We start from the raw sequence: 55,145 nt of genomic DNA on the forward strand, positions 1-55,145 counted from the left end.
TGTTCCTGACCCACCGCGAGACGCGCGATCACCTGCCCCTTGGCGACGAAACCGCCATCGGCGAAGTTCAGCGCCTCGATCCGTTCCGTCACCGGCGCGGACAGCACGACCTGTTCATTGGCGAGTGCGGTGCCGACCGCCTCCAGATCGTCGGTAAAGCTGGTGGCCGCGATTGGCTGGATTTCCACCAGCGGAACGGCGCGCGGCTTCTGCTGCTTCTCGCCGCTGCAACCGGCAAGACAAAGGGCGGTGAGAATGACAGGCAAATAAGGGCGCATGGCGGAGGGCTATCGGGCCTTTCGGGGCGACACAATGGGAAGCTTTGTCGCAATATGTATCAGTATATGTCGGGGCAGAGAACGAAGCTGAACCCGTTATCCACCAAGCCGGGCGTAGAGAAGAAATTCCACATTGCCCTGCGGTCCGGTAATCGGACTTTGCGTCAGTCCCGCGACGGTCCAGCCCTGCGCCACGACCCAGTCCTGCACCTCCGCGCAGACGCGGTCATGCACGGCGGAATCGCGGATCACGCCATTCTTGCCGACCTCTTCCCGCCGCGCCTCGAACTGCGGCTTGATCAGCGCGACCATCTGCGCGCCGGGCTTGGCGAAACCGATCGGCTTTTCCAGCACCTTGGCCAGGCTGATGAAGCTGGCGTCGCACACGATGATGTCCACCGGCTCGGGGATATGGGCGTCGGTCAGGATGCGGGCGCTGGTCTGTTCATGCACGATGACGCGGTCGTCGGAGCGCAGCTTCCACGCCAGCTGGTTGGTGCCGCTGTCGACGGCATAGACTTTCGCCGCACCGCCCGTCAGCAGCACGTCGGTAAAGCCGCCGGTGGAGGAGCCGACGTCGATGGCGACGAAGCCGGTGACGTCGATACCGAATTCCTCGATCGCATGGGCCAGCTTGATGCCGCCGCGCGATACCCAGGGATGATCGCGGCCGCGCACGTCCAGCTCTGCATCGGCCGCGACCTGCTGCCCGGCCTTCTCCACCTTCTTGTCGCCCAGGAAGACGAGGCCGGCGAGGATGAGCGCCTGCGCACGGGCGCGGCTTTCAGCCAGGCCATTGTCGACGAGCAACTGATCGGCGCGCACCTTCGCCATCAGCGCACCAGCGCAGTCAGAGTGGCGGGGGTCAGCAATTGCGGCAGGGTCTGCGCCTCCTTGCCCGGCGCATAATAAAGATAGAGGGGGACGCCCGAGCGCCCCTGGCTTTCCAGAAAGCGGGTGATGGCGGGATCGGCATTGGTCCAGTCGCCGACCATCACGGTGACGCCGGCCTTGTCGAAGGCGGCGCGGGTTTCAGCCCGGTCGATGGCCGCGGCCTCGTTCGCCTTGCAGGTCAGGCACCAGTCGGCGGTGAAATAGAGGAAGACCGGTTTGTTGACGGCGCGCAGTTCGGCGAGTTTCGAGACAGCGAAAGAGACAGTGGAATCGCCTGCTTTCGCGACGGCCGGCGCGCTGGTCGGCAGGGCGTAGGCGGCGCCCGCCAGGATCGCCAGACCGGCGATGGCAGCGATCAGGCCCCCGCCCTTGCCCAGCCGCTGGCGACCGCCCAGTCCCCAGAGCAGCAGCGCCAGCAGCAAGGCCGCCGCCAAGCCGATGGTCATGCCCGGCACGCCGCGCTGCTGCCCCAGCAGCCAGGCGAGGCCCAGCGCGGTCAGGAACATGGGAATGGCCAGGCATTTCTGGAACGTGCCCATCCATCCGCCGGGCTTGGGCAATCGTTTGCGAAGTGCCGGCACATAAGCGAGCAGCAGGAAGGGCAGCGCAAGGCCAAGGCCCAGCCCCGCGAACACCGCCAGCGCGGCGGGCAAGGGCAGCAGCAGCGCCGCGCCCATCGCCGCCGCCATGAACGGCCCGGTGCAGGGCGTCGCGACGAAAGCGACCAGCGCGCCGGTCCAGAAGGAACCGGCGACGCCGCCCTTCCCCACCAGGCCCTCGCCACCGCCATAGGCGCGCAGCTCGAATAGGCCGGCAAGGTTGAACGCGATCCCCGTCACCAGCAGCAGCAGCGCGAGGATGATGCGCGGATCCTGCAACTGGAACGCCCAACCGACCGCGCCTCCCGCCGCGCGCAACGCCAGCAACAGGCCGCCCAGCGCAAGGCAGGTGAGGATGATGCCGGCGGTGTAGGCCAGCGCCTCCCGCCGGACGGTGCGTTCGTCGCCGCCGGCCTTGGCCAGCTTCATGGCTTTGAGGCCCAGGATCGGGAAGACGCAGGGCATGATGTTGAGCAGCAGACCGCCCAGCAATGCGCCGCCCAGCGCAGCGAAGATCGCGCCCCATTTGCCACCGTCCGATGCGCCACCTGCAACATCGCCCGGCTTGGCCGTCAGCAGGAAGCCGACATGGTCGCCCGTCCGCAACACAGCCTGAACGGTGTCGCCTTTGGCGCCATCGGCCGCGTCGGTTTCCAGCAGCAGTTGATCGCCCTGCCGCGTCACCGTCTGCGCGGCGGCGTTGCGGATCAATCCTTCGGCCAGCGCAAAAAGATGCACGTCGCGCGCCTGCGCGCTCGCCGGGAAGGGAACGGACAGGCGCAGCTTGCCGTGCTTGATCGCATAGGTGGCCTCCGACCCCAGCGGGCGCGGCAAATGGGTGCGCCAACCGTCGAAGCGCGCGCGCGTCGCCGTCACGACCTGACCGTCACCGACCACCAGTTCCAGCGTCAGGTCGCCGCCTTCGGGCACGCACACCTTGTCGGTGCAGGCCAGCCATTGCGCCGATGCCTTCACCGACAGGCGCGTGCCGGATGCCATGCCAGCCGCGACCTTCAGGTCCGCCAATATCGCATAGGGGCCTTCGTAAACATGGTTCATCAGGCCCGAGATCAGCAGCGTTTCGGGCACTGGATAGCGCAAGGCGCCGACGGTCACGCCCTTGGGCAGAGTCCAGTCCACGGTCATGCCCAGGCCCGCGTCGCCTGGATTTTCCCAATAGCCGTGCCAGCCCCGTTCGGGCACCATGGCAAAGGCGATGGTCGTGCCCTCGCCCGCCTTTGGCACCGCGCTCTCCGCCACCAGCGTGGCGGCGATATGCGCCGCACCGCCGCCGAAGGCGCTTTGCGCCGTTGCAGTGGGAGCATGGGCGGTGGACAGGCCTGCCAACAGGGCAAGCGTCATGAATATGACTTGAAAAATCCGCATCGGGCCTCTGGTCGGTCAGGTGCAAGGGGGCTAGGTCGCTCCCCATCCGCCGTCAAGGCATGAGAAGGTCATAGAATATGTTGAAACGAGTCGCCGCCGCCCTGTTGCTTGCTACCGCCATGGCGCCCGTCACGCCCGTCGTGGCACAAAGCCCGGCGCCCGCGCCCACCGCAACCCCCGCGCCTGCGACCGCTCCGAAGCTGATCGTCGCGATCAGCGTCGACCAGTTTTCCGCCGATCTGTTCAGCGAATATCGCCAATATTATACGGGCGGCCTCAAGCGTCTGACCAGCGAAGGCGCCGTCTTCCCGCGCGGCTATCAGAGCCATGCCGCGACCGAAACCTGCCCCGGCCACTCCACCATCTTGACCGGCAGCCGCCCGTCGCGCACGGGCATCATCGCCAATAACTGGTTCGACCTTGGCACCAAGCGCGAAGACAAGAATGTCTATTGCGCCGAGGATGAGAGCCAGCCGGGCACCGACAGCGACCATTATGAAGCATCGCCGCTTCATCTGAAGGTGCCGACTCTGGGCGGTCGGATGAAGATCGCCAATCCCGCCACGCGTGTCGTGTCGGTATCCGGCAAGGACCGCGCCGCCATCATGATGGGCGGGCCGACCGCCGACCAAGCCTGGTGGCTCAGCCCCAAGGGCTATGTCAGCTACAAGGGCGTGTCGGTTCCGCCGCTGGTGGCCAAGGTGAATGACGTGTTCGCCCAGCGGCTGGCGCAGCCCAATGCCGGGTTCGAGTTGCCCGCCCAGTGCGTGTCGAAGGATTTCGCGGTGCAGGCCGGCAATCGCTCCGTCGGCACCGGCCGCTTCGCGCGGCAGGCGGGCGACTATAATGGTTTCCGTATCTCGCCGGAGCAGGATGCGCTGACCCTGGCCTTCGCCGCCGCCGCGATCGACAGCATGAGCCTGGGCAAGCAGGCGCAGACCGATATCATTTCGATCGGCCTGTCGGCGACCGACTATGTCGGCCACACCTACGGCACCGAAGGCACCGAAAGCTGCATTCAGGTCGACCGGCTGGACCGCGAACTGGGCGCCTTCTTCGACAAGCTGGACAAGGACGGCATCGACTATGTCGTCGTGCTGACCGCCGACCATGGCGGCCATGACCTGCCCGAACGCCACCAGCTGAATGCGATGCCGATGGAACAGCGCGTGGACAAGGCGCTGACGCCTAAGGCGCTGAACGCGACCATCGCCGACAAGGTCGGCATGACCGGCAAGAAGGTCATCTGGGGCGATGGGCCGGCCGGCGATCTCTATTTCGACAAGGGGCTGACCACCGCCCAGCGCGCCAAGGTGGAGGCTGCGACGCTGACCTATCTGCGCGCCCATCCGCAGGTGCAGACCGTCTTTACCAAGGCGGAAATCGCCGCCACCCCCTCCCCTTCCGGCCCGCCCGAAAGCTGGAGCCTGATCCAGGAAGCGCGCGCCAGCTTCTACCCCGCGCGGTCGGGCGACCTGCTACTGCTGCTCAAGCCGCGCGTCATGTCGATCCCGGAAAGCGCCGTGATGGGCGCGGTCGCCACCCATGGTTCGCCCTGGGACACGGATCGTCGCGTGCCGATCCTGTTCTGGCGCAAGGGGATGCAGCATTTCGAACAGCCGCTGGGCATCGAAACGGTCGACATCCTGCCGACGCTGGCCGCGCTCATCAAGCTGCCGGTGCCCAAGGATGAGATTGACGGCCGCTGTCTGGACCTGATCGCGGGCGAAGGGGATAGCTGCGCGCAGTAAGGCGCGTTAACCGAAAGCCATATTGTTCCCCCTCCCGTTTACGGGAGGGGGTTAGGGGGTGGGCAGGACGTCGCGATTGCCCACCCCGCTGCGACTAACGCGCTACGCGCGCAAGTCTCGCTACCCCTCCCGCGAGCGGGAGGGGAATAGCCTACCACCCACATCCGACCTTCAAATATTCTCCCCGAACCCGTCCGTCGCTTCCTCGACCAAGGCATGTACGCGGTGGGGGGCGGATACCTGGACGCGGCTGGTCACTTCATACTGCGCCTTGGCCTGGCGGACGTTGGAGTCGGCGGGCACGCTGTCGGTCAGCCACACATTGCCGCCGATGACCGATCGGCTGCCCACGATGATCCGCCCCAGCACCGTCGCGCCAGCGTAGATCACCACATCATCCTCGATGATCGGATGGCGCGGCAGGGCCTTTTCCAGATGGCCCTTCTCGTCCGCGGGGAAGCTGCGCGCACCCAGCGTCACGCCCTGATAAAGGCGCACCCGCGCGCCCACGATCGCCGTTTCACCGATCACCACGCCGGTGCCATGGTCGATGAAGAAGGATGGGCCGATCTTGGCGCCGGGATGGATGTCGATCCCGGTCTTGCCATGGGCGATTTCCGACACGATCCGCGCCACCAACGGCGCGCCCAGTTCATAGAGGCGATGCGCCAGCCGGTGATGGATGATCGCCAGCATGGACGGGTAGCAGATCAGCACCTCATCCACGCTGCGCGCAGCCGGATCGCCCAGAAAGGCCGCGTCGACATCGGTGTCGAGCAAGGTGCGCAGCGCCGGCAGGCCGTCGGCAAAGGCCGATATGATCCGCGCCGCTTCCTTGTCCACCGCCTCGACCGGCTGCCCCTTCAGCGCGTAAATCTGCTCCAGCCGGATCTGGCCATGGAGGCGGCTGAGGACGGTTTGCAGCGTTTCGGCGACATAGGCGTCCTCATTATGCAGGCGCACATAGCCGGGGCCGAGCCGCAGCGGGAAGAGTGCGCCGCAGAGCGATTGGGTGATCTTCGCCATATTGTCGCGCGAGGGGAAGCCTTCCGCCCCATATTCGGCATGATGTTGTTGCGATTGGCGCCAGCGGCTGCGCGCCGCGCTCAATTCCGCGACCAGCCTGTCCACGTCCCAATACCCCTCGACGATGCGATCGTCGTCCTGTCCGTCTGCCATTATATCCGCCTTCATGCGCTTATTGCCGGGGGCATAGCGTGGTGACGGGGACAGGGATAAACGAGTTTTGCTTGGGGCCGAACAGATTCTCTTTTGTCGGCGCGCGCCTAACGCGGCAGGTACAGGCAGATTTCGGCGCGCAAGCCGCCTTCGGGCCGGTTGGCGAGGATGAACTGGCCGCCCTCCGCCGTCACCGCCTTCTGCACGATGGCAAGGCCAAGGCCCAGCCCGCGCGTGTTGCGCTGGCGCGCATCGTCCAGGCGGGAAAAGGGCCGCAACACTTCCTCCAGCCGCTCGCGCGGGATGCCGGGGCCGTCATCATCGACCCGGATCAGCACTTCATTGCCCTTGCGCTCCAGCGAGACGCGGGCGCGATCGCCATAATGGAGCGCATTTTCGATCAGGTTGCGTACGGCCCGGCGCAGCGACAGGCCGCGCACTTCCATCTCCAGATGGTCCGGACCATTATAGTCCACGTCCTGATCATGATCCTGGAACGCATCGACGATGGTGGCGATGCTGACGGCGATGTCGGTGCGGACCGGCGGCTCGGGATCCTTCTCCCCGCCCAGGAAGGCAAGCAGCGATTCCAGCATCGCCCCCATTTCCTCCAGGTCGCCGCCCATGGCGTGCTGTACTTCGGGATCTTTCACCAGCTCCAGCCGCAATTGCAGCCGGGCGAGCGGCGTGCGCAGATCATGGCCGACCGCCGCCAGCGTTTCCGTCCGTTCGTCGATCAGGCGATGCATGCGCGCCTGCATGGCGTTGAAGGCGGTGATCAGGTTGCGCACATCGTTGGTGCCCGCTTCGGGCACGATCACTTCGGAACCACGACCGATCCGGTGGGTCGCATGGGTCAGGTCGCGCAACGGCGCCAGCGTCCGGCGGATCAGCAGCAGGCCCGCCAGCAGCAACGCCAATACGGGGATCAGCGCCAGCCCCAGCCGGCCGATGGTGAAGGCCCATTTGCCGCCGCTGTGATGCATGCCGAAATAAAGCCAGCTGCCATCATGGAGTTGCAGCCCGCCATTGATTTCCGAATGACGCCCCGGCGTCAGGCGCAGCCACAGGCCGGATTTTTCCAGGCCGGGTTCCCAGTCGATGATCTGGCGTCGCATCCGCTCCAGTTCGGGCGACAGCGGCGGCGGCGGCGGCGCGGCCGGCGACCAGTGGATATCGTAGCGATCGGTGGTCAGTTGCAGGCCCAGCGCGGGCCGCTCGCCGCGTGGCTGTTCGACCAGCAGCTTGCGCGCGATGACCAGATGTTCGGCCAGACGTCGGGCCTCGTCATCCTGCAACGACAAATGGCTGGCCCGCTCATAGACGAGCGTGCCCACCGCAAATTCCAGCGTAACGGTCAGCAGCAGGATCGCGCAGAGCCGGCCGAGCAGGCCGAGCGATCCCCTGAACTGTAGTTTCAAGCGCGGCTGACCTCTGCATTGAACATATAGCCCACGCCGCGCACGGTGGTGATCGGCGCGCCCTTGTCCTGCGTGGACAATTTGCGGCGCAGGCGGCTGACCAGTACGTCGATGCTGCGGTCGGAGCTGTCGCCCATGCGGGTGCGGGACAGTTCGATCAGCCGTTCCCGCGCGATGACGCGCTGCGGATGGCTGAGGAAGGAACCGAGCAGGTCGAATTCCGCCCCGGTCAGTTCCACGATGGCGCCGGTGGGCGAGCGCAGTTCGCGGCGGGGGAAGTTGACGCTCCAGCCGTCGAAATGGGCTTCGCTCTCCCGATGCTCGTCCGGGCCGCGCTCCACGCCGACGCGGCGCAGGATGGCGCGGATGCGGGCGATCAGTTCCCGCGTGCCGAAGGGCTTGGGGAGGTAATCGTCTGCGCCCAGTTCCAGGCCGACGATGCGGTCCGTCTCGCTGCCCTTGGCGCTGATGAAGATGATGGGGACGTCGCTCTTGCGGCGGATCTGACGGCACAGGTCAATGCCGTTGGTGCCCGGCAGCATGACGTCCAGCACGACCAGATCCACCGGGCCGGCGTCGAAGGCCACCCACATTTCCGGACCGGACGATGCGGGGCGCACCTGATAGCCATGTTCCTGAAGCGCGCGAGCGGTCAGCGTGCGCAGCGGCGGATCGTCTTCGACGAGGATGATCGACGGGGCGGTCATGAAAGCGTCAGCGCACAAAATGTCATGATCTGGAGATAGGCCCGGCCGGATCGGGGGTCAACCGCACGACCCCGGCCAATGGGTCAATCGCGACTGGAGCAACAATTTGTCACGACAGCGAAAAGGGCCGGCCCGACGGGGTGTCGGACCGGCCCTTTCGTTCGGCTCAAGGCCGCAGGATCAGAAGGCCGCGGTCAGCGACACGACGAAGCGGCTGCGCGCGATCGAGGAGCCATCGGCGTCCGAGAAGTTCGGGCGGATGTAGTTTTCCTCGACGCGGGCGATGTCGGTGTCGACATAGGCGAGGCCTACGGTCAGCGGCGTGCCGGGGATGGCGACGTCCGCGCCGACCAGCCAGTCCATATATTTGCCGGTGGGCGCCAGCGAGGTGCCGTTGGGGCCAAGGCCGCTATTGCCGTTCGACCAGCCCAGATGCGCCTTCAACGTGACCGGCGTGTTCGGGATCGAACCGCTGACATCGCCCCAGACGTAGAAATTGTCTTCCTTGTCACCCGGATTGAAGATGGTGCAATCCGCGTCGCTGCACCACTTGCCCAGCGCCTGCTGCTTGGGCGCATAGGCGACGCCGACCAGACCCTTGACCGGGCCGACCTGGCTGGATAGCTTCACATAGGGTTCGGCGAAGTCGGTCTTGTTGGCACCCGACGGATACATGTACCAGGTCAGACCGACGTCCAGCGTGGTGGTTTCGGTCAGCGGAATGGCGTAACCTGCGAACAGGTCCAGTTCCATGTTGGATCCGCCGAACGTGCCCCAGCCCGACAGGTTGGAGGCCCAGGTGCCGGCATAGGCGCCGCTTTCATGCGTCAGCGTGATGCCACCCTGAACGGCCATGCCCTTGTCGGTCTGCGACACGCCACGGAAACGATAGTCGGACACGAGGCCGACGCTGCCGGATACGGTGACGGGGCTGGCGGGTTCTTCCTGTGCGAAAGCCGGGGCGCTGGAAAGGAGCGCGAGGGCGGCACAAGCGATTTGGTACTTCATGAACATTCCCCTTTTACGTTGGAATGTTCCGTCCTGCATCCGCCGCCCAGGGATCTGTTTTGATCGCCCCCGATGCCAGCGGATATCCATGGACTATGCCGTCCCGCCCGCCACGCAAACCGCTTTTGCCGCAGTTGCGAAAGGATCGGAGCCGCTGTTGTAAGCAAGGCACGGTTCTTTGCTGATGCGATAATGTAATATTGCTATTATGTTTCCATGCGCATTTGAGACAAAAACAAACCGCCGCGCCTGAGGTCAGGCACGGCGGTTCGACAGGTCGCCCAAGTGGTTGAGGGGGGGTCAGGCGACCAGCTGGCGCATCCGTCCGGTTGCGCCGAAATATTCCACCTGCGCGCCTGTGCCACGACGGCGATCGACCCATTCGCGCAGCATTTCCGCGCAGGTATGGTCGATATGGCCAAGCCGCTCGACATTCAGGATGACGAGGCCGGCGGTCGGCAGCGATTCCAGCTTGGCCGACAATTTTGGCAGGCTGAGAAAGGTCGCCGTGCCGCGCAGCGCCACTTCATGCGCTTCGCCACGGCTTGCATCCTCGACCTTCAGGCGCAGGCGGGTCGCATGCGGCAGCAGTTCCAGCATCGACAGGCCGATGCCCACCAGCACGCCGGTCAGCAGGTCGGTCGTCACGACGCAGATCAGCGTCGCGGCCCATACGATCGCGGGCAGCGGACCGTAGAGGTGGAAGAGATGCTTGACGTGGGCCACGCTGACCAGGCGAACGCCGGTGATGACGAGGATGCCGGCCAGAGCCGCCATCGGGATTTCACGGAGCAGCCAGGGCAGCAGCGCCACGAAGCCCAGGATCCAGACGCCATGCAGGATTGCCGACAGGCGGGTCTTCGCACCGGCCTGCACGTTGGCGGACGAACGAACGATGACCCCGGTCATCGGCAGCGCGCCGGCAAAGCCGCAAAGCAGGTTGCCCACGCCCTGCGCGCTCAATTCCTTGTTATAATTGGTGCGCACGCCATCATGCATGCGATCGACGGCGGCGGCCGACAGCAGGGTTTCGGCGCTGGCGATGAAGGCGATGGCGATCGCGGTGGTGATGACGGTCGGGTTCAGCAGCTGCGCCAGCAGGCCCTGTTCGGGCAGGCTGACCGCCGCGACGATCGATTCGGGCACGACGACGCGCGCGACGTCCAGGCCCAGCGCGAAGGCGACCAGCGTCGCGGCGACCACGCCGACCAGCGCGCCCGGCACCAGCTTCATCGAGGCGGGGCGGAACTTCTCCCAGCCCAACATGCTGAAGATGGTGACGAGGCCGACGGCGAAGGCCGTGACGGTATCGCCGTTCGACAGGCCCAATATCTGGCCCGGCATGGCGATCAGATTGTGCAGGCCGCTCGACAGCGGCTTGTCATCGAACAGCACATGGAACTGGCCGACCACGATCAGCACGCCGATGCCCGCCAGCATGCCGTGCACGACGGCGGGCGAAATGGCGCGGAACCAGCCGCCGACCCGCAACAGACCTGCGACGACCTGGATCGCGCCCGCCAGAATCAGGATCGGGCCGAGGGCCGAGAGGCCCTGTTCCCGCACGATTTCAAAGACGATGACGGCAAGGCCGGCGGCCGGGCCGCTGACCTGCAATGGCGAACCCGCCAGCAGGCCGACGACGATGCCGCCGATGATGCCGGTGATAAGACCCTTTTCCGGCGGCACGCCGGACGCGATGGCGATGCCCATGCAGAGCGGCATCGCCACCAGGAAGACGACGATCGACGCCGTAAAATCGCGGCCGAAATTGCCGCCGGAAAGAGCCTTCAACATGATTTACTCCGCCGCTTGGGCATAAACCGATTCGCCGGCAAGGCGACGGCCGTGGGGAAGTGCGACCTGCATCGGCTGGCCTTCGCGCAGGGGCGAGAAGCGACCGGTTTCGCCGTCCAGGCCGAGCACCTGGCCGGCGTGAATATCGACATACCAGCCATGCAGCGCGATTTCGCCACGGGCGATGCCCGACGCGATCGACGGATGGGTGCGCAGATGCGCCAGCTGAACCACGACATTTTCCAGCGCCATGTTGCGCAGCTTTTCCGCGTCGCTCAGGTCCGTGGGATAATTTTCGCGGCACACCTTCTGCGCAGCATGGCTGTGACGCAGCCAGGCGGCGACGTTGGGCATGGACGTCAGGTCGGCGTCGGTGGCCAGCGCCTTCATCGCGCCGCAATCGCTATGACCGCACACGATGATGTCGCGCACGCCCAGCACCATGACGGCATATTCGACCGTCGCGGTGACGCCGCCCAACTGGCTGGCATGCGGCGGCACGATGTTGCCCGCGTTGCGGCACACGAACAGGTCGCCGGGCGCGGCCTGCATGATCTGTTCGGGGACGATGCGCGAATCCGCGCAGGAAATCATCAGCGCCTTGGGGCTTTGGCCATGGTTGGCCAGCTGGTTGTACAGCGTGCTTTCGCTGGGGTAGACTTTGGTTTCAAAGTCAAAAACGCGACCGATAAGCTCGTTCATGGAGTCTATCCTCTTCTTTGAATGACTATTTCCGGCCAGGGGGCGGACCGGTATAGTGTGAAGAATAGACAAGCGGTTTTGCTGCGGCGCAGCGGGATTGTTAAAAACTATGTCTGGCCAATGAAACGAAGCGGATTGCGCAAAACCGCGAAAAATGGCGGTTTTGCGCAATCCTTTGCTGGTCAGCGCCGGTCGACCACCGCGCTGAACATGTATCCGACCCCGCGCACAGTAACAATCGGAGCGGAGCGACCGCCCTCCCCCAGCTTGCGCCGGAGCCGGCTGACCAGCACGTCGATGCTGCGATCGGACGAAGGCGTGTCGCGCACCCCGGCCAGTTCCATCAGGCGAGTGCGGGCGATCACCGTCTGGGCATGATCCAGGAATACCGACAACAGCGAAAATTCCGCCGCGGTCAGATCGATTTGCTTGCCTGTCGGGTCGGACACCTCGCGCCGGGCGAAGTCCACCACCCAGCCTTCGAAGATCGCCTCGGTCTGGCGACGCAGGCCCAGCGCCCGCTCGCCACGACCGCGCCGCAGCACGGCGCGCAGCCGCGCCGCCAGTTCGCGCGCCGAATAGGGCTTGGCCATATAATCGTCGGCGCCCAGTTCCAGCCCGACCACCCGGTCAACCTCCGAACTGTTCGCTGCGACCAGGATGATCGGCACGTCGCTGCGTTCGCGTACGTCGCGGCACAGATCCAGCCCGTCCGGCCCGCGCAGCGCCGCATCCAGTACGAGAGCGCCGACCGGGGTAGTGGTCAGCGCGCTGTAAATATCATGAGCAGACGCCGCCGGCAGCGCGCGAAAGCCGCTCTGCTCGAGATATTCGCGTATTTTCTGCCGCAGATCCTGATGCGTCTCTGCGATCAATATCAGCGGTGGACTCATCCGCCTTTTACAGCGCCCTTGGTCAGCGCGCGCACGCCGTCCAGTTCGTTCACCAGCACGGCGCGATCCTGCTGCGCGACGGCGACCGCTTCGGCCGACCGGTCCGCCACATGGCGCGCGACCTGCGCGTCGATCTGGTGGCGGGCGGCGGCACAGGTGCCGGCATAGCTGCCCGACATGGGCGCGAAGCGGTGGATCGCCTTGCCAAAGGCGGGGATCGCCTGACCCTGGGCCGCGACCGCGCGATTGACGGTGACGTCGGCCTGCCAGCGGCAGACGGGTATGGCGCCGCGATTGGCAAAGCGCGGCTCGACTTCGCGCAGGCTGATCGCCGGCTGGGCATGATAGCTGGCGGTATAGGCCTGCGCGCCATGGCTGATGTCGGCGCTGTGGATGGTGCTGGGGGCAGCGGCAAGGGCCGCTACGCTGGATAGCAGGATAAGGAACATGGATTTCTCCTCCGCAACATCTGCGCTCCGTTGGCCGGGCAGATGTGGATGCCAGAAGGATTAAGGCTGGCAAATGTCTCCGTAATTTGCCGGACGTAACAAATCATTGCTGAAGCCCGGTTTCAGGCAATGATTCATTGCGCCGCCAGCAATATCGGCTGTGGCGCCGGCAGCACGACGCCGCGAATATGGGCGATCAGCGCGGACAGCCACAGCGCATCACCGGCCGCGCGGTGCCGGGTCGCCCCCTGCCCATCGGCAAAGGCGACGGCAGCGCCGACGCGCGCTTCGTCCGCGCGCTCTTCATCGAACAGGGTCGCGACATGCTGAATGGCAAAAGGCGACGGCGCTCCTGCCGCGGCGGCCAGCGTATCGAGCCAATATTGGTCGATCAGGCTGTCGGCCAGGACGCGGCAGCCCTGAGTCGCGGCGACCAGTTCGGCCAACACCACCGATGCGGGCAGCCCTTCCTGCGCGATTCGTTCACGGCTCAGGCCGTGCAACGCTTCGGCTTCGGGCGTCCAGTCCCATCCGGCCCAATCGTCATGCGGGCGGATCAACCAACTGCGCGACATGCCGCCATCCGCGATACCCACTTCGATCGGGTAGGACCGTCCATGGCGTGGCAGGCAGGACGCCTCGAAGTCGATAGTCATGATGTGCAAGGCACAGCTCCATATATTCTCGTGCGGCCTGCCCTCTCCAGCATGTGCCGCGCGTTTTTCTATGCGCCCCTTTCGCCCGCAACTATGTCATGGCGAAGTCAATCGCCAGCCCCTTCAGCAAAAATCATATGGGTTGAAGCAGGGATGCGGCGAAAGGCGCGACGATGACGCCAATGTCTGCTAGTCGGCGGAAACCAAAGGGAAACACAGCGCCATGACCGTCATCGCCGCCTATCTCTATCGCAACGGCCAGCGGGTCCGCCCGGTGGCGATCGACGAACGGATCGACTGCGCGCCCGACAAGTCCGAATTCATCTGGATCGGGATCGCCGACCCGACCAAGGACGAAATGCAGATATTGGCGCGCACCTACGGCCTGCATCCGCTGGCGGTTGAGGATGCGATCAACGCCAACCAGTTGCCCAAGGTGGATATTTATGGCGACCAGCTGTTCGTGGTCGCGCGCACCGCCCATGTCGAGGGCGACGCCATCTGCTATGGCGAAACCGCCCTGTTCGTGGGTCACAGCCATATCATCAGCGTCCGCCATGGATCGGCCCGTGCCCATCTGGCGCTGCGCGAGGAGTTGGAGGCGGTGCCATCCCGGCTCGCGCAGGGGGTGGATTATGTGCTGCACGCCATCCTCGACTTCATCGTCGATGGCTATCTGCCGATCATCGAGGGGATCGAGGAGGAAGTGCTGGAGATGGAGCAGCAGATGATCGACCATTTCCTGCGCCGGGAAGACATCACCCGCATTTTCAGCCTGCGTCGCCAGTTGATCCGTTTCCAGCGCATATTGTTGCCGATGCAGGAGGTGGCGACCAAATTCGTGAAGATGGACCTGCCCTGCATCGATCCGGAAGCCCGCCCCTATTTCAGCGACGTGCGCGACCATGTCCGCCGCGTCCAGACGATGGTCGATGATCTGCGCGAAATCCTGAACAGCGTGTTCGAATCCAGCAATCTGCTGGAGCAGCAACGTACCGGCGACATCACTCGGCAACTGGCCGCCTGGGCCGCGATCCTGGCCGTGCCGACCGCGATCGCCGGCATTTACGGCATGAATTTCGAGCATATGCCCGAACTCAAGAGCGTATATGGTTATCCGGTGGTGCTGGGCGTGATCGGCTTGGTCTGCACCCTGCTCTATAGCCGGTTCAAGAAGCTGAAGTGGCTGTAGTCAGCAGCGGCGCGACCCTTCCGCGGATCACCAGTTCGTGCGGCAGATAGTCGTTCACTCATTGCCTATCCCCTGCCAGATGCATCGCCAGCGCCGCCATTACTGGCCGGTGTAGCGTCGGGCAGTCACACCCACTGGGTCAAACCCATTGGGCAAGCCAGTCCGCCAGCGCCTGCGGCGTCATGTGGCGCGCATCGGACAGCGCGAACAGATGGCCATCGTTCAGCAACCGGTCGGTCTTGGGATCGACCACCAGCAGCGCCGGCACTCCCTTCAGCTTGTCGATGCCATAATGGCCGGCAATCTGCTGATTCTTGTTCAGCCGGCCGATATCGACCGTCACCACCTCATAATGGCGTTGCAGGAACGCCTTGACCTCCGGCAGATCGAACACGCCGGCCAGCACGCGGCAATCGGGGCACCAATTGCCGCCTAGGTCGATCAGCAGTCGCTTGCCCTTGGCCCGTGCGCGCGCCTTGGCGGCGGCGACATCCCGGTCGGCATCGGCCTTTTCGTCATAGGGCAAGGGTAGCGGCTGGCGCAGCGCCTCAAGGCTTGTTGCCGCCACCTTCGGCGCCCGTGCCGCCTGCAATGGCGCAACCGCGACAACACCCAATGCCAAGATCGTCCCGAAACCGATAACCGCTTTCACATGTCACTCCCGATACAGTCGGGGCACAATGTCGCCGGCCCGGCCCGCGATATAATGAGAATCCCTCATAAGCCGGCCGGCCATGCTCAACCCAGGCACATGATCGCCGATGTGGCGCCCACCCTTGCCATCTGCGCCATCCGGAATATATGAAGCATATATGATTCATATATTCCGGATGATCTGATGGGCATCGTCAATATAGAAGATGAGCTGCACGAGCAGCTGCGCAAGGCCAGCAAGGCGTCCTACCGATCGATCAACGCGCAGGCCGCCTTCTGGATCAGGATCGGCATGCTGTGCGAAATGAACCCGCAGATGAGCTTTCAGCAGATCGTTGCGCGCGAATATAAGGAGGCGGGCGTCGATCCCGCCATCGTCGCGGTGCCGGCGGGATGATCAAGACCCCTGCCGAAATCGAGATCATGGCGGAGGCCGGCCGCCTGCTGGCGTCGGTCTTCACCTGGCTCGACGACCAGCCGCTTGCCGGTCGCACGACGATGGACGTGAACGATGCGGTCGAGCGCCTGATCGTCGACCAGTTGCAGGCGCGGCCCGCCAGCAAGGGCCAATATGGCTATGGCTTCGTCCTCAACTGCTCGATCAACCATGTCGTCTGCCATGGCGTCCCCTCGACGCAGGAAGTGCTGCGCGCAGGCGACATCGTCAATTTCGACATCACGCTGGAAAAGGGCGGCTATATCGCCGATTCCAGCAAGACCTACATGATCGGCGACGTGACGCCCGCCGCCCGCCGGCTGGTGAAGACCACTTATGACGCGTTGTGGCAGGGCATCGGCGTGGTCCGACCCGGCGCACGCCTGGGCGATATCGGCCATGCGATCGAGCGTCACGCCAAACGCGCCGGCTATTCGATCGTGCGCGACTATTGTGGCCATGGCATCGGCACCGAAATGCACGAAGACCCGCAGATCCTGCATTTCGGCAAGCCCGGCAGCGGCATGATGTTGAAGGAAGGCATGGTCTTCACGATCGAGCCGATGCTGAACCAGGGTCGCCGCATGGTACGCACGGAGGATGACGGCTGGACCGTCGTCACCACCGACGGCAAGCTGTCCGCCCAGTTCGAACATACGGTGGCGGTCACGGCGACCGGCGTCCGCGTCCTGACCCTGCGCCCGGACGAAAAACCGCCCGCGCTTGCGCGAGGTTAGCCAAGCGGGCGGATGCCCACGCCGGCGCATGAGACTGTAAAAGATGGTGCACCCGACGGGATTCGAACCCATGGCCCTTAGATTAGGAATCTAATGCTCTATCCTGCTGAGCTACGGGTGCCCGGCGACGGCTCTATTGCGCGATGGCGCGCCGGTCAATTCTCGGCCGGTCAATTCTTCGCTTGCGGCGGGATGACCGGGAAAGGCAGCGGCGCGACCTCGACACCTTCTGCGATCAGCGCCTTGGCCTCGGCCGGGGCGACCTCGCCATGAATGCTGCTGCGGGCCTGCTCGCCATAATGCATGGCGCGGGCCTGCTCGGCAAAGCCGCGCCCGACCCAGGTGGAGCCTTCCAGCGCCTTGGCCTGCGCCTGCCCCAACGCTTCGACCAGCGCCTGCATCTTCGCCTGATCCGCGACATTCATGACCGGCGCCGTCGGCTCGGCTTGCGCAACGGGCGCGACCTCGGTCCGGCTATTGCCCTTCGCGCCGACTGCAGGCGCCATCACCGCCTTAGTCACATCCGCGTCGCCGCACAGGGGACAAGTCAGCAGCCCCCGCGCCTTCTGATCCTCATAATCGGTGCTGGACCCGAACCATGCTTCGAACACATGGCCCTGACCAGCGCATTTCAGGTCGAATACGATCACGAAACAGTCACGTCCCTGGGTATCACACGGCGGTTGGCGATGGCGGGCACGCGCCCGCGCACATCCCCTATGCGCGACAGGTCGATGTCTGCAAGTCCCAGCCCCGCCGTCTCGCCCATGTCGAGCAGTATCTCGCCCCAGGGGTCGATCACCACACTATGGCCATAGGTGATGCGGCCATCCTGATGGCTGCCCACCTGCGCCGTCGCGATGACATAGCATCCCGCCTCGATCGCCCGCGCGCGCAGCAGCACATGCCAATGCGCCTGCCCCGTCGGCACGGTGAAGGCGGCCGGCGCCAGCAGGATCGTCGCGCCCGCATTGGTCAGCGCCCGGTACAGATCGGGGAAGCGCATGTCGTAGCAGATGGAGAAGCCCATCCGCCCCCATGGGGTATCGGCCGCGACCACCTGCTCGCCCGGCCCATAGACCGAGGATTCGCGCCAGCTTTCCCCCGTCGCCAGATCGACGTCGAACAGATGGATCTTGTCGTAGCGCGCCCGGATGTCGCCCGTATTGTCGATCAGGAAGCTGCGATTGGCCCAACGCCCGTCGGCCCGCTCGTCCTTCAGCGGCAGCGACCCGATATGCACCCACAGCCCTTCGCGCGCCGCAGCCTCCCGCACGGCGGCCAGCACCACATCCTCCGCTTCGTTGCGCAGCGTGTTCGCCGCCCGCGCCCGATCGCGGTCCAGGCATCCAGCCATTTCGGGGGTGAACAGCATGTCCGCCCCCTCGCCCTTCGCCCGCTTCACCATCTCCACGATGGCGGCGGCGTTGGCGACAGGATCGACCCCGCTGGTCATCTGGAACAGGGCGGCGCGCAACTTGCTCATAGGCCCAGCAACGCGTCCAGCTTGCCCGCCCGGTTCAGCGCGGACAGGTCGTCGCTGCCGCCGATATGGGCGCCGTCGATGAAGATTTGCGGCACGCTGGACCGGCCGGGGGCGCGCTCCAGCATTTCCTCGCGCTTGGGGCCGCCCAGCGTGATGTCATATTCCTCGAACGACACGCCCTTGTCGGTCAGCAGCGCCTTGGCCCGCGCGCAATAGCCGCACCAGTCCTTGGTATAGATTTCAACCTTCGCCATGATATCCGGAAACTCCTTATATATACGGCAAATTGGGTGATCGCACCGCTTTGTCAATCAAAGGCTGTCGGCGACAGCGTCGGGAAGCACCCGCGCCCAGCAGAGCAGCCGCACGTCCGTCGCCCCGCCGCGCTTCAGCATCTTCGCGCAGGCGGCGGCCGTCGCGCCACTGGTATGGACATCGTCGATCAGCAATATGCGCCGGCCCTTGACCGCTTGCCCGGCCCCCAGCGCAAAGGCGCCCCGCACCATCTTCGCCCGCTGTTTCGGGTTCATGCCCCGCAGCGGCGCCGTGCGCTTCACGCGCCGCAACGCCTGTTTCTCCACCGGCCAGCCGGTCAGCCGCCCCAGATGATCGGCGATCAGCGCCGACTGGTTGAAACCCCGGTTCCACAGCCGCCAGCGGTGCAGCGGCACCGGCACGATCAGCGCCTCCTCATCCCCCACATGCCGCAACATCTGTCGCGCGATCAGCCGGGCAAGGCCGATGCGCCGCCCATATTTCAAACGCAGCGCCACCGTTCGCGCCACATCGCCATAGGCCAGCACCGCCCGCGCACTATCCCATGGCGGCGGATCGGCCATGCAGCCGCCGCATTCCGCGCCCTCCCCCATCTCGTGCGGGAAGGGCACGCCGCACCGCGCGCAGCAGGGCTCGCCCAGAAATTCCATCCCGCCCCAGCAGGGGAGGCAGAAAGCGAAATCCTCCCCCACGATGGCGCCGCATCCGGGGCATCGCGGCGGCAGCGCATAATCGACCGCAGGCCACAAAAGCCCCTTGAGAAGCGGGAGGACAGGCATCATCTGCCTTGTCCGCACTTCGCGCCCGATGCACAAGGCCCACCATGGACTCCCGCCCCGACATTTTCGACCGCGCCCGACGCGCGCGCCACCGCGACCGCATGTTGCCCGCCTTCGCCGACCATGACTTTCTCTACCGTGCGATGCTGGACGAGTTGCTCGACCGGCTGGGCGACGTCCAGCGCGACCTGCCCGAAGTCCTCCTGATCGGCTGTCCGGACGGCAGCGCCAAGGCGGCGCTGGAAGCCATGGGCAAGCGCGTCGCCTGTGCCGATCCCGGCTTTCTCGCGGCGAAAAGCCTCGGCGGCGTGCAGGCGGACGAAGACGCCCTGCCCTTTGCCGACGACAGTTTCGACTTGGTGATCGCCTGCGGCACGCTCGACAGCGTCAACGACCTGCCCGGCGCGCTGATCCTGATGCGGCGCGTGTTGCGCCCCGACGGGCTGATGCTGTCGGCCTTCGCCGGCGCCGGCAGCCTGCCCCGGCTCAAGGCGGCCCTGCTCGCGGCAGAAGGCGACCGGCCCGGCCAGCATGTCCATCCGCAGGTCGATGTGCGATCGGCCGGCGATCTATTGAGCCGCGCCGGCTTCGCCATGCCGGTCGCGGACGGCGACGTGCTGAACATCCGCTATGGCGATGTGGTGCGGCTGATGCATGATTTGCGCGGCATGGGCGCGGGCAATGCGCTGGAGACGCGCGCGCCTGCCCTGACACGCGATGTGCTGATGCGCGCGGCCGGCCATTTCGCCGGCGCCGCCGACCCGGACGGCCGCACCGCCGAACAGATGGCGATCGTTTATCTCTCCGGCTGGAAACCCGACCCCAGCCAGGCCGCTCCCGCCAAACGCGGCAGCGCCACGGTATCGCTGGCGGCGGCGTTGAAGGGGAAGGGATAGCGACACCTTGCGTCGGCACGGCCGAATGATTAGTTTTCAATCAGACCGATCGGAAACCCACCCATGCCTGCCACCCGCGTCATCACCGCGCATGTCCCGACCGATCTGGCCGATCAGGTCGATGCCCTGGCCGATCGCCTCGATCGGTCGCGCGGATGGATCATGAAGCAGGCACTCTCCGCTTGGGTCGATCAGGAAGAAATGCGTCATCAGATGACGCTCGAAGCCCTGGCCGATGTCGAGGCGGGACAGTTGATCGACCATGCAGCCATGCTCGCCTGGGCGCAAAGCCTCTCCACCGACGAACCGCTGACGCCCCCTCATCTGTGAAGATCGTCTGGACCAGCAAGGCCGCATCCGACCTTGTGCGTCTTCACGATCATTTGAAGCCCGTCGCGCCGGATGCTGCCGCGCGCATCGTTCAGATGCTTGCGGCCGCGCCATCCCGCCTGATCGACTATCCCCGGATCGGCGAAAGACTGGACGCCTATGATCAGCGCGAAGTCCGCCGCATCATCGTGGGACATTATGAAATGCGCTATGCCGTGGAGGGGGAGCGGATCGTGATCTTGCGGTTATGGCATTGCCGGGAAGATAGAGGGCGGGCCTGACGCCCGCCCTCCCGCGCCTCTCCTCTATTCAATCGATCGTCACGCCCACCACGCGCCAATTTCCATCCTCTCGCTCCAGCGTTACCGCCTCAATCGCCTCAGCCTTGTTGGCGAAGCGGGTGCGGAATTTGACCACTTCATAGCCATGGGGTGGTGCAGCCAGATATTGCTGGCTTAGAACATCACGGGATATCAGCGCGCCCAGCGGCAACCGAACCTTTTGCGACACCTCCGCCCAGACCTGCGGCGTGTTCAGTTTGCGGAAGGCCGAACCTGTCGCCTGATAGCCCTCCTCCCAATGCCCCTGATCCCCTAGGACCAGCCATTGCCGCGCGGCATCGACCACCTCCGCGCGGGGCGCTTCGCTGGCTGCGGCCGGCGCAGGCGACGCCGGAGCGGAAGCGAGATAGGGCAAGGCGGTGAGCGCCAACAGGCCAAGGGCAAGCGTCATGAGACAGACTCCGATGATGATCCAGTGAGGACGGGTTACCCGCCCCGCGCCGCCGATCGGCGCGTCCTCCTGATCCATCGGAATCTCGGGCGCGTCCGCCCCCATTGGCTTGTCCCCTATATTTTCGGGGAGTGACGCTGCCCCATGACCGCCCTCCGCCTCCAGCAGCAATCGGGCCGCCTCGCGGCTGCTGGACACCGCCATCTTGCGCCGCGCATCGCGCAGACGCTCGTTGATGGTATGGACCGACAGGTCCAGTCTGCGCGCGATCGACTTGGCATCATGGCCCCGCACGATAAGGCGCAGCGTCTGCTTCTCCTTCTCGGTCAGCGCCCAGTCCATATCCGTCATCTGCATGCTCATAAGGTTCAGGATCTAGGTCGCCCCCCTGACGGCAGCTACCCCCAAAAATTTGTATCTCCGGATCGGATGGCGGCAGGATGGCCTTCGCTTAGCCCCGCAGCCCCTCGCCTGTCCTACGGCGCCCGAGTCATGATATGGGGTTGGCGGCTCTTTCCAATTGTCGGCCCAGTCATCCCACCGGCATAGGAAATATAACGTCCCTATCCCTGTATCAAAATATCGAAATCAGCGGGAAATGTGCGAAGTTAAGGGGCTGCTGCTGATCGCCGCCTCCCCCACTGTCGGTCCATCCTGCACCACCCGCGACGCCCATCCCTCGCCATCATGGGCATATTCGACATGGCTTGCGCGCCGGAACGCCGCGCCGTCCCATACGATCACCTGCAATTCCATCTCGTTGTTGCGGCGGACATGCAGCCAGTTGAAGCTTTGCGGCTCGGCATTGCGCAGCCGGGTGGAGGTCGCCGTGCCGGCCTGAATTACCAGCGCGCCGCCGCTATGCTCCACCATCTTCTGCGCCGCCTCCGCATAGGTGCGATGGAAATGCCCGGCCAGCGCCAGATGCACCCCGGCCTCGCAGGCGGCCTTGACCGCATCGTCATGCCGCCCGACCGCCTCGCTTAGCTCGCCGCCCTTCCCGATCGGCATGGAAAAAAGCGGATGATGGGTAACGAGGATACGGGTCTTGTCCGGCGCTACCCTGGCAAAGCGATCGCGCAGCAAGTCCATCTGGTCATGATTGATCCGCCCATCCTTGATCGTGAGCGACCGCGCGGTGTTGAGGCCCAGGATCGCGACCTCTCCATCTTCGTAAAAGGGGCAGAGATCGTTGCTGATATAGCGTTTGTAGCGCGCCAGCGGCCGGGCGAGGCGCCGCACCACATCATAGAGCGGCACGTCATGATTGCCCGGCACCACCAGCGTCTTCAGCCCCGCGCCGTGCAGCCGATTGAGCCAGGCGGCGGCCTGCCGGAACTGTTCCACCCGCGCCCGCTGCGTGAAATCGCCGCTGATGACGACCAGGTCGGGCCGCCTTTCCTCCAGCCAGGCGGTGGCAGCATCCACGATCTTGCGATCATTGGCGCCAAAGTGGATGTCGGACAGATGAGCGATGCGAGCCATGGCACAGTAACGATTGCGCGCCACAGGGTTTCCAACGGACCCAAATCCCGTCTCGCGGAGTTATTGCGGCATGGAAACGAACCCCCTCCCCAAGGACGCCATATTGGTCGTCAACGCCCATAGCCGAAGCGGACAGGATAGTTTCGCGCAGGCGAAGGACAAGCTGGAAGCCGCGGGTGTCCGCCTGATCGCCGCCCATGCGGTGGAAGACCCCGAACAAATGGCCGCGACCGTGCGCCAAGCCGTGGAAAGCGGCGCGCCGATGGTGATCGTGGGCGGCGGCGACGGGTCCATGTCGGGGACCGTGGACGAACTGGTCGGCAAGAATGTCGTGTTCGGCGTGCTGCCGCTCGGCACCGCGAACAGCTTTGCCCGCACGCTGGGATTGCCGCTCGATCTGGACGGCGCGGTGCAGGCGATCGCCAACGGACAGCGCCGCCGCGTGGACCTGGGCATGATCGACCGCGACTATTTCGTGAATGCCGCCTCGCTAGGCCTTTCGCCGATGATCGGGCAGACCGTACCGCATAAGCTCAAACGCTATCTGGGGCGGATCGGCTATCTGCTCTGGGCGGTCAAATGCTCGGTCGGCTTCCGCGCCTTCCGCCTGACCATCGACGATGGCGTGAAGGAACGGCGCATGTGGTCGACGGAGGTGCGCATCCTCAACGGCCCCTATCATGGCGGCGTCGAACTGTCCGACCATGCCGATGTCGATACCGGCGAGATCGTGGTGCAGGCCGTCGTGGGCCGCAGCAAGCCCCGCCTCGCTTGGGACTGGTACGCCAAATTCTTCAAACTGCGCGACCGCGACGCCCATACGCAGGAATTTCACGGCACCTGCTTCAAGATCGACACAAAGCCGCGCCAGCGCATCTCGATCGACGGTGAAGTGCTGGCGAAAACACCGGTCACGGTAAAGATCGCGGCCGGCGCGGTCGAGGTGGCGGTGCCGCGCGACGGCTAATACCATCTCCGTTCGCTTCGAGCGGAAATCTGATGGAGAGAGCAACAAAAAAGGGGCCGGAAACCGGCCCCTTCTCTGTTTCGATGGTATCGAAGAAACTTAGCGCTTCGAGAACTGGAAGCTACGACGGGCCTTCGCCTTACCGTACTTCTTACGCTCGACGACGCGGCTGTCGCGGGTCAGGAAGCCTTCGGCCTTGACCGCGCTGCGCAGCGCCGGTTCATACTTCGACAGAGCCTGGGCGATACCGTGCTTCACGGCGCCGGCCTGACCCGACAGACCGCCGCCCTTGACGGTAGCGATCACGTCATACTGGCCTTCACGCTCGGTGACGCCGAACGGCTGGTTGATCACCAGGCGCAGGGTCGGACGAGCGAAATAGACTTCCTGGTCACGGCCGTTGACCGTGATCTTGCCGGTGCCGGGCTTGACCCACACGCGGGCAACGGCGTCCTTACGACGGCCGGTGGCATAGGCGCGGCCGAGGCTGTCGATTTCCTGATCGCGCAGCGGAGCCGAAGGCTGAACCGGAGCGGAGACGACGGGTGCTTCACCTTCCACGGCATCGGCGGCGACAGGCGCAGCAGCGACGGGGGCGTTCGCGGCGAGGGCCGCGAGGTCGGACAGGGACTGGCGGTTATCGGACATTATGCACCCACCTTGTTCTTGCGGTTGCGCGACACGAAATCGAGCACTTCGGGGTTCTGGGCTTCATGAGCATGCTCGGCACCGGCGAAGATGCGCAGGTTGCGCATCTGCTGACGACCCAGCGGACCACGGGGGATCATACGCTCGACGGCCTTTTCCAGGACGCGCTCGGGGAAACGACCTTCCAGAATCTTCTGGGGGGTGGTTTCCTTGATGCCGCCGGCATAACCGGTGTGCTTGTAGTAAACCTTGTCGGTCAGCTTGCGACCGGTGAACTTCACCTTGCCGGCGTTGATGATGATGACATTGTCACCGCAATCGACGTGGGGCGTGAAGCTGGTCTTGTGCTTGCCGCGCAGGATATTCGCGACGGTCGATGCGAGACGGCCCACAACGGCGCCTTCGGCGTCGATCAGGATCCACTTCTTTTCGACCGTTGCCGGGGTCGCCGGCTTGGTGGTCTTCATCAGCGCCTTCATGGTGCCAATACTCCAGATGAAAAATGAAACCGGGCGCCGTTGCCGGCACCCGGAAGTGGGGCGCTAATGACGGGAGTGGCGCGGGAAGTCAAGAGATTCGGGGCGTTTCACGACGGGTAAAATAATACCATCGCCTATTCGGCCGGTGTGAGGGTCCGGCTTTCGACCAGAGGCTGTCCGCCAGCGATCAGGCTTCGCTCCTGGCTTTCGACCAGGCCCGTGACCCGCGACAGGCGATATTTGATCGAAACCTGCACGCCGTCCCCGGCCAGCTTTTCGTCCAGATCCAGCATGTCGCCATCTTGCCCGGCCAGCGTCAACGCGCCTTCCACCGGCACCGGACGGACGAGCGGCGATCCCGCCACGCTGCGCAATCCCCGCCCTGCGCCACCTGCGACGTCGCTGCCGGCGAAGAGAAACAATGGTTGCAGTTCGCCCGCCAGCAGGGACAGGCGCCCCTCGACCGACAGGCTGTCGAACAGGGCAAGAATCTTCTGCGCCGACCGTTGACGCTCGCCGTCCGATCCGGTCGCCAACGCATCGACACCGGCCCGCACCTTGGCCCAGATCGCCTCTTCATCATCGAGCGCCACGACCTTGCCCCGCCCATCCAGCCGGAAGCGCATGGCGATCCCGACCAATGGCCCGAGCGCCGCGCGATAGGACTCGGCGCCCGATGTCGGCGCATCCGTGTCGATCGCGCGCAGCGTGACGGTAAGGGCATAACCCTCCCCCGCCCGCTCGAACCGCAGATCGCGCGTGGCGGTGAAGGCGCTGACCTTGCCCGCCACCGGACGATGCTGCTCGATGCGATAGGTCAATGCCCGGTCGGTCGGCGGCGCAAAGGGGATGGCGATGGTCTGTGCCGCGACCGGCTGCGCCAGCGCGATCGCCATCATGGCCAGCGGCATCCTCAACGGCGCGCGCCCACGGCATGCGCGCCCCAGGCAGCGGCAGCCACGACCAGCGCACCGACGGCCTGGTGCAGCACCGCCAGCGGCAGGGCGATACCGCTGATGACGGTGGCGATGCCGAGCAATATCTGCGCCCCCAGCGCGGCGTTGATGGCGATCGACGCGCCGCGCTGCCCCGCCCTCTTTGCCCGCCGCGCCAGCAGGATCAGCATCACGGCCGCGACCCAGGCCCACCAGCGATGCAGGAAATGGACGAGATAGGGATCGCTTGACACGGTGGCCCAATATGACCCCATCCAACTGATCCCCTCCGGCACCAGATGATCGTTCATCAGCGGCCAGGTGTTGGACACATAGCCGGCATCCAGCCCGGCGGTGAAAGCGCCCAGCATCAGCTGGACCAGAAGGACCAGCAGCACCGCCAGCGCGAAGGGCCGCAACACCGCCGGCCGCGCCGTGCCGGAACGCGCCAGCGCGCGCAGATCCAGCGCCGTCCAGATCAGGCCGCCGATGATGAACAACGCCGTCAGCAGATGGACGGCCAGCCGATAATGGCTGACGTCCGTGCGCACCGACAGGCCCGACTTCACCATCCACCAGCCTATCGCGCCCTGCAATCCGCCGAGCGCCAGCAGCGCGATCAAGCGGGGACCATAGCCTGCCGGGATCGCGCGCCGCACCGCAAACCAGATGAGCGGCAACGCAAAGGCCACGCCGATCAATCGGCCGAGCAGGCGATGCAGCCATTCCCAGAAGAAGATGAACTGAAAATCCGACAGGGTCATGCCCTGGCGCAATTGCTGATATTCGGGGATCTGCTGATAGAGGCGGAATGCCTCCATCCACTGATCGTGGGTCAGCGGCGGAATGGCGCCGGTGATCGGTTTCCACTGGGTGATGGAAAGCCCGGATTCGGTGAGCCGCGTAATACCGCCCACCACCACCATGCAGAAGACCAGAAACGCCACGATCAACAACCAGCGGGCAATGGCGGCGGGGCGCGGAGCGCGGAACGAAGCGGACGCTGTCATGACCCGGTCCATGCGCCCATGCCGGTCCCTTTTCAAGCCGTGACGGCGCAGATGGGGCATGGACAAATTACCCCAGGGACTGGCAATTGGGGAAACAAATCGCGCCACGGGCGTATCAAAACAACTGGTTTCAATGCAGGGATTTTCCATGACCGCCGCACCGACCGGCATAGCCGCGATGATCGCTGCGCAGGGACCGGTCGGCGCTCTTACCGCCGCACTGGACGGCCGTTCCCCGCTTGGCCCGGTGGATGGCTGGTCCCCTGCCCTGGTATCGACGGTCCGCCTGATGCTGTCGTCCAAGGCGGAGATCGTGCTGTTCTGGGGGCCGCAATATTGCGCGCTCTACAACGAAACCTATGTCCCCACGATCGGTGACAAGCACCCCCATGCGCTGGGCCGTCCCGCCGGCGAAGGCTGGGCGGAATTGTGGGACGATCTCGGCCCGCTGCTGCGCACCGTCTATGAAGATGGCGAAACCGTCCATGCCAAGGACCGCCCCTTCTATATCGAACGCGACGGCGGCCGGGGCGAACATGTCTATTTCGACATCAGCTATTCCCCCGTGTTCGAAGGCGACGGGTCGATCGGCGGCGTGCTGTGCATCGTCAGCGAAACCACCCAGCGGGTGCTGGCGGAGCGGGCGATGCTGGCCGACCGCAATCGTCTATGGGCATTGGCGCGCGACCCTTTCCTGATCGCCGACACTGCGGGCGTCTGGGTTGCCGCCAGCCCAAGCTGGACCGATATATTGGGCTGGACCGAGGAGGAACTGATCGGCCGCACATCCCAGTGGATGGAGCATCCCGACGATGTCGCCGCCACACGCGATCGCATCGACGATCTGGCCCATGGCGAAACGGTGATGCGCTTCGACAACCGTTTCCGGGCGAAAGACGGCCGCTATCGCACCTTCAGCTGGACCGCCGTGCCGGAGGGCGACATCATCTATTGCGTCGCCCGCGACGTTACGGAACAACGCGCCCATGCGCTCGCGCTGGCCGATACCGAAGCGGCGCTGCGGCAGGCGCAGAAGATGGAAACGCTGGGTCAGCTGACTGGCGGCGTGGCGCATGATTTCAACAACCTGCTCCAGATCGTGACCGGCAATCTGGAGCTGTTGCAACGCGCCCTGCCCGCCGACGCCACGCGCCTGCGCAACATGACGATGCGCGCCGCCGCCGGCGCGGAACGGGCAACGATTTTGACGCAGAGGTTGCTGGCCTTCTCTCGCCGCCAGCCGCTCGACCCGCGCCCGGTCGATCCCAACCAGCTGGTTGCCGGCATGACCGACATGCTGCACCGGACGCTGGGCGAGACGATCCGTGTGGCGACGATCGAAACGCCGCAAAGCTGGCCGATCGAAGTCGATATCAACCAGATGGAAAATGCGCTGCTCAACCTGGCGGTCAATGCGCGCGATGCCATGCCTTCGGGCGGCCAGCTGACGATCGAGGTCGCCAATCGGGTCATCGACGCCGATCAGGCCACGCAGGACGGCGACCTGACGCCGGGCGCCTATGTGGTGATCTGCGTGTCGGATACGGGCGAAGGCATGGATGCGGACACGCTGGCGCAGGCGATCGAACCCTTCTTCACCACCAAGGAGGTTGGGCGCGGCACCGGCCTTGGCCTGTCGATGGTCTATGGCTTCATCAAACAGTCGGGCGGCCATATGCGCGTCCAGTCGCAGCCGGGCCGGGGCACCGGCGTACGGCTCTACCTCCCCCGCCATCATGGCAGCGTCGCGGCCAATGACGCGCAGGACGTTTCAGTAGCCAGGCCCATCGGCGGCGGCGAGACGATCCTGCTGTGCGAGGATGACGACAATGTCCGCGCCTATTCGCTCGAAGTGCTGCGCGACCTTGGCTATGACGTGATCACTGCCGCTGACGGCCCTGCCGCGCTGGAGGCGCTGGACATGGCGAACGGTCGGGCGGACCTGCTCTTCACCGACGTGGTGCTGCCCGGCGGGATGACCGGTGCGGATCTGGCGCGCGCAGCCCGGATCCGCTGGCCCGACCTCAAAATCCTGTTCACCACCGGCTATGCCCGCGACGCCATCGTCCATCATGGACGGCTGGACGCGGGCGTGGACCTGCTCACCAAACCCTTCGGCTATACCGATCTGGCCGCGAAGATCCGCGAAGTGCTGGACCGAACCGAGGAGCGGGCCGAAGGGGTCGCCTGAAAATTCAGGCGACCGCAGCTTTCCATGCCGCCACCAGGTCGCGCCCGCGCTGACCCACCGTCGCCGCGTCATCGCCCGGCTTGTAGAGCGCGCCGCCAACGCCGATGCCTTCGCATCCGCCCGCCAGCCACTGGCCGATCGTATCCGCGCCGGTGCCGCCCACGGCCCAGACGCCGACATGTTTGGGCAGCACGTCCTTCACCGCCTTCACATAAGCCGCGCCCAGCTGTGCGGCCGGGAACAGCTTGATCCGCTTCGCGCCCGCCGCGATCGCGGCGAAGGCCTCGCTCGGCGTCATGAAACCGGGCAGTAATTCCAGCCCCAGCTCGGCGCCGCGCGCGATGACGGCGGGATTGGTGTTGGGCGTCACCATGATGCGCCCGCCCGCGCCATGCAGCTGCTCGACCGCCTCGACGCTCAGCACCGTGCCGCCGCCGATCAGCGCACGGTCGCCGAACGCATCCTGCATCGCCGCGATGCTCTTCAACGGTTCGGGCGAATTGAACGGCACTTCCAGGATGCGGATGCCCGCTTCGACCAGAGCCGCGCTGACGTCGATCGCCTCTTCCGGCTTGATGCCGCGCAGGATGGCGCAGACCGGCGGCGCGCCGTCGGCCAGCAATTCGTCCAGGGTCATGCCGTCAATTCTCCCGTAAAACCGAGGCCCGCAAGCGCGCAGCCGTCACCATCCAACGCACGGGACATGATCTCCCGTGCGTCGAGCGCCTGCGCATAGCGAGCCGACAGGCGCTTGTCGCCGATCAGCACGACGCCGTCCGCGCCGCTCAGCGTCGTCATGATCTCCGCAATCTCGCAGCCGATCAGCAGGCCGGACAGATAGCCCAGCGCCCAGTCGCCCGACCGACCGCTGCGCAGCCGCATCGCCCGCGCCGCGAACAACGACTGCAACAGCTTCGCGTCGCCCGCGCGCTCCAGCCCTTCGGCGAAACCGGCGGCTTCTTCAGCCGGATCGGTCGGCTCGACTTTCGGCCCCAGCGTCGACTGATCGCGCAGCAGCGCGAACAGCTCGCCGGTCGGCATGGTGCGGAACGAGATGATCCGGCCGTCCTCGACCAGCGACCATTTATTGTGCGTGCCGGGCAGCACGATCAGGTGCCGACCCGTGGCAAGCGCCGGATCGAGCGCCAGCGCGCCGAAAATCTGCGTTTCTTCGCCCCGCATCACGTCGGGGATACCGTCCTCACCTTCGCAGGCCAAACCGGCCATGATGGCAAGCGGCGCGCCGCGCCAATCGAACCGCACCGCCGTCTGCCGCCATGTCGCCGCGTCGGCCGGGCAGTCGGCATAGGGCGCCTCGACCCAGCCGTCGCGCGCGCCGACCATGCCGCAAAGCGTAATCGATTCCGGTGTACCATCGTCCAGCCAGGGCGCGATCGTGTCGGCAAAGGCGGCCTCTGCGGCCCGTCCCACCGCGCCGATACCCGGCCCGTCGCGACGGGCGACGATGGCCTCCTGCTCGATCCGGAACAGCCGCAGCCGGCTGGTCCCCCAATCGCCGATCACCGCAAAGCGGGTCATCGCGCCCCTCTGCCGACTTTATTTATGTTAGCGCTCACATTACCCCACTTCGGGTGCTTGAAATTCTATTTGTCTGAGTATATCAGGAGGGTGAGCGCGTCAACGCGCCATGCCCAATTTTTGCGTCAGGATGCCCCCGATGAGCGATTCGCCCAAGACTGCCCCGAAGCTGCGCAGCCGCGCCTGGTTCGACAACCCAGACAATATCGACATGACCTCGCTCTATCTGGAGCGGTACCTCAATTTCGGCCTGTCTCTGGAAGAACTGCGCAGTGGCAAGCCTATCATCGGCATCGCTCAGACCGGCAGCGACCTGTCGCCCTGCAACCGCCACCATCTGGTGCTGGCCGAACGCATGCGCGAAGGCATTCGCGAAATGGGCGGCATCGCCCTGGAATTCCCGGTCCACCCGATTCAGGAAACCGGCAAGCGCCCCACCGCCGGCCTGGACCGCAACCTCGCCTATCTGGGTCTGGTCGAAGCCATGTATGGCTATCCGCTCGACGGCGTGATCCTGACCAGCGGCTGCGACAAGACCACCCCGGCGCTGCTGATGGCTGCCGCCACCGTCAACATCCCCGCCATCGCCCTGTCGGTCGGCCCGATGCTGAACGGTTGGCACAAGGGCGAGCGGACCGGTTCGGGCACGATCGTATGGCATGGCCGCCAGCTGCTGGCCGCCGGCAAGATCGACGATGAAGGCTTCATCAAGCTGGTCGCCTCGTCCGCGCCGTCCACCGGCTTCTGCAACACCATGGGTACCGCCAGCACCATGAATGCGCTGGCCGAAGCGCTGGGCATGATGCTGCCCGGCACCGCCGCGATTCCCGCGCCCTATCGCGACCGTCAGGAAGCCGCCTATCTGACCGGCAAGCGCATCGTGGAAATGGTGCATGAGGACTTGAAGCCCTCCGAGATCATGACGTTGGACGCCTTCCACAACGCCATCGTCGCCAACTCGGCGATCGGCGGGTCGACCAACGCGCCGATCCATCTGGCCGCGATCGCCCGTCACATGGGCGTCGAACTGCCGCTGAAGGACTGGGAAACGGTCGGTCACAAGGTGCCGCTGCTGGTCAACATGCAGCCGGCCGGCGAATATCTCGGCGAAGATTATTATCGCGCCGGCGGCCTGCCCGCCGTCATCAGCCAGTTGATCGACCAGGGCCTGATCAAGGAAGGCGCGATGACCGTCAATGGCAAGACCATGGGCGAAAATTGCAAGGGCGTGGAGATTGAGGATGAAAAGGTCATCCGTCCGTTCAACCAACCGCTGAAGGACGAAGCGGGCTTCCTGGTCCTGACCGGCAACCTGTTCGACGAAGCGGTCATGAAGACCAGCGTCATCAGCGAAGAATTCCGCATGCGCTACCTGTCCAACCCCGACGATCCCGAAGCCTTCGAAGGCCCGGCCGTCGTGTTCGACGGCCCCGAAGATTATCACCACCGCATCGACGATCCGTCGGTCGGCATCACCGCCGACACGCTGATGTTCATGCGCGGCGCTGGCCCGATCGGTTATCCGGGTGCGGCCGAAGTCGTGAACATGCGTCCGCCAGCCTATCTGATCACCGAAGGCGTGTCCGCCCTCCCCTGCATCGGCGATGGCCGTCAGTCGGGCACGTCGGGCAGCCCGTCGATCCTGAACGCCTCGCCCGAAGCGGCGGCCATGGGTGGCCTGGCATTGCTGGAAACCGGTGACCGCGTCCGCATGGACCTGAAGGCTGGCGTCGTGAACGTTCTGATTTCCGACGAGGAACTGGAAGCGCGCCGCGCCAAGCTGGTCGCCGAGGGCGGGTTCAAATATCCCGCTTCGCAGACGCCGTGGCAGGAAATCCAGCGCTCGGTCGTGGGCCAGATGAACACCGGCGCCATCCTGGAAGGCGCAGAAAAATATCAGCGCATCGCCCAGACCATGGGCCTGCCCCGCGACAATCATTGATCCCGGCATTGATCCCGGCCTCTATTTGAGGCCTTGATCCTTGAAACCATGGGGGCGGCTCGCCATCTGCGCCGCCCCCATGTTTCCGATTTCAGCATCATCCATGCCGCAAAAGGGTCAGATCCCTGCGGCATGATCGACTAGTCATTCCGACCCCCTTCAGGAGACGACCATGTTCAACGGAGCCATCCTCATCGGCGCGAACGAGCGCACCGGCGGCGAGCCTTTCTACGCCATCAACCCGGCCACCGGCGAAAAGGGCGACGTCGCCTTCTCCAGCGCCATGCCGGCCGAAGTCGAAGAAGCCAGCGCGCTGGCCGACGCCGCGTTCGAAAGCTTCTCCACCCTGTCGCCGGATGCCCGCGCGACTTTCCTGGAAACCGTGGCCGACAATATCGTGGCCGTCGGCGACCTGCTGATCGAAACCGCCATGGCCGAAACCGGCCTGCCGCGCGCCCGTCTGGAAGGCGAGCGTGGCCGCACCGTCGGCCAGCTGCGCCTGTTCGCCAGCTATGTGCGCCTGGGCGACTGGCTGGACGCCACCATCGACAAGGCACTGCCGGACCGCGCCCCTCTGCCGCGCGCCGACCTGCGCCGCGTCAACCATTCGGTCGGCCCCGTCGCCGTCTTCGGTGCGTCCAACTTCCCGCTCGCCTTCTCGGTGGCGGGTGGTGACACCGCATCGGCCTTCGCCGCCGGTTCGCCCGTCGTGGTCAAGGGTCACAGCGCCCACCCCGGCACCGGCGAGCTGGTCGCCCGCGCCATTCAGGCTGCCGTGAAGAGCCTTGGCCTGCATGAAGGCGTCTTCTCCTACCTGCCGGGCGCCAACCGCGCGCTGGGCACCTCGCTGGTCGCCGACCATCGCATCAAGGCCGTCGGCTTCACCGGTTCGCGCGGTGGTGGCACGGCGCTGATGAAGATCGCGGCCGAACGCGCCGAACCGATCCCGGTCTATGCCGAAATGTCGTCGATCAACCCGGTCGTGCTGCTGCCCGGCGCACTGGCTGCCAAGGCCGAAGCGCTCGGCACCGCTTTCGTCGGTTCGCTGACCATGGGGTCGGGCCAGTTCTGCACCAACCCCGGTCTGGTCATCGCGCTGGATGGCCCGGACCTCGACAGCTTCGTCGCTGCTGCCGCGACCGCCCTGTCGGGCGCTGCGCCGCAGGTCATGCTGACGCCGGGCATCCACGACGCCTATGAAAAGGGCGTTGCCGCCCTCGTCGGCGCCGATGGCGTCACCACCGTCGCCCGCGGCACCGATCCCGAAGGCGTCAACCGTGGCCAGGCCGCCTTCTTCTCGACCGACAGCGCGACCTTCAAGTCGAACCCGGTCATCGCTGAAGAAGTCTTCGGTTCGTCGTCGGTCCTCATCCGCTGCTCCAGCATCGAAGAGGTCATCGCGACCATCGCCGGTCTGGAAGGCCAGCTGACCGCGACGCTGCACATCGGCGAAGGCGATGAAGCCGATGCCGCCAAGCTGCTGCCTACCCTGTCGCGCAAGGTCGGTCGCATCCTCACCAACGGCTGGCCCACCGGCGTCGAAGTGACCCATGCCATGGTCCATGGCGGTCCCTTCCCGTCGACCGCCGACGGCCGTTCGACCTCGGTCGGTACGCTGGCGATGATGCGCTTCCTGCGCCCCGTCTGCTATCAGGACGTGCCTGACGCGCTGCTGCCCGCCGCGCTTCAGGATGCGAATCCCTGGGGTCTGACGCGCCGTCACGAAGGCAAGCTGGAAGTCGCTGCATGACGATAAGGGCAGGTCTGGTAGGGCTCGGCAAGATCGCGCGCGATCAGCACCTGCCCGCCATCGAAAAGATCGACGGCATCGAACTGGTCGCCGTCGCCAGCCGCAACGCGCAGGGGGAAGGGGTGAATAATTACCCCGACCTCGGCGCGATGCTGGCGGGCGAACCCGACCTCGATGCCGTCATCCTCTGCCAGCCGCCGCAGGTCCGCTATCATGCTGCCCGGCAGGCGTTGCTGGCGGGCAAGCATGTGTTTCTGGAAAAGCCGCCGGGCGCGACCGTGTCCGAAGTGGAGGCATTGACGGCGCTGGCCAAGCGCCAAGGCGTCACGCTCTATGCCAGCTGGCACAGCCGCTATGCCGCCGCCGTGGCGCAGGCCAAGGCGTGGATGGCCGAACGCAAGGTCGAGCGGATCGACATCCAGTGGCGCGAGGATGTCCGTCACTGGCATCCGGGCCAGCCCTGGATCTGGGAAGCGGGCGGCTTCGGCGTGTTCGATCCGGGCATCAATGCCCTCTCGATCCTGACGGAAATCGTCGGTGAGCCGATCACCGTCCTGTCGGCTTCGCTCGAAGTCCCGTCGAACAAGCAGGCGCCGATCGGCGCGACGCTGGCCATGGCGACGGCGTCGGGCGCGGCGATCGACACCGTGTTCGACTGGCGCCAGACCGGCCCGCAGACATGGGATATCGCGGTCGATACCGACAAGGGCAGCCTGCTCCTGTCCGAAGGCGGCAACACCCTGCGTCTGGACGGCGAAGTGCAGTTGAAGGCGCCGGACGAGGAATATCCGACCATGTACCGGCGTTTCGTCGGGCTGGTGGCGGAAAAGGCGATCGACGCCGACACCGCGCCGCTGCGACTGGTGGCGGATGCCTTCCTTTGCGGACGGCATTGCCCTACGGCAGCGTTCGAGGACTAAAGCATAGGAGCGGGCATTTGGGTAGCGGGCGCAAGATCGGATCGGAGGAAAGCGTGCTGCGCATCCATCAGACGATCGCCCGCGACCTGGGCACCGCCATCCTGACCGGCCGGCACCGCCCCGGCGAATTGTTCGAAGGCGAGATCGAGGCGTCGGAACGCCTGGGCGTGTCCCGCACCGCCTATCGCGAAGCGGTGCGCATCCTGATCGCCAAGGGGATGCTGGAAAGCCGCCCCAAGGCCGGCACCCGCGTCCTTCCGCGCAGCCGCTGGAACGTGCTGGACCCCGAAATGCTGGCGTGGATGTTTGCGGGCGAGCCGGATGCCGGCTTCATCCGCGACCTGTTCGAACTGCGCGGCGTGATCGAGCCGGCGGCGGCCGAATTTGCCGCGCGCCGCCGCACCGACGAACAACTGGCGACGATGGAAGCGGCGCTGGCGGAAATGGGGCGCTTTGGCCTGTCCACGCCCGACGGCCGCGCCGCCGACCAGCGTTTTCATCACGCGGTCCTGGCCGCCACCCATAATGATGCGCTGGAGGCGCTGGCCAGTTCGGTCGGGGCGGCGGTGAGCTGGACCACCACGTTCAAACATCGCAAGAAGCTGATGCCGCGCGACCCCCTGCCCGACCATCGCGCCGTGTTTCAGGCGATCGCCGCCCGCGACACCGCCGCCGCGCGCGCGACCATGGCCGAACTGCTGCGCCTGGCGCTCGCCGACATGGATATCGCGATCAACGAACCGGGTGGGTGAAGGGCGGCGCTTTTTACTGACGCCCGATGCTCTGAACTATTGTTCCCCGGCCCTTCGACTGCCTGCCAAGGCAGGCGCTCAGGATAAACTTCGACCAGCGGTCGAAGGCCGGGGAACGTGACAGGAGAGCGAGCGAACGGGCGTGGCCCCTCAACCCAATATAAATTCCACCCCCGCCTTGGCGTGGATGCCGGTGCAGTCGTAGATCGGCAGGACATTCGCCTTCACGTCCACGATCAGCTCCAATTCGGTGCAGGCCAGCACCACCGCCTGCACATCTTCCTTCGCGATGTCGGTCAGTTCCGACTTCATATAGCGTTCGGATTCCTTGCTGACCTTGCCCACCGTCAGTTCGTCATAGACGATCTTGTCGATCCGTTCGGCCAGCTCCATGTCGGCCGGCAGCAGCGACACCCCATGCGCGACGAGGCGCTGGCGGTAGAATTTCTCGGTCATCACGTTGCGCGTGCCGATCAACGCGGCCTTTTCCACGCCGTCGGCCTGCATCCGGTCGCCCACCACTTCGGCGATATGGATGATGGGAATGCCGACCTCCGCCTGCACCTTGTCATAGACGCGGTGCATGGAATTGGCGCAGATCAGCAGGCTTTCCGCGCCCGCCTGCTCCAGCCGGCGGGCCGACGCGATCAGCTTGGCGGCGGCGGCGTCCCAGTCCGCCTCGCTCTGGCATCCCGCGACGGACGCGAAGTCCAGGCTGTCGATCAGCAGCGGCGCGCTATGCTGGCCGCCCAGCGCACGGTGCACCGCCTGATTGATGATCGCATAATAGCGGGCGGTGGAGGTCCAGCTGAGGCCGCCGATCAGGCCGAGTGTGTGCAATGCGTGTCTCCGCTGCGCAGGAAAGGGATCAGATAGCCAAGCGTTAGGGGAAGCACGCCCCGCTGGGCAAGGCTCTTTACGCAGCCCGTCCCAAGGCCCGCGCGCGCCACCCCAGACGCAGCCCGGCGGCGCCCGCCATCCCGCCGACCAATAGCAGCGCGCTGTTGCCCATCGCCAGCCCCAGCGCCGCCGCCACCCAGCCCGCGCCGCTGCCGACCAGCGCCAGGCCCGACTGCGTCCGCCGGACCAGCATCAGCAGCGCGCCAAGCGCCACCAGCCCGCCGATCGCAACGCCCGCCAGCAACAGCGCGCCATGGGCGGGCGTGACATGGCCCTGCCCATCCACCAGCGCGAAGGCGAAGGGATTGAGGAACAGGGCCACACTAGTCGCCATCCCCGCCAGCCCCAGCAGGCCATAGGCCACCACCAGCAGCCAAGGCAGCCGATGCGCCGCGCACCGCCGTGCGAGCGTCAGGCCGATGCTCCCGCCGATCGCCAGAGCGCTGGCGATTTCGGGCAGGTTGACGACATCATGGCTATACAGCGCGGCGCCCACCGCCAGCATGCCGCCCGCCAGCGCAAGCCGATTGCCGACGCGATGCGCCCGCAGCCACAATCCGCAGAGCAGCAGCGCGGCGGCGACGAGCCACATGCCCGCCACCAGCGGCGAAGGATCGACCCCGTCGATGCGCGCGCCCAGCCAGGAGGGGTCGAATGCGGCGCTCATGCGTCATCCTCGCCAGCGTCATCCTCGACCGGCGCGACCGGCGGCCAGCGCCGCTCAGGCACGCCAACCAGCAGCACGGCGGCCACGCTGGCGATGAGGACGGCGAACAGGGCGAGATAGCGGGCGCTGGCGCTGCCAGATTCGGCCGCGGCGATCACGGCGCCGACCAGCATGATCGCCGGCAATGCGCCGACCCCGGCGCGCCAGAGCGGGCGATCCGGATCGGCATCCGGCCGGGCGGCGATGAAACCGCCCGCAACGGCCAACAGGAATAGGGGCAACAGGCTGGCGCCGTTCATGCCCCCTCCGTCCGGCCAGGAAATGCTATGGGGATCAGCTGGCGATCAGCAGGACGACCAGCGCAGCAAGAGCGACGGAGGCGATCGTGCCCCACTTCACGAAACCGATGAAGCTGCCATAAGTCTGGTTCGCGGCCTTCATATTGCCTTCCGACGCCATATCCTGTCCCCTTGTCGCGATGATTGTGCCCATCTCTTATCGTTTGGGGGCCATGGCCTCAACCCGGCAGCCCCAAGAAAATTCCACGCGGTTAAGTCCGCTTTTACTCCCTGTGCTTACCATCATGCCCAGCTTTGCACATGAGGGGTTTGATGACGCGCGACGGCGTACCGATGCTGATGCTGATCGACGACGAACCGGCCCAACGGCGGCTGGTTTCGGCGCTGGGCGCGCGCGCAGGATGGCGCACCATCTTTGCCGCCGACGGCGAAACCGCCATCGCCACGCTGGGCACGCAGGACGGGATGCAGCTGGATGCGATCATCCTGGACCAGTGGAGTCCGGACTATGAACCGTCCGGCCTGATCCGCGAGATTCGCGCCCGCCGCCCGGCATTGCCCATCCTGATCCTGACCGCGCATAACAGCGTCGCCGTCGCCGTGGAGGCGATGCGCGCGGGCGCGACCGATTATCTGTCCAAGCCGATCGCGCCCGAACGTCTGCTCGCCGCCTTGAACGCGACGCTAGCCGAAGGTGCGGCGGCAGGCGAATTGCGCCCGCTCACCGAAAAGATCACCGCTCCCCTTTCGTTCGAAGATGTGGTCGGTTCCGCCCCGCAATTTCGCGCGGCGCTCGCCATCGCGGCCAAGGCGGCGCGCGCCCGCGTGCCCGTATTGATCGAGGGCGAAAGCGGCGTCGGCAAGGATGTGATCGCCCGCGCCATCCATGCCGCTTCACCCCGCCACAAACAGGCGATGGTCACGGTCAATTGCGGCGCCATTCCCGCGAACCTGGTCGAATCGGAACTGTTCGGCCATGAGCGCGGCGCCTTCACCGGCGCGTTCGACCGCCATGTCGGCCGGTTCGCCAGCGCGGACATGGGCACCATCTTTCTGGACGAAGTCAGCGAGATGCCGCTGGACGCGCAGGTCAAGCTGCTGCGCGTATTGCAGGATGGCGAAGTCCAGCCGATCGGCGCCCGCCGCCCGTCCCATGTCGACGTCCGCGTCATCGCCGCGACCAACAAGCGGCTGATCGAGGAGGTCGAGGCCGGCCGTTTCCGCGAAGATCTCTATTATCGCCTCAATGTCGTCCAGTTGACCGTCCCGCCCCTGCGCGAGCGGATGGGCGACATCCCGGCTCTCTCGCGCCATCTGCTCGCCCGCATCGCCACTCAGCCGGGACTGCGCGGCCTGGGCGTCACTGACGATGCGCTGGCGCTGCTGATGCAGCATGGCTGGCCGGGCAATGTCCGCCAGTTGCAGAACGCCCTCTTCCGCGCCGCCGTGTTGTGCGAGGGCGACGCGCTGACGCCGCAGGATTTCCCGCAGATCGCCGCCCATATCCAGGCCGGCAGCGCCAGCATAGTGCCGATGCGCCCGCGCGCCGCCGGTCAGCCGCATCGCGACGGCGCGGGCATCACCCTGTTCGAAGGGGACGGCCATGTCCGCCAGCTGGCAGAGATAGAGGCCGACGTCATTCGGCTGGCCATCGGCCATTATCGCGGCCGCATGACGGAGGTCGCCCGGCGGCTGGGCATCGGTCGCTCCACCCTGTATCGCAAGCTGGCGGAACTGGGCATCGATAGCGCGGCCTGAACGGGCAGCCTGAACGGACGGAGATAACGGATCGACGCCGCCAGCCTGCTTGCGGCGTTGAATTATCCGCGCGGCTATGCTTTGGATCGGCCCATGAAAAATCCAGCCCTCGCCGCCCTGATCCCCCTCGTGCTGCTCGCCGGTTGCGGCCGGACCGAAAAGGTCGCCGACATGCCGAGCCAGGAGGAACTGGCCAACGCCGCCAATGCCGCCGCCGCCAATGCGATCGCCAATGCGCAGGCGGACGAGGTCGAAAACCGCAATTATGTGAACCAGACGCGCGGCTTTTCCGTGACCTTCCCCGAAGGCTGGACCATCGACAAGGACGCCAGCAACGCGGACGGCGCCGTCTATCAGGATCCGGGTGCCGGCGCCGACGTCCGCGTCTTCTGGCAGAAAAATGACAATGACCAGACGCTCCAGCAGATTGTCGAAGCGGTCAGCAGCGGCGCGGAAGGGGTCGATGGCGACTTTATCGGCGAGAATGAATATCGCGGCACCGCCAATGACGGCGAAGGCAATAATGTGGCGCTGCGCCTGCTCAAGCAGGCCGACGGATCGATCGTGACCGCCACCTTCGTCTATCCCGAAATGCTGAGCGAACAATATCAGGGCATTGCCGAGCAGACGCTGGCCAGCCTGCGCGCCTTTGCGCCCAAGGCTGAGGCGGAAGCGGCGGCTTCGGCGCCCGCCGCCAATGCCGCCGCACCGGCCGCGAAGAAACCCGCCAACTGACCCTGACGATCCGCCGCTTCACCCCCGCCGACCAGCCGGGGGTGCTGGACCTGATCCTGACGATCCAGCGCGACGAATATGGCATCGCCATCACCGCGCAGGATCAGCCGGACCTGAGCGACATTCCGGCCTTTTATCAGAACGGCACCGGCGACTTTTGGGTCGCGCAGGCCGACGGCGGGCTGGTTGGCACGATCGCGCTCAGGGATATCGGATCGGGTCAGGCGGCGCTGCGCAAGATGTTCGTCGCCGCCAGCCATCGCGGGCGGACCGCCGGGGTGGCACAGGCTTTGCTTGACCGGCTGAAGGCGGAGGCGCGCGACAGAGGCGTCCGTCAACTATGGCTTGGCACGACCGACCGCTTCCTGGCGGCGCACCGATTTTACGAGAAAAATGGCTTTGGACTGGTGGCGGCGGAAAATCTGCCGGCTCATTTTCTCCGGATGGCGGTGGATAGCCGCTTTTATGGATTGGCGCTGGGCTGATCAGCGACGGCCGGGATAGGAAATGCGCCGCTTAACTTCCCACATTGCCCACTGATTTCGACATATCGAAACAAGAGTTGGACATTTTGTTACGTGGACGAGGTGCGGCGATAGAGCGAGACGGACTATAGCAGTCCGGGCCGGCGTAGGACAGCTTTGGGTGGAAATGAGACATAAGCCCCTCCCCTTCAGGGGAGGGGTTGGGGTGGGGAGCGGCGCTTTAGCGGCGCTTTACCTCGATAGATTGGAAGCTCGCTTCGCTCGCACCCACCCCAACCCCTCCCTTGAAAGGGAGGGGCTATTATATCCGCTTCTGCTCGAAATCAGCCAATCCTCAAACCGCGCTCAGTCCCGCATCGGCTAGGCCGCGCCAGAGGTGCAGCGCCTGCACGCTTTCCTTCACGTCATGCACGCGCACCATCTGCGCCCCGTGCTGTGCTGCGCGGAAGGCGAGCGCGACCGATCCGCCCAGCCGATCCGCTGCGGGCGCCTCGTTCGACAGCGCGCCGATCAATCGCTTGCGGCTGCCCGCGAACAGCAACGGCACGCCCAGCGCCTGAAAAGTCGCCAGCCCGTTCACCAGAGCCAGATTGTCCGCCAGGCTCTTGCCGAAGCCCAGGCCCGGATCGACCATGATGTTGGCCCGCGCGATACCGGCGGCCTCGCAGGCCGCGATCCGCGCCTCCAGATGGTCGAACACATCGGCAACCACATCGCCATAGCCCGCCGCATTCTCATGCGGATCGTCGCCCGCCGACGGGGCGTGCATCAGGATGACCGGGCAGCCGGCCGTCGCCACCACCTCCAGGCTGCGCGGGTCGTGTGCCAAAGCGCTGACATCGTTGATGATCCTTGCGCCGACGGCCAGTGCTGCCTCCATCACCGCGGCCTTGCGCGTGTCGACCGACACCGAGACGCCCGCCGCCGCCAGCCGCTCGATCACCGGGGCGATGCGGGCGATCTCGTCGCCTTCCCACACCTTCGCCGCCTTGGGTCGGGTCGATTCCCCGCCCACGTCGATCAGCGCCGCGCCGGCCGCCGCCATGGCGAAGCCGACATCGGCCGCCGCCTGCGGATCGCCCACATGTTTGCCGCCGTCGGAGAAGCTGTCGGGCGTGACGTTCAGGATCGCCATCACCTGCGGCGCGTCGAAGCGGATCGTGCGATCGCCCAGCACCAAGGGCGCGCGCTGCGCCGAGATATTCGCCGCCAGTTGCTGCGCCCGCTGCGCCAGCGGTTCGGGCAGCGCGGCGATGGACGCATCGAAATCGGCCACCGGCACCGTTACCCGCGTGATCCGCCGCGCGCCATCGAAGGCGCTCAGTTCATAGCCCTGAAACCAGATCAGCCCATTGCCCATCCGCGCCGTGCTACCATCGGGCTGGCCGATGGGGGTCGGCACGAACCATATGGGCTTGAGGTACAGGCGGGCGTCAGAGGGGATGGTGGGCAACAAGGTGGACATGACAAGACCCGTTCGTGCTGAGTAGGGGCTGAGCGACGTCGAAGCCCCATATCGAAGCATCGCCCTACCCTTCGATATGCCCCTTCGACAAGCTCAGGGACTACTCAGGGCGAACGGTGTTTGAGATCAAGGCTCGTTCGCCAGCAAATAGGTCTGGCGCAGCGTGTCGATCGCGGCCAGCTTGCCGTCCACCTCGATATGCCAGAAGGTCCAGCCGTTGCAGCTGGGCGCGCCCTGCAATGTGGCGCCCATCTTGTGGATCGAGCCGCTGTCCGTACCGACGCTGAGCGATCCGTCCGCGCGGACCTCCGCCTGCCAGCGGCGCTTGGCGTCCATCAGGACCGTGCCGGGGTTCAGATAGCCCGTCTCGACCAGCGTGCCGAACGCGACCTTGGGCTGCTGCCGCGCGGTCTGCATGATGGTGAGCGCGCTTTCGTCCAGCGGCAGCGCGGCTTCAATGCGTTCCAGCGCGACTTCGATATAGTCCGGCTCGCGTTCGATGCCGATCCATTTGCGGCCCAGACGCTTGGCGACCGCGCCGGTGGTGCCGGTGCCGAAGAAAGGATCGAGCACCACATCACCCGGCTTGGTGGTGGCCAGCATCACGCGATAGAGCAGCGCTTCGGGCTTTTGCGTCGGATGCGCCTTCGTCCCGTTGCGCTTCAACCGCTCCTGCCCGCCGCAAATCGGCAGCACCCAGTCGGAGCGCATCTGCAACTCGTCATTGAGCGTCTTCATCGCCTTGTAATTGAACGTATATTTGGCGTCTTCACCCTGGCTCGCCCAGATCAGCGTTTCATGCGCATTGGTGAAGCGCGTGCCCTTGAAATTGGGCATGGGGTTGGACTTGCGCCAGATGATGTCGTTCAGAATCCAGAAGCCTTCGTCCTGGAGCGCGGTGCCGACGCGGAAGATATTGTGATAGCTGCCGATCACCCACATGGAGCCATTGGGTTTCAGGATACGGCGCGCCTCGCGCAGCCACGCCTTGGTGAAGCGGTCGTAGCTGCCCAGCGTGTCGAACTTGTCCCAATCATTGTCGACCGCGTCCACCCGGCCGCCTTCGGGCCGGAACAGGTCGCCGCCCAGCTGGAGATTATAGGGCGGATCGGCAAAGATCATGTCGATGCAATTGTCGGGCAGCTTGGCCATTTCCGAGATGCAATCGCCACGCAGCAGGCGGTCGGCTTCGACCTCTACGGACGCAACCGCCTTCTTCCGCCGCGGCGCTGCGACGCGCTCCATTACACCCATAGTCTTGGCCCCCATATCGTCTTGAGGCCCAGCACTGAGTCCTCGGGAGTCCGCCGTCAAGATCAGCGGCTTAGGCGCCAGGCTTCAGAAAATAGTTAACGGCCATGAGAACGAAGCAGGCACCCACAAGATATTGAGTCGTGCGACTCGACGCAGACTCTACATGAGGCGGTGTTGCGTAAAAGACTCTCCACCGCTGCCCGCCTGACTTTTTTTGGTTAACGCCGAAAATAGGCGAGTCGTCGCGTAAAACTGGACATATTCATAACCATATGATTATGAATTAACGATGACACATGAATCACGAAACGCCGATCGCGACGCCGCCACCGATGCCCTGTTCAAGGCGCTGTCGGACGGCACCCGCCGTGCCCTGCTGGAGACGCTGGTGCGGGAGGGGGAACAGAATGTTCAGGCGCTGACCCAAGTGTCGGGCGTATCGCAGCCGATGGTGTCCCGCCACCTTGCCAAGCTCAAACGGGCCGGCCTCGTGACCGCGCGCCGCGCCGGCCGCGAAACCTGGTATGCCGCGCGAGTAAAGGGACTTGGCCCGGTGATCCAGTGGATGGCGATCCATGGCGCGCTCTGGTCGCAGCGCTTTTCCGCGCTGGAGGGGTTGAGCGGTTGAACCGGGAATGTTTCGTCACCCCGGCCTTGAGCCGGGGTCCCGCTTTTGTTCAAATGGTGGAGAGAAGTAAGCGAGATCCCGGATCAAGCCTGTCCTGAGGCTGTTGAAGGGGCCGGGATGACGGGGGGATATTGTCCTGTGCGACGGCTCCTAACGGCAATAGCCCTCCTGCCCTTTCACCACGATCAGGCAGTCATCCTTGCCGGCCAGATATTTGAAGCCCGTCTCGTCGCCATTGCCCGGCCGGATCGCCAGATCCTTGCCATCGCGCACGAAGCGGATCGTCGTGCCTTCGGCGACACCCGGATAATCGCCCTGCCGGTCCAGATTATCCTTGTTGGTCAGCGCATAATGGCCAGGTTTTCCGTCAGGCGAAGGCTGGATGTCCAGGAACAATCCTTCTGGCCCGGTCCATTTTCCGACCCAGTCGTCGGTGGGCAGGCGGGCGTCGGCGCTCTGGGCGTTGGCCTGATTATCGATCGGGGCCGCGTCGCTCTCGTCGAACGTCTCGACCGACGCGACATTGGCGGCGTTGTTGGCCACCGCTTCATTGTCGGCGTTCTTGGCGCAACCGGCCAGCAGCACGGGCAGCAGCAAAAGCGGGGAAAGGGCGCGCATCATCCGTCAGTCTCCTTCATCTTTCGATCACAACCACCAGACGTCCCGATATGATCCCCGGGACATGGGAGGATCTCTTGCCAGCCGCCGCGTCCGCGCGCAAAGACGCAAGTGGGGGAATGACAATGACCGACAGATTTGGAGAGCGCGCAGGCGGAGCCCGCGTCGAAGGGGCCAAGCCCAGAGCGCGCTTCGTGCGCGAAGCGGCCGACGTGCGGCGGCAGGCGCTGATCGAGGCGACGGCCCGCTGCCTTGCCGAAAAGGGCGTCGGCGGCACATCCGTGCGCGCCATCTGCGCGCGGGCGGGTGTGTCGTCAGGCCTGCTGACCCATTATTTCGAAGGCGTCGATGCGCTGATCCTGGCCACCTATGCCGATGTGGGAACCCGCGTGTCCGCCGCGCTGGACGCCGCGATCGAGGCAGCGGGTGACGATCCGCACGACCGGCTGCGCGCCTGCCTTCAGGCCAATTTCCGCGAACCGATCCTGGACCCGGACCTGCTCGCCACCTGGATCGCCTTCTGGAGCCTGGTCAAATCCGACCCGGCGATCGCCGCCGTCCATGCCGACGTCTATGGCGGCACCCGCGCGCAGCTGGAGGCGCTGTTGCAGGCCGCCGCCCCTGCCCTGTCCGCGTCACAGACCCGGATCGCCGCGATCAGCCTGAGCGCGCTGGTGGACGGGCTGTGGCTGGAGCTTTGCCTCGATCGCTCCACCTTCTCCCCCGAAGAGGCGCAGGCCATGGTGGAAGATGCCATGGGCAAATTATTGCAGATTTAAGGCGAAACGGTCGATCAGTGAGGCAGGCTCTGATCGCTTTTCTCACTTAGCACATCCGAGAAAAGCAATTTCCCCCGAATCGCCTGCGTCCCTACATGGGTGTTCGCAAACGCAATATTCTTCATCAGGAAAAGGAAGCCCATGGCTCTCATCAACACCCCCCTGAAGCCCTTCTCGGCCACCGCCTACAAGGAAGGCAAGTTCGTCGACATCACCGACGCAGACGTGAAGGGCAAGTGGGCCGTCTTCTTCTTCTACCCGGCCGACTTCACCTTCGTGTGCCCGACCGAGCTGGAAGACCTGGCCGACATCTACCCCACCCTGCAGGGCATGGGCGTGGAAGTCTATTCGGTGTCGACCGACACGCATTTCAGCCACAAGGCCTGGCACGACACGTCGCCGGCGATCGGCAAGATCAACTATTTCATGGTCGGTGACCAGAACCACGCACTGGCCAACCAGTTCGACGTTCTGCGCGAAGGCGTCGGCCTGGCCGACCGTGGCACTTTCGTGCTCGATCCCGAAGGCGTGATCCAGCTCGTTGAAATCACCCCCGAGGGCGTGGGTCGCAACGCGGCCGAACTGCTCCGCAAGGTGAAGGCGCTCCAATATTGGACCAGCCATCCGGGCGAAGTCTGCCCTGCCAAGTGGGAAGAAGGCGAAGCCACCCTGGCCCCGTCGCTCGACCTGGTCGGCAAGATCTAAATAAAGACCTGTGAAGGCCCCTGCCGGACCGGGTTGAGAATACTCCCCGGCCCGGCAGGGTTTTTATATCGAAATTCCTCGCTATCTTCGAACGAAACGCCGGGCCTTCGGGTCGCACCGTCCGGCGAGCGGATCGTCGCGCGCACTGGAGCAGCCAAGCCGGTTGCATCGGCTCGGCTGCTCCAGGTTTATAGTTTGCCGCGTTTTCCAAGCCAGCAGGCGACTACGCCTGCCTTGAAAACGCTCTAATCCATGGAGACGCACAAGATGTTGGACGCAAATCTCAAGGGTCAATTGAAGGCCTATATGGCGAACATCACGCAGCCCATCGAGCTGGTGGCGTCGCTGGATGATGGCGCGAAGTCGCGCGAAATGGGCGAACTGCTGAACGAAATCGCCGAACTGTCGGACAAGGTGTCGGTCGTGACGGGCGCGGACAAGCGCAAGCCCAGCTTCATGATCCGCCGCGTGGGCACCGATATCGGCGTGACCTTCGCAGGCCTGCCGATGGGGCATGAATTCACCTCGCTGGTGCTGGCGCTCCTCCAGGTCGGCGGTCATCCGTCGAAGGCCGCGCAGGATCTGATCCAGCAGGTCAAGGATCTGGACGGGGACTTCGCCTTCGAAACCTATTTCTCGCTGTCGTGCCAGAACTGCCCGGACGTGGTGCAGGCGCTCAACCTGATGAGCGTCCTCAATCCCCGGATCAGCCATGTCGCCATCGACGGCGGCCTGTTCAAGGAAGAGGTGGATGTGCGCAAGGTGATGGCGGTACCGACCATCTTCCTGAACGGCGAACCCTTCGGGCAGGGCCGCATGGAACTGGAGCAGATCGTCGCCAAGATCGACAGCGGCGCGGAAGCGAAGGCGGCCGAGAAGATCAAGGCGCAGGATCCGTTCGAAATGCTGGTGATCGGCGGCGGCCCCGCCGGCGCGGCATCGGCCATCTATGCGGCACGCAAGGGCATCCGCACCGGCGTCGCGGCCGAACGCTTCGGCGGTCAGGTGCTCGACACGATGGATATCGAGAATTTCATCTCGGTTTCCCGCACAGAGGGACCGAAGCTCGCGTCGGCGCTGGAAGCGCACGTCAAGGATTATGACGTCGAGATCATGAACCTGCAAAAGGCGGCGAAGCTGATCCCTTCCAAGGTCGAGGGTGGCTATCATGAAGTCGTGCTGGAAAATGGCGCATCGCTGAAGGGCCGCACCCTCATCCTGTCCACCGGCGCCCGCTGGCGGCAGATGGGCGTGCCGGGCGAAGAGGAGTATCGCAACAAGGGCGTCGCCTATTGCCCCCATTGCGACGGTCCGCTGTTCAAGGGCAAGCGCGTGGCGGTGATCGGCGGCGGCAATAGCGGCGTCGAGGCGGCCATCGATCTGGCCGGTATCGTCGCGCATGTGACGCTGGTCGAATATGACAGCCAGCTGCGCGCCGATGCGGTGTTGCAGCGGAAACTGGCCAGCCTGCCGAACGTGAAGATCATCACATCGGCGCTAACCACCAAGGTCGACGGCAATGGCGAGCGGGTGACGGGCCTGTCCTACAAGGACCGCAACCATGGCACGGAACATGATGTCGAACTGGAAGGCATTTTCGTCCAGATCGGCCTGGTCCCCAACACCGAATGGCTGAAGGACGCGATCGCTTTGTCGCCGCGCGGCGAGATCGAGATCGACGCGCGTGGCGAAACCAGCCAGCCGGGCATCTTCGCCGCAGGCGACTGCACGACCGTGCCCTATAAGCAGATCGTGATCGCGATGGGCGCGGGATCGACGGCGGCCTTGTCGGCCTTCGACTATCTCATCCGCCTGCCGGCCAGCGAAGACGCGGCGCAGGCGGCGTAACCGGCACTATGGTCTGTTCCCCGGCGAAGGCCGGGGTCCAGTTCCACGCTTTGATCTGGACCCCGGCCTTCGACCTTTGGGCGAAGTTTATCCTGAGCGCCTGCCTTGGCAGGCAGTCGAAAGGCCGGGGAACAGCCCTAAAAAGGCCGACCCGCCACCGGATCGGCCTTTTTGCTTTTGCGCGGCGCGGTTTCGGGCAGCATCACCAGCACCGGCAGGACGCAGAGCGCCACGATCGCGATCATGGCGCCCGGTGCGGGTGCCCACCCGCTCGCCTCCACCAAATGATGCGCCAGCCATGGCGTCAATCCGCCGAACAGCGCCGTCGCGCTGGTCGCGCCAAAGGCCAGACCGCTGAGCCGCCCCTCGCCCGGAAATTGCTCGGCCGTGGCGACCGCACCCACGGCGCTGACCGCGCCGCCAAGGCAGGCCAGCACCACCGCCCCCGCCAGCGCCAGGCCAAAGCCCCCGCGCATCATCAGGAAGAGCAGCATCGGCAGCACCACGCCCGCGATCGCCAGCCCGACCAGCACCGGCCGGCGCCCGATCCGGTCGGTCAGCAAGCCCGTCAGCGGCGTCACCAGGATGACGGCCAGCGCCGCCAGCGTGGACAGCCACAGGGCATCGGCTTCCCCGGTCGTGCCCATGGCGGACAGGAAGCTGGGCACATAGGTGATGCCGACATAATAGCTGATGGACCCCAGTGCCGAAATGGCAAAACCCCGGCCGATGGCAGCGCGATGGTGGCGCAGGCTGTGGCGCAGCGGCGATCGGGGCGTGGTCGCCTGCGCCTGTTGCCGCAGGAAATCGGGGGACTCCTCCATGGTCGATCGAGCCAGAAGGATGATGCCGGCCAGCGCCGCGCCGACCAGGAATGGAATGCGCCATCCCCATGCCGCCAGCGCGCCTTCGTCCAGCGACGCCACCGTGAGCGCCGACACGCCCGCCGCCAGCAGCGCACCCACTTCGCTCGCCGCCGACGCCAGCGACGTGACCAGGCCGCGCCGTTCCGCCCGCGCGCCCTCCAGCAGATAAGCGACCACGCCGGTATATTCGCCGCCCACGGAGAAGGCCATCAGGCAGCGCAGCCCGATCATCATCCATCCCGCCGCCGGACCGACCTGCGCATGGGTCGGCAACATCGCCGTCGCCAGCATGGCCGCGGTCATCATCCCCATCGACAGGATCATGGTCAGCCGCCGTCCATAGCGATCGCCGATATGCCCAAAGACGATCGCGCCCACCGGCCGCATCAGATAGGCGATGGCAAACCCCGCCAGCACATCCCCGAGCCCGACCGTACCGCCACCGAAAAACACCCGCGACAACACGGTCGCGAAATAGAGATAGAGGGTGAAATCATACCATTCGACGATGGTGGAAAGCGCAGCGACCGCGAGGGAACGATGGGGCAGCGGCTGGGTGGGCGTGGAATGGGCCTGCATCGATACTCCTTAGCCTAGCCGCCGGACGCCCCTTCCTGCGCCGATGTTGGTCGCGTTGAAAGGGGTGCTGCGACGAGCCGGGAGATCGGCATCGCGATATCATGCGGAGAAAGGAGAAAGAGGCAATGGCGGAGATGGGGTGAAAACGAGACATAAGCCCCTCCCCTTCAGGGGAGGGCTTGGGGTGGGGAGCGACGCTTTAGCGGCGCTTTACCTCGATAGATTGGAAGCTCGCTTCGCTCGCACCCACCCCAACCCCTCCCTTGAAAGGGAGGGGCTATTATGTCCGCTTCCGCCCGACTATCGCCGCATCATCCCGAAAATGCCGGGATCGATCTCCAGCATCGGCACCTCGCCCTGCCCCGCATCGGCCGGCACTGGCGGCAGGGTGACGCCGCCCCTCCCCCGCCCCTGCCCGAACGTAACCACGGTGCTGCCCGGATCGCTCAGCACCAGCGCGTCGAGTTTCAGCGCCGCGCTCAGCCGCGCCTGCGTCACCTCCACCAACGTCCCCATCTTCGTCAGCGCGAACAGGTCGCGTGCGAAAGCATAAGGCAGGCGGATGCAGCCATGGCTGGCGGGATAGCCCGGATTATGGCCTGCATGCAGCGCAATCCCGTCCCAGGTCAGCCGCTGCATATAGGGCATGGGCGCATTGCTGTAGAGGTTGGAGCGGTGCCATTGCCGCTTTTGCAGGATCGGATAGTCGCCGGTCGGGGTCCGATGCCCCTTCATGCCCGTCGATACGCTGGCCATGCCGATCAGCCGGTCGCCGCTATAGACATGGATCATCTGCTTTTCGATGCTGATGACCATATAGATTGGCCCGTCGCGTGATGCGTCCCACGGGCCAGTCTCCAGCCAGCGATAGCCGCCCGGCGCCATCACCGCTTCGCCCGCGGCCTGCACCGGATCGGCCGATCCGCCCGCCATCAGCGACAGGCCCAACACGGATGCAAGGACAAGAGGGCGCAGGCGGGGCGACAAGAAACGCATAATGGTTTCTTAACCATGATCGCCGCCAGCGCCAGCCCGGCTTTGCCCGGCCGGCGGGGCGGTCCCATCGTGGGACAGGGTCAGCCACGGCGACGCCGCGAAGCGCTCGCAATAAAATGATAGAAATGACGCGCAAAAGGAATAAAATGTTTCACAGCCGCGTTACAGTCTGTAGAGGGGCGCGATCATAGTCTGAAGGATTCCGAGTCATGCCTGCCTATCGTTCCCGCACCACCACCCATGGCCGCAACATGGCGGGCGCCCGTGGTCTATGGCGCGCGACGGGCATGAAGGATGAGGATTTCGGCAAGCCGATCATCGCCATCGCCAATTCATTCACCCAATTCGTGCCGGGCCATGTCCACCTCAAGGATCTGGGCCAGCTGGTCGCGCGCGAGATCGAGGCGGCGGGCGGCGTTGCCAAGGAATTCAACACCATCGCGGTCGATGACGGCATCGCCATGGGCCATGGCGGCATGCTCTATTCGCTGCCCAGCCGCGATCTGATCGCCGACAGCGTCGAATATATGGTCAACGCCCATTGCGCCGACGCGATCGTGTGCATCTCCAATTGCGACAAGATCACGCCGGGCATGTTGATGGCCGCGATGCGCCTCAACATCCCCGTCGTCTTCGTGTCGGGCGGCCCCATGGAAGCGGGCAAGGCGACAGTGCGCGGCAAGAAGGTGGCGCTCGATCTGGTCGACGCCATGGTCGTCGCCGCCGACGAAAGCTATACCGACGAGGAAGTGAAGACCATCGAACGGTCGGCCTGCCCTACTTGCGGCAGCTGTTCGGGCATGTTCACCGCCAATTCGATGAACTGCCTGACCGAAGCGCTGGGCCTGTCGCTGCCGGGCAATGGTTCGACCCTGGCCACCCATTCGGATCGCGAGCGCCTGTTCCGTGAGGCCGGCCATGTCATCGTCGACATCACGAAGCGCTATTATGAGCAGGATGACGAGAGCGTCCTGCCGCGCAACATCGCCAATTTCGCCGCGTTCGAAAATGCGATGAGCCTGGATATCGCCATGGGCGGGTCGTCCAACACGGTGCTGCATCTGCTGGCCGCCGCGTATGAAGGCGGGATCGACTTCACCATGGCGGATATCGACCGTCTGTCGCGCCGCGTGCCATGCCTGTGCAAGGTCGCCCCGGCCAAGAACGACGTTCATATGGAGGATGTCCACCGCGCCGGCGGCATCATGGCGATCCTGGGCGAACTGGAACGCGCCGGCCTGATCGACGCCAGCCTGCCGACCGTCCATGCCCCCACCATGGCGGCCGCGCTCGCCCGCTGGGACATTGGCCGGACGAACAGCGAGGAAGTGCGCAATTTCTACCGAGCGGCACCGGGCGGCGTGCCGACCCAGACCGCGTTCAGCCAGTCGGAACGGTGGGAGGAACTGGATACCGACCGCGAAAAGGGCGTGATCCGATCGGCCGAACATGCCTTCTCCAAGGATGGCGGCCTGGCCGTGCTGTTCGGCAATCTGGCCCCGGAAGGCTGCATCGTGAAGACTGCCGGCGTGGACGAGAGCATCCTTGTCTTCCACGGCACCGCGCGTGTCTATGAAAGCCAGGACGCGGCGGTCGCGGGCATTTTGGGCAACGAAGTGAAGGCCAATGACGTCGTCGTCATCCGCTATGAAGGGCCAAAGGGTGGCCCGGGCATGCAGGAAATGCTGTATCCCACCAGCTATCTGAAGTCGAAGGGGCTGGGCAAGGCCTGCGCGCTCATCACCGACGGCCGCTTTTCGGGCGGCACGTCGGGCCTGTCGATCGGCCATGTCTCGCCCGAAGCGGCCGAAGGCGGCCTGATCGCGCTGGTCCAGACCGGCGACCCGATCGTCATCGACATCCCGGCCCGCGTCATCAAGGTCGATCTGGACGATGCGCTGCTGGCGGAACGCCGCGCCGACATGGAAGCCCGCGGGGCGAAGGCGTGGAAGCCCTTCGGCCGCAAGCGCGAAGTGTCTCCTGCCCTGCGCGCCTATGCCGCGATGACCACCAACGCCGCCAAGGGCGCGGTGCGCGACGTCAGCCAGATCGAACGCTGAACAACATGCGTCCCGCCGGTGGTGCCACCGGCGGGACGGGATGCAAGAACGCGATCGGTCGGCGGCTTGGGTCCGGTTGCTTTCACCTGCCGGTCCGCCACCCTGCAAAGTTGACGGCGGGTGCGGTGAAATGCATATAAGCTTCGATAAAATGAAGCATGCATTAAGCATGATAGGGTGGGATGTGGTTGAAATCGATCTGCTTTCCGATCCTGACGGGATCATGGCGATCTTTGCGAGCGGCCAATGGGAATTGGTCGATGTCGATTTGCTTTATCGAAATTTGAGGATCGAGCTGAGCAGGCGGCGCGCACATGGGCGGCCTATTCGTATTCTGTTCGATATTACAGAGGCGCTTCGCCCGAGCGAGGCTGTCGCAGCCCGAACCCTGTGGCAAATGCAGCGCACCTTCCAGCCGTCCGATCGCGTGGCCATATTGACCAACGATATCGATCAGAAGAAGCGCCTGCGGCTATTGCTCGAGAGCACGAACGTAGCGGTATTCAGCTCGAAACTGCCGTCGGAAATGTGGCTGACGAGCGATATCGATCGCCCTTATTAGGGATTGCAGACCGCCCCATCGCCAAGAGATCGGGACAAAGCCAAAGCTGGAGCAAATAGAGCCGGAGGTCCGTTGCCGCTTGCGGATCAGAACCCACGGCCCCCGACGCCCTGCCTAGCGCACCCTCTGCGCGAACCAGATATGGTGAAACTCGCGTTCGCTGCCGGTGAAGGCGGGCACGCGCACCTCCTCGACCTCGAACCCGACATCCTCCAGCTTCGGGCCGAACTCCTCCGCCGGATAGGCCGACCAGATTGCGAGCATCCCGCCGGGTTTGAGCGCGCCATGGGCGGACCGCAGGCCCCAATTGCAATAGATGCGCTCATTTTCCGGCCGGATCATGCCGTCGGGACCATTGTCCACATCCAGCAGGATGGCGTCGAACCGGTCCGTCGATGCGCCAATCACATTATGGACGTCGCCAATCTCGATGGTCAGGCGCGGATCTGCCAGATGGTCGCGAAAGATATGCGCCAGCGGGCCGCCGGCCCAGGTCACGACCTTGGGCACCAATTCGGCCACGATGATGGACGATCGTGCAGACCATGCCGCCAGCGCAGCCCCCAATGTGAAGCCCATGCCCAGCCCGCCGACCAGCACATTGCCATCGCGATGGCCCAGCCGCTGGCAGGTCAGCGTCGCCAACGCCTCCTCCGACACATGATCGCAGCTCCCCATCAGCTCTTCGGAACCGAACTGGATGGAATAATCGCCATCGGACCGAAGCAGCCGCAACTGCCCGCCGCCGGGTATCTCCGCTATATCGACAAGTTCTACAGGATCAGGTGAAGATCGGGTGAGGCTGCTTGCAATTTGGTCCAGAAAGGATCCTTCAATTTGGGTCGGAGAATGACCTATTTACGCGCCTTGCGCGCCGCATAGCGCGCATCGCGCGCAGCTTTGCGTTCCGCTTCGGTCAGGGCGACCGGCTTGTTCGCCGCCGCCTTTTCCGCCTGTTCGCGCCGTGCGATCTTGGCCGCTTCCCGCTCGCGCAATACCGCCTCGCGCTTTTCCCGCGCCGCCGCTTCCTTGGCGATGCTTTTCGCCAGCCGCTCCGCCTGTTCCGCCTCGCTCAGGGGCGGCTTGGTGCGCAACTGCTCCAATGCCTTCTTCCTCGCATCCTGCGCTGCCGCAGTCCGATCCTGGAAGCCGGGTTCCTTATATCCGCGCATATCGTCCTTCTATATTCATCGCCCCACACCCGCCCTCCGGACTACCACAAGGATCGATCCAAAGGCACATGAACCAGACAATCCCCCGGCCTTGGACCGAAAGAGAGTTGAGCCACGGATTTCGGGGATTGCCTATCACAAGGCTGGTGCGCTTACGTTACTCGAACACATGACCCCATCATTACGAAGGCGACTGACGGTTCGCGCAAGCGATCAGGCTTTCTAACGATTTTGAGAAAAATTGAAAGGCCTTTTTGCCCCTTTCCCACGCCAGACCCACTTGCAGCAGAGTTCCGGTTTGGGAAGTTTCCTACTGAAAGCACTTTGGTAGGAAGCAATCTCGCAATTCGACCTGCGCTATACCCGGTTGGAAGCCTTGACCGGTTCTCATTATTGCTGCGATTTATTTTCGCCCGACCTAATCAAAGCGGAGGAAACCGCTTTTCCCCACGGCAGACCCAAACGCAGCGTTGGGTTGCTGTTGGCGCTCCGAACGCGGACACAACGATGACTTGACGTCAGCGGCAATCGAATGATCAGTACCGCTGTTGCATACAATCTTGCATGCTTCAATTATGCCCAATGTCCGCACGAAGTCGGCGTTCGAAGCCAGCTGCCGGGATGACTACCTGACGGCCCGATAGCGATTTTAGACGGATGAGAAGAGAGCATCGCCCTACGTCGATGAAGGACAAATAGTGTCATGCGGACCTGCGGCAGTTGACCACTATAGCTGATATCGCTTTGATCCGGTACACATCTGTTGAAGGCGGGCGAGCTCGCCTCGTTGACCAACTAGAAGTATTGAGGCAGAACTTTGGACGCACAGTACACGTTTTACGACAAAGAGGCGTTGCTCTTCAGGCTTCACGACGATTTGCAAGAGACAGGCAAACCCGTCGTTTTCGTTGTC

At 64.9% G+C, this 55,145-nt stretch carries 59 protein-coding genes and 1 tRNA gene (2 of these 60 cut by a window edge); 23 read left to right on the forward strand and 37 right to left on the reverse strand.

What is annotated here, in order from left to right; all coding sequences use genetic code 11:
• From F4U94_RS13065 to F4U94_RS13075, 3 genes are all read right to left on the reverse strand, one after another.
• Positions 1-278: the 5' end (the start) of an efflux RND transporter periplasmic adaptor subunit gene (locus tag F4U94_RS13065; protein WP_120250666.1), read on the reverse strand. The gene continues 784 nt to the left of window position 1, outside the view; only the first 278 of its 1,062 coding nucleotides appear in the window; the start codon lies at positions 276-278; the stop codon falls past the left edge of the window.
• Positions 279-374: 96 nt separating this feature from the next.
• Entirely contained in the window at positions 375-1,112 is a 738-nt protein-coding gene (locus tag F4U94_RS13070) for a TlyA family RNA methyltransferase (RefSeq protein WP_120250667.1), read from the reverse strand.
• Positions 1,112-3,157 carry a protein-disulfide reductase DsbD family protein gene (locus F4U94_RS13075; protein ID WP_120250668.1) on the reverse strand — a complete coding sequence of 682 codons (2,046 nt, stop codon included), beginning with the start codon at positions 3,155-3,157 and terminating at the stop codon, positions 1,112-1,114. Before F4U94_RS13075 ends, F4U94_RS13070 begins: the two co-directional genes overlap by 1 nt.
• 77 nt (positions 3,158-3,234) lie before the next feature.
• Between F4U94_RS13075 and F4U94_RS13080 the strand changes: the two genes are divergently transcribed.
• Positions 3,235-4,908 (forward strand): alkaline phosphatase family protein, encoded by a 1,674-nt coding sequence (locus F4U94_RS13080; protein ID WP_120250669.1) that lies wholly within the window; start codon positions 3,235-3,237, stop codon positions 4,906-4,908.
• Between the two features lie 171 nt (positions 4,909-5,079).
• On the opposite strand, the gene epsC is transcribed toward F4U94_RS13080, so the two are convergent.
• The 9 genes from epsC to F4U94_RS13125 all read right to left on the reverse strand — a co-directional run bounded on the left by epsC (position 5,080) and on the right by F4U94_RS13125 (position 13,720).
• Positions 5,080-6,087, reverse strand: coding sequence for a serine O-acetyltransferase EpsC (gene epsC, locus F4U94_RS13085; RefSeq protein ID WP_232015717.1), 1,008 nt, complete (start codon positions 6,085-6,087; stop codon positions 5,080-5,082).
• A 107-nt stretch (positions 6,088-6,194) separates the two neighbouring features.
• Positions 6,195-7,508: an ATP-binding protein gene (locus F4U94_RS13090; RefSeq protein ID WP_120250671.1), complete on the reverse strand. Its 1,314-nt coding sequence runs from the start codon at positions 7,506-7,508 to the stop codon at positions 6,195-6,197.
• Positions 7,505-8,215: a response regulator gene (locus tag F4U94_RS13095; RefSeq protein WP_056683259.1), complete on the reverse strand. Its 711-nt coding sequence runs from the start codon at positions 8,213-8,215 to the stop codon at positions 7,505-7,507. The genes F4U94_RS13090 and F4U94_RS13095 overlap by 4 nt, the downstream gene beginning before the upstream one ends.
• A 180-nt stretch (positions 8,216-8,395) precedes the next feature.
• Complete coding sequence (locus tag F4U94_RS13100; RefSeq protein WP_120250672.1) at positions 8,396-9,229, reverse strand: TorF family putative porin; 834 nt, start codon at positions 9,227-9,229, stop codon at positions 8,396-8,398.
• A gap of 294 nt (positions 9,230-9,523) precedes the next feature.
• Positions 9,524-11,020 carry a SulP family inorganic anion transporter gene (locus F4U94_RS13105; protein WP_120250673.1) on the reverse strand — a complete coding sequence of 499 codons (1,497 nt, stop codon included), beginning with the start codon at positions 11,018-11,020 and terminating at the stop codon, positions 9,524-9,526.
• A 3-nt stretch (positions 11,021-11,023) separates the two neighbouring features.
• On the reverse strand, positions 11,024-11,722 hold the full coding sequence (locus F4U94_RS13110) for a carbonic anhydrase (protein WP_120250674.1): 699 nt from the start codon (positions 11,720-11,722) through the stop codon (positions 11,024-11,026).
• Positions 11,723-11,904: 182 nt separating this feature from the next.
• On the reverse strand, positions 11,905-12,615 hold the full coding sequence (locus F4U94_RS13115; RefSeq protein ID WP_120250675.1) for a response regulator: 711 nt from the start codon (positions 12,613-12,615) through the stop codon (positions 11,905-11,907).
• The gene (locus F4U94_RS13120; RefSeq protein ID WP_120250676.1) at positions 12,612-13,064 is read right to left on the reverse strand and encodes a hypothetical protein; all 453 of its coding nucleotides are present in this window, start codon (positions 13,062-13,064) and stop codon (positions 12,612-12,614) included. Before F4U94_RS13120 ends, F4U94_RS13115 begins: the two co-directional genes overlap by 4 nt.
• A gap of 134 nt (positions 13,065-13,198) precedes the next feature.
• Positions 13,199-13,720: a 3'-5' exonuclease family protein gene (locus F4U94_RS13125; RefSeq protein ID WP_232016075.1), complete on the reverse strand. Its 522-nt coding sequence runs from the start codon at positions 13,718-13,720 to the stop codon at positions 13,199-13,201.
• Between the two features lie 223 nt (positions 13,721-13,943).
• On the opposite strand from F4U94_RS13125, the gene F4U94_RS13130 reads away from it, so the two are divergent.
• On the forward strand, positions 13,944-14,912 hold the full coding sequence (locus F4U94_RS13130; RefSeq protein ID WP_120250678.1) for a magnesium and cobalt transport protein CorA: 969 nt from the start codon (positions 13,944-13,946) through the stop codon (positions 14,910-14,912).
• Between the two features lie 139 nt (positions 14,913-15,051).
• Here the strand turns inward: F4U94_RS13130 and F4U94_RS13135 are convergent, their stop codons facing one another.
• Positions 15,052-15,564 (reverse strand): thioredoxin family protein, encoded by a 513-nt coding sequence (locus tag F4U94_RS13135; RefSeq protein ID WP_232015718.1) that lies wholly within the window; start codon positions 15,562-15,564, stop codon positions 15,052-15,054.
• Between the two features lie 186 nt (positions 15,565-15,750).
• Here F4U94_RS13135 and F4U94_RS13140 point away from each other — a divergent pair, with 186 nt between their 5' ends.
• Together F4U94_RS13140 and map are read left to right on the forward strand one after the other, a co-directional pair.
• Complete coding sequence (locus F4U94_RS13140; RefSeq protein ID WP_120250679.1) at positions 15,751-15,963, forward strand: ParD-like family protein; 213 nt, start codon at positions 15,751-15,753, stop codon at positions 15,961-15,963.
• A complete protein-coding gene (gene map, locus F4U94_RS13145; protein WP_120250680.1) occupies positions 15,960-16,739 on the forward strand; it encodes a type I methionyl aminopeptidase in 780 nt (259 codons plus the stop codon). The genes F4U94_RS13140 and map overlap by 4 nt, the downstream gene beginning before the upstream one ends.
• 44 nt (positions 16,740-16,783) lie before the next feature.
• On the opposite strand, the gene F4U94_RS13150 is transcribed toward map, so the two are convergent.
• The 5 genes from F4U94_RS13150 to F4U94_RS13170 all read right to left on the reverse strand — a co-directional run bounded on the left by F4U94_RS13150 (position 16,784) and on the right by F4U94_RS13170 (position 19,283).
• Positions 16,784-16,860, reverse strand: a tRNA-Arg gene (locus F4U94_RS13150).
• A 49-nt stretch (positions 16,861-16,909) separates the two neighbouring features.
• Positions 16,910-17,389, reverse strand: a complete 480-nt coding sequence (locus F4U94_RS13155) for a DUF1178 family protein (RefSeq protein WP_120250681.1) — start codon at positions 17,387-17,389, stop codon at positions 16,910-16,912.
• Positions 17,386-18,216: a carbon-nitrogen hydrolase family protein gene (locus F4U94_RS13160; RefSeq protein WP_120252143.1), complete on the reverse strand. Its 831-nt coding sequence runs from the start codon at positions 18,214-18,216 to the stop codon at positions 17,386-17,388. Before F4U94_RS13160 ends, F4U94_RS13155 begins: the two co-directional genes overlap by 4 nt.
• Before the next feature lie 5 nt (positions 18,217-18,221).
• Positions 18,222-18,479 carry a glutaredoxin 3 gene (gene grxC, locus F4U94_RS13165; protein ID WP_120250682.1) on the reverse strand — a complete coding sequence of 86 codons (258 nt, stop codon included), beginning with the start codon at positions 18,477-18,479 and terminating at the stop codon, positions 18,222-18,224.
• A 57-nt stretch (positions 18,480-18,536) separates the two neighbouring features.
• Complete coding sequence (locus tag F4U94_RS13170; RefSeq protein WP_120250683.1) at positions 18,537-19,283, reverse strand: ComF family protein; 747 nt, start codon at positions 19,281-19,283, stop codon at positions 18,537-18,539.
• Between the two features lie 41 nt (positions 19,284-19,324).
• Between F4U94_RS13170 and F4U94_RS13175 the strand changes: the two genes are divergently transcribed.
• The 3 genes from F4U94_RS13175 to F4U94_RS13185 all read left to right on the forward strand — a co-directional run bounded on the left by F4U94_RS13175 (position 19,325) and on the right by F4U94_RS13185 (position 20,787).
• Positions 19,325-20,176 (forward strand): class I SAM-dependent methyltransferase, encoded by an 852-nt coding sequence (locus F4U94_RS13175; RefSeq protein ID WP_120250684.1) that lies wholly within the window; start codon positions 19,325-19,327, stop codon positions 20,174-20,176.
• A 63-nt stretch (positions 20,177-20,239) separates the two neighbouring features.
• On the forward strand, positions 20,240-20,506 hold the full coding sequence (locus F4U94_RS13180; protein WP_120250685.1) for a CopG family ribbon-helix-helix protein: 267 nt from the start codon (positions 20,240-20,242) through the stop codon (positions 20,504-20,506).
• Positions 20,503-20,787, forward strand: coding sequence for a type II toxin-antitoxin system RelE/ParE family toxin (locus F4U94_RS13185; RefSeq protein ID WP_120250686.1), 285 nt, complete (start codon positions 20,503-20,505; stop codon positions 20,785-20,787). Before F4U94_RS13180 ends, F4U94_RS13185 begins: the two co-directional genes overlap by 4 nt.
• A gap of 28 nt (positions 20,788-20,815) precedes the next feature.
• Here the strand turns inward: F4U94_RS13185 and F4U94_RS13190 are convergent, their stop codons facing one another.
• Together F4U94_RS13190 and F4U94_RS13195 are read right to left on the reverse strand one after the other, a co-directional pair.
• Positions 20,816-21,589: a helix-turn-helix domain-containing protein gene (locus F4U94_RS13190; RefSeq protein WP_232015719.1), complete on the reverse strand. Its 774-nt coding sequence runs from the start codon at positions 21,587-21,589 to the stop codon at positions 20,816-20,818.
• A 237-nt stretch (positions 21,590-21,826) separates the two neighbouring features.
• Positions 21,827-22,723 (reverse strand): metallophosphoesterase family protein, encoded by an 897-nt coding sequence (locus F4U94_RS13195; RefSeq protein ID WP_120250688.1) that lies wholly within the window; start codon positions 22,721-22,723, stop codon positions 21,827-21,829.
• Positions 22,724-22,793: 70 nt separating this feature from the next.
• Between F4U94_RS13195 and F4U94_RS13200 the strand changes: the two genes are divergently transcribed.
• Entirely contained in the window at positions 22,794-23,690 is an 897-nt protein-coding gene (locus F4U94_RS13200) for a diacylglycerol/lipid kinase family protein (RefSeq protein ID WP_120250689.1), read from the forward strand.
• A 99-nt stretch (positions 23,691-23,789) separates the two neighbouring features.
• Here the strand turns inward: F4U94_RS13200 and rpsI are convergent, their stop codons facing one another.
• The 4 genes from rpsI to F4U94_RS13220 form a co-directional block, all read right to left on the reverse strand.
• A complete protein-coding gene (gene rpsI / locus F4U94_RS13205) occupies positions 23,790-24,338 on the reverse strand; it encodes a 30S ribosomal protein S9 (RefSeq protein WP_120250690.1) in 549 nt (182 codons plus the stop codon).
• Positions 24,338-24,817, reverse strand: a complete 480-nt coding sequence (rplM, locus tag F4U94_RS13210) for a 50S ribosomal protein L13 (RefSeq protein ID WP_082462630.1) — start codon at positions 24,815-24,817, stop codon at positions 24,338-24,340. The genes rpsI and rplM overlap by 1 nt, the downstream gene beginning before the upstream one ends.
• Positions 24,818-24,951: 134 nt before the next feature.
• Complete coding sequence (locus tag F4U94_RS13215; RefSeq protein WP_232015720.1) at positions 24,952-25,716, reverse strand: hypothetical protein; 765 nt, start codon at positions 25,714-25,716, stop codon at positions 24,952-24,954.
• A 14-nt stretch (positions 25,717-25,730) separates the two neighbouring features.
• The gene (locus tag F4U94_RS13220) at positions 25,731-26,762 is read right to left on the reverse strand and encodes a COX15/CtaA family protein (RefSeq protein ID WP_120252144.1); all 1,032 of its coding nucleotides are present in this window, start codon (positions 26,760-26,762) and stop codon (positions 25,731-25,733) included.
• Positions 26,763-26,910: 148 nt separating this feature from the next.
• Between F4U94_RS13220 and F4U94_RS13225 the strand changes: the two genes are divergently transcribed.
• Positions 26,911-28,953: a PAS domain-containing sensor histidine kinase gene (locus F4U94_RS13225; protein WP_120252145.1), complete on the forward strand. Its 2,043-nt coding sequence runs from the start codon at positions 26,911-26,913 to the stop codon at positions 28,951-28,953.
• Positions 28,954-28,957: 4 nt separating this feature from the next.
• On the opposite strand, the gene F4U94_RS13230 is transcribed toward F4U94_RS13225, so the two are convergent.
• Positions 28,958-29,590: a 2-dehydro-3-deoxy-6-phosphogalactonate aldolase gene (locus F4U94_RS13230; RefSeq protein WP_120250692.1), complete on the reverse strand. Its 633-nt coding sequence runs from the start codon at positions 29,588-29,590 to the stop codon at positions 28,958-28,960.
• Positions 29,587-30,492: a 2-dehydro-3-deoxygalactonokinase gene (locus F4U94_RS13235; protein ID WP_120250693.1), complete on the reverse strand. Its 906-nt coding sequence runs from the start codon at positions 30,490-30,492 to the stop codon at positions 29,587-29,589. Before F4U94_RS13235 ends, F4U94_RS13230 begins: the two co-directional genes overlap by 4 nt.
• Positions 30,493-30,631: 139 nt before the next feature.
• Here F4U94_RS13235 and F4U94_RS13240 point away from each other — a divergent pair, with 139 nt between their 5' ends.
• The 4 genes from F4U94_RS13240 to F4U94_RS13255 all read left to right on the forward strand — a co-directional run bounded on the left by F4U94_RS13240 (position 30,632) and on the right by F4U94_RS13255 (position 35,856).
• Complete coding sequence (locus F4U94_RS13240; RefSeq protein WP_120250694.1) at positions 30,632-32,434, forward strand: IlvD/Edd family dehydratase; 1,803 nt, start codon at positions 30,632-30,634, stop codon at positions 32,432-32,434.
• Positions 32,435-32,606: 172 nt separating this feature from the next.
• Positions 32,607-34,184, forward strand: a complete 1,578-nt coding sequence (locus F4U94_RS13245; RefSeq protein WP_120250695.1) for an aldehyde dehydrogenase (NADP(+)) — start codon at positions 32,607-32,609, stop codon at positions 34,182-34,184.
• On the forward strand, positions 34,181-35,104 hold the full coding sequence (locus F4U94_RS13250; RefSeq protein ID WP_120250696.1) for a Gfo/Idh/MocA family protein: 924 nt from the start codon (positions 34,181-34,183) through the stop codon (positions 35,102-35,104). Before F4U94_RS13245 ends, F4U94_RS13250 begins: the two co-directional genes overlap by 4 nt.
• 17 nt (positions 35,105-35,121) lie before the next feature.
• Positions 35,122-35,856 carry a FadR/GntR family transcriptional regulator gene (locus F4U94_RS13255; protein WP_120250697.1) on the forward strand — a complete coding sequence of 245 codons (735 nt, stop codon included), beginning with the start codon at positions 35,122-35,124 and terminating at the stop codon, positions 35,854-35,856.
• A 150-nt stretch (positions 35,857-36,006) separates the two neighbouring features.
• Here F4U94_RS13255 and F4U94_RS13260 read toward each other — a convergent pair whose 3' ends face one another.
• The 4 genes from F4U94_RS13260 to F4U94_RS13275 all read right to left on the reverse strand — a co-directional run bounded on the left by F4U94_RS13260 (position 36,007) and on the right by F4U94_RS13275 (position 37,915).
• Entirely contained in the window at positions 36,007-36,696 is a 690-nt protein-coding gene (locus F4U94_RS13260) for an aspartate/glutamate racemase family protein (RefSeq protein ID WP_120250698.1), read from the reverse strand.
• Positions 36,697-36,772: 76 nt separating this feature from the next.
• The gene (locus tag F4U94_RS13265) at positions 36,773-37,423 is read right to left on the reverse strand and encodes a Re/Si-specific NAD(P)(+) transhydrogenase subunit beta (RefSeq protein ID WP_120250699.1); all 651 of its coding nucleotides are present in this window, start codon (positions 37,421-37,423) and stop codon (positions 36,773-36,775) included.
• The gene (locus F4U94_RS13270) at positions 37,420-37,722 is read right to left on the reverse strand and encodes a hypothetical protein (protein ID WP_120250700.1); all 303 of its coding nucleotides are present in this window, start codon (positions 37,720-37,722) and stop codon (positions 37,420-37,422) included. The genes F4U94_RS13265 and F4U94_RS13270 overlap by 4 nt, the downstream gene beginning before the upstream one ends.
• Before the next feature lie 34 nt (positions 37,723-37,756).
• The gene (locus F4U94_RS13275) at positions 37,757-37,915 is read right to left on the reverse strand and encodes an aa3-type cytochrome c oxidase subunit IV (RefSeq protein WP_120250701.1); all 159 of its coding nucleotides are present in this window, start codon (positions 37,913-37,915) and stop codon (positions 37,757-37,759) included.
• 119 nt (positions 37,916-38,034) lie between these two features.
• Here F4U94_RS13275 and F4U94_RS13280 point away from each other — a divergent pair, with 119 nt between their 5' ends.
• From F4U94_RS13280 to F4U94_RS13290, 3 genes are all read left to right on the forward strand, one after another.
• Positions 38,035-39,480, forward strand: coding sequence for a sigma-54-dependent transcriptional regulator (locus F4U94_RS13280; RefSeq protein WP_120250702.1), 1,446 nt, complete (start codon positions 38,035-38,037; stop codon positions 39,478-39,480).
• A gap of 93 nt (positions 39,481-39,573) precedes the next feature.
• Positions 39,574-40,215 carry a hypothetical protein gene (locus F4U94_RS13285; protein WP_120252146.1) on the forward strand — a complete coding sequence of 214 codons (642 nt, stop codon included), beginning with the start codon at positions 39,574-39,576 and terminating at the stop codon, positions 40,213-40,215.
• A gap of 41 nt (positions 40,216-40,256) precedes the next feature.
• Complete coding sequence (locus F4U94_RS13290; protein ID WP_232015721.1) at positions 40,257-40,700, forward strand: GNAT family N-acetyltransferase; 444 nt, start codon at positions 40,257-40,259, stop codon at positions 40,698-40,700.
• Positions 40,701-41,034: 334 nt separating this feature from the next.
• On the opposite strand, the gene folP is transcribed toward F4U94_RS13290, so the two are convergent.
• Together folP and F4U94_RS13300 are read right to left on the reverse strand one after the other, a co-directional pair.
• Positions 41,035-42,165, reverse strand: coding sequence for a dihydropteroate synthase (gene folP / locus F4U94_RS13295; RefSeq protein ID WP_172598774.1), 1,131 nt, complete (start codon positions 42,163-42,165; stop codon positions 41,035-41,037).
• Between the two features lie 126 nt (positions 42,166-42,291).
• A complete protein-coding gene (locus tag F4U94_RS13300; protein ID WP_120250704.1) occupies positions 42,292-43,419 on the reverse strand; it encodes a site-specific DNA-methyltransferase in 1,128 nt (375 codons plus the stop codon).
• A 289-nt stretch (positions 43,420-43,708) separates the two neighbouring features.
• Here F4U94_RS13300 and F4U94_RS13305 point away from each other — a divergent pair, with 289 nt between their 5' ends.
• Entirely contained in the window at positions 43,709-44,047 is a 339-nt protein-coding gene (locus F4U94_RS13305; RefSeq protein ID WP_120250705.1) for an ArsR/SmtB family transcription factor, read from the forward strand.
• 150 nt (positions 44,048-44,197) lie between these two features.
• Here the strand turns inward: F4U94_RS13305 and F4U94_RS13310 are convergent, their stop codons facing one another.
• On the reverse strand, positions 44,198-44,668 hold the full coding sequence (locus tag F4U94_RS13310; protein ID WP_120250706.1) for a hypothetical protein: 471 nt from the start codon (positions 44,666-44,668) through the stop codon (positions 44,198-44,200).
• A 122-nt stretch (positions 44,669-44,790) separates the two neighbouring features.
• Between F4U94_RS13310 and betI the strand changes: the two genes are divergently transcribed.
• The 3 genes from betI to ahpF all read left to right on the forward strand — a co-directional run bounded on the left by betI (position 44,791) and on the right by ahpF (position 47,997).
• Positions 44,791-45,444: a transcriptional regulator BetI gene (gene betI, locus F4U94_RS13315; protein WP_120250707.1), complete on the forward strand. Its 654-nt coding sequence runs from the start codon at positions 44,791-44,793 to the stop codon at positions 45,442-45,444.
• A gap of 141 nt (positions 45,445-45,585) precedes the next feature.
• Positions 45,586-46,149: an alkyl hydroperoxide reductase subunit C gene (ahpC, locus tag F4U94_RS13320; protein ID WP_120250708.1), complete on the forward strand. Its 564-nt coding sequence runs from the start codon at positions 45,586-45,588 to the stop codon at positions 46,147-46,149.
• Between the two features lie 267 nt (positions 46,150-46,416).
• On the forward strand, positions 46,417-47,997 hold the full coding sequence (gene ahpF / locus F4U94_RS13325; protein ID WP_120252148.1) for an alkyl hydroperoxide reductase subunit F: 1,581 nt from the start codon (positions 46,417-46,419) through the stop codon (positions 47,995-47,997).
• Positions 47,998-48,134: 137 nt separating this feature from the next.
• On the opposite strand, the gene F4U94_RS13330 is transcribed toward ahpF, so the two are convergent.
• The gene (locus F4U94_RS13330) at positions 48,135-49,442 is read right to left on the reverse strand and encodes an MFS transporter (RefSeq protein WP_120250709.1); all 1,308 of its coding nucleotides are present in this window, start codon (positions 49,440-49,442) and stop codon (positions 48,135-48,137) included.
• Positions 49,443-49,742: 300 nt separating this feature from the next.
• Positions 49,743-50,375, reverse strand: coding sequence for a L,D-transpeptidase family protein (locus F4U94_RS13335; RefSeq protein ID WP_120252149.1), 633 nt, complete (start codon positions 50,373-50,375; stop codon positions 49,743-49,745).
• A 272-nt stretch (positions 50,376-50,647) separates the two neighbouring features.
• Here F4U94_RS13335 and ilvD point away from each other — a divergent pair, with 272 nt between their 5' ends.
• Together ilvD and F4U94_RS13345 are read left to right on the forward strand one after the other, a co-directional pair.
• Entirely contained in the window at positions 50,648-52,498 is a 1,851-nt protein-coding gene (gene ilvD, locus F4U94_RS13340) for a dihydroxy-acid dehydratase (protein WP_120250710.1), read from the forward strand.
• A 151-nt stretch (positions 52,499-52,649) separates the two neighbouring features.
• Positions 52,650-53,060 (forward strand): hypothetical protein, encoded by a 411-nt coding sequence (locus F4U94_RS13345; protein ID WP_150411927.1) that lies wholly within the window; start codon positions 52,650-52,652, stop codon positions 53,058-53,060.
• A gap of 114 nt (positions 53,061-53,174) precedes the next feature.
• Here the strand turns inward: F4U94_RS13345 and F4U94_RS13350 are convergent, their stop codons facing one another.
• Together F4U94_RS13350 and F4U94_RS13355 are read right to left on the reverse strand one after the other, a co-directional pair.
• Complete coding sequence (locus F4U94_RS13350) at positions 53,175-53,795, reverse strand: spermidine synthase family protein (RefSeq protein WP_232015722.1); 621 nt, start codon at positions 53,793-53,795, stop codon at positions 53,175-53,177.
• 119 nt (positions 53,796-53,914) lie between these two features.
• Positions 53,915-54,232 (reverse strand): DUF6481 family protein, encoded by a 318-nt coding sequence (locus F4U94_RS13355; RefSeq protein WP_120250713.1) that lies wholly within the window; start codon positions 54,230-54,232, stop codon positions 53,915-53,917.
• An 817-nt stretch (positions 54,233-55,049) separates the two neighbouring features.
• On the opposite strand from F4U94_RS13355, the gene F4U94_RS13360 reads away from it, so the two are divergent.
• Positions 55,050-55,145 carry the 5' end (the start) of an NB-ARC domain-containing protein gene (locus F4U94_RS13360; protein ID WP_145986225.1) on the forward strand. It continues 2,958 nt past the right edge of the window, so only the first 96 of its 3,054 coding nucleotides appear in the window; its start codon is at positions 55,050-55,052; its stop codon lies beyond the right edge, outside the window.

Origin of the sequence: Sphingobium limneticum, assembly GCF_008710155.1 — a bacterium.
GTDB lineage: Bacteria > Pseudomonadota > Alphaproteobacteria > Sphingomonadales > Sphingomonadaceae > Sphingobium > Sphingobium limneticum.

Bases quoted from the DNA above. Each gene is read 5' to 3' on its own strand.
- F4U94_RS13070 (WP_120250667.1), bottom strand. From the start codon at position 1,112: ATGGCGAAGGTGCGCGCCGATCAGTTGCTCGTCGACAATGGCCTGGCT.
- F4U94_RS13075 (WP_120250668.1), bottom strand. From the start codon at position 3,157: ATGCGGATTTTTCAAGTCATATTCATGACGCTTGCCCTGTTGGCAGGC.
- F4U94_RS13080 (WP_120250669.1), top strand. From the start codon at position 3,235: ATGTTGAAACGAGTCGCCGCCGCCCTGTTGCTTGCTACCGCCATGGCG.
- epsC (WP_232015717.1), bottom strand. From the start codon at position 6,087: ATGGCAGACGGACAGGACGACGATCGCATCGTCGAGGGGTATTGGGAC.
- F4U94_RS13095 (WP_056683259.1), bottom strand. From the start codon at position 8,215: ATGACCGCCCCGTCGATCATCCTCGTCGAAGACGATCCGCCGCTGCGC.
- F4U94_RS13100 (WP_120250672.1), bottom strand. From the start codon at position 9,229: ATGTTCATGAAGTACCAAATCGCTTGTGCCGCCCTCGCGCTCCTTTCC.
- F4U94_RS13105 (WP_120250673.1), bottom strand. From the start codon at position 11,020: ATGTTGAAGGCTCTTTCCGGCGGCAATTTCGGCCGCGATTTTACGGCG.
- F4U94_RS13110 (WP_120250674.1), bottom strand. From the start codon at position 11,722: ATGAACGAGCTTATCGGTCGCGTTTTTGACTTTGAAACCAAAGTCTAC.
- F4U94_RS13115 (WP_120250675.1), bottom strand. From the start codon at position 12,615: ATGAGTCCACCGCTGATATTGATCGCAGAGACGCATCAGGATCTGCGG.
- F4U94_RS13120 (WP_120250676.1), bottom strand. From the start codon at position 13,064: ATGTTCCTTATCCTGCTATCCAGCGTAGCGGCCCTTGCCGCTGCCCCC.
- F4U94_RS13125 (WP_232016075.1), bottom strand. From the start codon at position 13,720: ATGACTATCGACTTCGAGGCGTCCTGCCTGCCACGCCATGGACGGTCC.
- F4U94_RS13130 (WP_120250678.1), top strand. From the start codon at position 13,944: ATGACCGTCATCGCCGCCTATCTCTATCGCAACGGCCAGCGGGTCCGC.
- F4U94_RS13140 (WP_120250679.1), top strand. From the start codon at position 15,751: ATGGGCATCGTCAATATAGAAGATGAGCTGCACGAGCAGCTGCGCAAG.
- map (WP_120250680.1), top strand. From the start codon at position 15,960: ATGATCAAGACCCCTGCCGAAATCGAGATCATGGCGGAGGCCGGCCGC.
- grxC (WP_120250682.1), bottom strand. From the start codon at position 18,479: ATGGCGAAGGTTGAAATCTATACCAAGGACTGGTGCGGCTATTGCGCG.
- F4U94_RS13170 (WP_120250683.1), bottom strand. From the start codon at position 19,283: ATGATGCCTGTCCTCCCGCTTCTCAAGGGGCTTTTGTGGCCTGCGGTC.
- F4U94_RS13175 (WP_120250684.1), top strand. From the start codon at position 19,325: ATGGACTCCCGCCCCGACATTTTCGACCGCGCCCGACGCGCGCGCCAC.
- F4U94_RS13180 (WP_120250685.1), top strand. From the start codon at position 20,240: ATGCCTGCCACCCGCGTCATCACCGCGCATGTCCCGACCGATCTGGCC.
- F4U94_RS13190 (WP_232015719.1), bottom strand. From the start codon at position 21,589: ATGACGGATATGGACTGGGCGCTGACCGAGAAGGAGAAGCAGACGCTG.
- F4U94_RS13195 (WP_120250688.1), bottom strand. From the start codon at position 22,723: ATGGCTCGCATCGCTCATCTGTCCGACATCCACTTTGGCGCCAATGAT.
- F4U94_RS13200 (WP_120250689.1), top strand. From the start codon at position 22,794: ATGGAAACGAACCCCCTCCCCAAGGACGCCATATTGGTCGTCAACGCC.
- rpsI (WP_120250690.1), bottom strand. From the start codon at position 24,338: ATGTCCGATAACCGCCAGTCCCTGTCCGACCTCGCGGCCCTCGCCGCG.
- rplM (WP_082462630.1), bottom strand. From the start codon at position 24,817: ATGAAGGCGCTGATGAAGACCACCAAGCCGGCGACCCCGGCAACGGTC.
- F4U94_RS13215 (WP_232015720.1), bottom strand. From the start codon at position 25,716: ATGATGGCGATCGCGCTGGCGCAGCCGGTCGCGGCACAGACCATCGCC.
- F4U94_RS13220 (WP_120252144.1), bottom strand. From the start codon at position 26,762: ATGACAGCGTCCGCTTCGTTCCGCGCTCCGCGCCCCGCCGCCATTGCC.
- F4U94_RS13225 (WP_120252145.1), top strand. From the start codon at position 26,911: ATGACCGCCGCACCGACCGGCATAGCCGCGATGATCGCTGCGCAGGGA.
- F4U94_RS13230 (WP_120250692.1), bottom strand. From the start codon at position 29,590: ATGACCCTGGACGAATTGCTGGCCGACGGCGCGCCGCCGGTCTGCGCC.
- F4U94_RS13235 (WP_120250693.1), bottom strand. From the start codon at position 30,492: ATGACCCGCTTTGCGGTGATCGGCGATTGGGGGACCAGCCGGCTGCGG.
- F4U94_RS13240 (WP_120250694.1), top strand. From the start codon at position 30,632: ATGAGCGATTCGCCCAAGACTGCCCCGAAGCTGCGCAGCCGCGCCTGG.
- F4U94_RS13245 (WP_120250695.1), top strand. From the start codon at position 32,607: ATGTTCAACGGAGCCATCCTCATCGGCGCGAACGAGCGCACCGGCGGC.
- F4U94_RS13250 (WP_120250696.1), top strand. From the start codon at position 34,181: ATGACGATAAGGGCAGGTCTGGTAGGGCTCGGCAAGATCGCGCGCGAT.
- F4U94_RS13265 (WP_120250699.1), bottom strand. From the start codon at position 37,423: ATGAGCGCCGCATTCGACCCCTCCTGGCTGGGCGCGCGCATCGACGGG.
- F4U94_RS13270 (WP_120250700.1), bottom strand. From the start codon at position 37,722: ATGAACGGCGCCAGCCTGTTGCCCCTATTCCTGTTGGCCGTTGCGGGC.
- F4U94_RS13275 (WP_120250701.1), bottom strand. From the start codon at position 37,915: ATGGGCACAATCATCGCGACAAGGGGACAGGATATGGCGTCGGAAGGC.
- F4U94_RS13280 (WP_120250702.1), top strand. From the start codon at position 38,035: ATGACGCGCGACGGCGTACCGATGCTGATGCTGATCGACGACGAACCG.
- F4U94_RS13285 (WP_120252146.1), top strand. From the start codon at position 39,574: ATGAAAAATCCAGCCCTCGCCGCCCTGATCCCCCTCGTGCTGCTCGCC.
- folP (WP_172598774.1), bottom strand. From the start codon at position 42,165: ATGTCCACCTTGTTGCCCACCATCCCCTCTGACGCCCGCCTGTACCTC.
- F4U94_RS13300 (WP_120250704.1), bottom strand. From the start codon at position 43,419: ATGGGTGTAATGGAGCGCGTCGCAGCGCCGCGGCGGAAGAAGGCGGTT.
- F4U94_RS13305 (WP_120250705.1), top strand. From the start codon at position 43,709: ATGACACATGAATCACGAAACGCCGATCGCGACGCCGCCACCGATGCC.
- F4U94_RS13310 (WP_120250706.1), bottom strand. From the start codon at position 44,668: ATGATGCGCGCCCTTTCCCCGCTTTTGCTGCTGCCCGTGCTGCTGGCC.
- betI (WP_120250707.1), top strand. From the start codon at position 44,791: ATGACCGACAGATTTGGAGAGCGCGCAGGCGGAGCCCGCGTCGAAGGG.
- ahpC (WP_120250708.1), top strand. From the start codon at position 45,586: ATGGCTCTCATCAACACCCCCCTGAAGCCCTTCTCGGCCACCGCCTAC.
- ahpF (WP_120252148.1), top strand. From the start codon at position 46,417: ATGTTGGACGCAAATCTCAAGGGTCAATTGAAGGCCTATATGGCGAAC.
- F4U94_RS13330 (WP_120250709.1), bottom strand. From the start codon at position 49,442: ATGCAGGCCCATTCCACGCCCACCCAGCCGCTGCCCCATCGTTCCCTC.
- F4U94_RS13335 (WP_120252149.1), bottom strand. From the start codon at position 50,375: ATGGCGGGCGGATCGGCCGATCCGGTGCAGGCCGCGGGCGAAGCGGTG.
- ilvD (WP_120250710.1), top strand. From the start codon at position 50,648: ATGCCTGCCTATCGTTCCCGCACCACCACCCATGGCCGCAACATGGCG.
- F4U94_RS13345 (WP_150411927.1), top strand. From the start codon at position 52,650: ATGAAGCATGCATTAAGCATGATAGGGTGGGATGTGGTTGAAATCGAT.
- F4U94_RS13355 (WP_120250713.1), bottom strand. From the start codon at position 54,232: ATGCGCGGATATAAGGAACCCGGCTTCCAGGATCGGACTGCGGCAGCG.